The organism is Nitrospira japonica (assembly GCF_900169565.1).
Classification (GTDB): domain Bacteria; phylum Nitrospirota; class Nitrospiria; order Nitrospirales; family Nitrospiraceae; genus Nitrospira_C; species Nitrospira_C japonica_A.
In genome coordinates, this window is sequence record NZ_LT828648.1 from 57,672 (window position 1) to 115,342 (window position 57,671).

Annotated in this window: 54 protein-coding genes (2 of these 54 cut by a window edge); 13 read left to right on the top strand and 41 right to left on the bottom strand. The window is 59.0% G+C overall.

Going from position 1 to position 57,671, the window contains the following annotated elements; all coding sequences use genetic code 11:
• On the bottom strand, window positions 1-322 hold the 5' portion of the coding sequence (ffh, locus tag NSJP_RS00295; RefSeq protein ID WP_080884956.1) for a signal recognition particle protein. Its footprint begins 1,025 nt before the window's first position; the window shows 322 of its 1,347 coding nt (coding positions 1-322); the start codon lies at window positions 320-322; its stop codon lies beyond the left edge, outside the window.
• A 211-nt stretch (window positions 323-533) separates the two neighbouring features.
• Between ffh and NSJP_RS00300 the strand changes: the two genes are divergently transcribed.
• Window positions 534-794, top strand: coding sequence for a DUF4321 domain-containing protein (locus tag NSJP_RS00300; protein WP_080888462.1), 261 nt, complete (start codon window positions 534-536; stop codon window positions 792-794).
• 97 nt (window positions 795-891) lie between these two features.
• On the opposite strand, the gene uvrB is transcribed toward NSJP_RS00300, so the two are convergent.
• The 6 genes from uvrB to NSJP_RS00330 all read right to left on the bottom strand — a co-directional run bounded on the left by uvrB (window position 892) and on the right by NSJP_RS00330 (window position 8,184).
• Complete coding sequence (gene uvrB, locus NSJP_RS00305) at window positions 892-2,895, bottom strand: excinuclease ABC subunit UvrB (RefSeq protein WP_080884957.1); 2,004 nt, start codon at window positions 2,893-2,895, stop codon at window positions 892-894.
• Between the two features lie 127 nt (window positions 2,896-3,022).
• The gene (locus tag NSJP_RS00310; RefSeq protein WP_080884958.1) at window positions 3,023-4,315 is read right to left on the bottom strand and encodes a DEAD/DEAH box helicase; all 1,293 of its coding nucleotides are present in this window, start codon (window positions 4,313-4,315) and stop codon (window positions 3,023-3,025) included.
• 145 nt (window positions 4,316-4,460) lie between these two features.
• The gene (locus NSJP_RS00315; RefSeq protein WP_080884959.1) at window positions 4,461-4,763 is read right to left on the bottom strand and encodes an RNA recognition motif domain-containing protein; all 303 of its coding nucleotides are present in this window, start codon (window positions 4,761-4,763) and stop codon (window positions 4,461-4,463) included.
• A 266-nt stretch (window positions 4,764-5,029) separates the two neighbouring features.
• Window positions 5,030-5,797, bottom strand: a complete 768-nt coding sequence (locus NSJP_RS00320; protein WP_080884960.1) for a hypothetical protein — start codon at window positions 5,795-5,797, stop codon at window positions 5,030-5,032.
• Window positions 5,794-6,078: a hypothetical protein gene (locus tag NSJP_RS00325; protein ID WP_080884961.1), complete on the bottom strand. Its 285-nt coding sequence runs from the start codon at window positions 6,076-6,078 to the stop codon at window positions 5,794-5,796. Before NSJP_RS00325 ends, NSJP_RS00320 begins: the two co-directional genes overlap by 4 nt.
• Window positions 6,079-6,090: 12 nt before the next feature.
• The gene (locus NSJP_RS00330) at window positions 6,091-8,184 is read right to left on the bottom strand and encodes a thioredoxin domain-containing protein (protein WP_080884962.1); all 2,094 of its coding nucleotides are present in this window, start codon (window positions 8,182-8,184) and stop codon (window positions 6,091-6,093) included.
• A gap of 152 nt (window positions 8,185-8,336) precedes the next feature.
• Here NSJP_RS00330 and NSJP_RS00335 point away from each other — a divergent pair, with 152 nt between their 5' ends.
• Window positions 8,337-9,836, top strand: a complete 1,500-nt coding sequence (locus tag NSJP_RS00335; RefSeq protein WP_172834052.1) for a M20/M25/M40 family metallo-hydrolase — start codon at window positions 8,337-8,339, stop codon at window positions 9,834-9,836.
• 35 nt (window positions 9,837-9,871) lie between these two features.
• Here NSJP_RS00335 and NSJP_RS00340 read toward each other — a convergent pair whose 3' ends face one another.
• Entirely contained in the window at window positions 9,872-10,294 is a 423-nt protein-coding gene (locus NSJP_RS00340; RefSeq protein WP_080884964.1) for a hypothetical protein, read from the bottom strand.
• 53 nt (window positions 10,295-10,347) lie between these two features.
• Between NSJP_RS00340 and NSJP_RS00345 the strand changes: the two genes are divergently transcribed.
• From NSJP_RS00345 to NSJP_RS00355, 3 genes are read left to right on the top strand one after another with little or no spacing between them, the layout of a single operon-like run.
• On the top strand, window positions 10,348-11,907 hold the full coding sequence (locus tag NSJP_RS00345; protein ID WP_172834053.1) for a TolC family protein: 1,560 nt from the start codon (window positions 10,348-10,350) through the stop codon (window positions 11,905-11,907).
• 12 nt (window positions 11,908-11,919) lie between these two features.
• Window positions 11,920-12,630 carry a hypothetical protein gene (locus NSJP_RS00350; RefSeq protein ID WP_080884966.1) on the top strand — a complete coding sequence of 237 codons (711 nt, stop codon included), beginning with the start codon at window positions 11,920-11,922 and terminating at the stop codon, window positions 12,628-12,630.
• Between the two features lie 42 nt (window positions 12,631-12,672).
• Complete coding sequence (locus NSJP_RS00355) at window positions 12,673-13,110, top strand: DUF3147 domain-containing protein (protein WP_231989447.1); 438 nt, start codon at window positions 12,673-12,675, stop codon at window positions 13,108-13,110.
• Window positions 13,111-13,234: 124 nt separating this feature from the next.
• On the opposite strand, the gene NSJP_RS00360 is transcribed toward NSJP_RS00355, so the two are convergent.
• The gene (locus NSJP_RS00360; protein ID WP_080884967.1) at window positions 13,235-13,810 is read right to left on the bottom strand and encodes a hypothetical protein; all 576 of its coding nucleotides are present in this window, start codon (window positions 13,808-13,810) and stop codon (window positions 13,235-13,237) included.
• 221 nt (window positions 13,811-14,031) lie between these two features.
• On the opposite strand from NSJP_RS00360, the gene uvrA reads away from it, so the two are divergent.
• Entirely contained in the window at window positions 14,032-16,893 is a 2,862-nt protein-coding gene (gene uvrA / locus NSJP_RS00365) for an excinuclease ABC subunit UvrA (RefSeq protein ID WP_080884968.1), read from the top strand.
• A 35-nt stretch (window positions 16,894-16,928) separates the two neighbouring features.
• On the opposite strand, the gene NSJP_RS00370 is transcribed toward uvrA, so the two are convergent.
• The 7 genes from NSJP_RS00370 to NSJP_RS00400 all read right to left on the bottom strand — a co-directional run bounded on the left by NSJP_RS00370 (window position 16,929) and on the right by NSJP_RS00400 (window position 23,747).
• Window positions 16,929-18,317, bottom strand: a complete 1,389-nt coding sequence (locus NSJP_RS00370) for a DUF3422 family protein (protein ID WP_080884969.1) — start codon at window positions 18,315-18,317, stop codon at window positions 16,929-16,931.
• Window positions 18,318-18,383: 66 nt separating this feature from the next.
• The gene (locus tag NSJP_RS00375) at window positions 18,384-19,628 is read right to left on the bottom strand and encodes a PDZ domain-containing protein (RefSeq protein ID WP_172834054.1); all 1,245 of its coding nucleotides are present in this window, start codon (window positions 19,626-19,628) and stop codon (window positions 18,384-18,386) included.
• Between the two features lie 145 nt (window positions 19,629-19,773).
• Complete coding sequence (locus NSJP_RS00380; protein WP_080884971.1) at window positions 19,774-20,334, bottom strand: YqgE/AlgH family protein; 561 nt, start codon at window positions 20,332-20,334, stop codon at window positions 19,774-19,776.
• 150 nt (window positions 20,335-20,484) lie between these two features.
• On the bottom strand, window positions 20,485-21,273 hold the full coding sequence (locus tag NSJP_RS00385) for a nitrilase-related carbon-nitrogen hydrolase (protein ID WP_080884972.1): 789 nt from the start codon (window positions 21,271-21,273) through the stop codon (window positions 20,485-20,487).
• Window positions 21,274-21,400: 127 nt separating this feature from the next.
• Window positions 21,401-21,742 (bottom strand): small metal-binding protein SmbP, encoded by a 342-nt coding sequence (smbP, locus tag NSJP_RS00390; protein ID WP_080884973.1) that lies wholly within the window; start codon window positions 21,740-21,742, stop codon window positions 21,401-21,403.
• 91 nt (window positions 21,743-21,833) lie between these two features.
• Complete coding sequence (locus NSJP_RS00395; protein WP_080884974.1) at window positions 21,834-22,712, bottom strand: sulfurtransferase; 879 nt, start codon at window positions 22,710-22,712, stop codon at window positions 21,834-21,836.
• A gap of 90 nt (window positions 22,713-22,802) precedes the next feature.
• Window positions 22,803-23,747 (bottom strand): histone deacetylase family protein, encoded by a 945-nt coding sequence (locus tag NSJP_RS00400; RefSeq protein ID WP_080884975.1) that lies wholly within the window; start codon window positions 23,745-23,747, stop codon window positions 22,803-22,805.
• A 134-nt stretch (window positions 23,748-23,881) separates the two neighbouring features.
• Between NSJP_RS00400 and NSJP_RS00405 the strand changes: the two genes are divergently transcribed.
• Window positions 23,882-24,199, top strand: a complete 318-nt coding sequence (locus NSJP_RS00405) for a tetratricopeptide repeat protein (protein WP_080884976.1) — start codon at window positions 23,882-23,884, stop codon at window positions 24,197-24,199.
• 11 nt (window positions 24,200-24,210) lie between these two features.
• On the opposite strand, the gene NSJP_RS00410 is transcribed toward NSJP_RS00405, so the two are convergent.
• Both NSJP_RS00410 and NSJP_RS00415 read right to left on the bottom strand, forming a co-directional pair.
• Window positions 24,211-25,125 (bottom strand): hypothetical protein, encoded by a 915-nt coding sequence (locus tag NSJP_RS00410; protein WP_080884977.1) that lies wholly within the window; start codon window positions 25,123-25,125, stop codon window positions 24,211-24,213.
• A 27-nt stretch (window positions 25,126-25,152) separates the two neighbouring features.
• The gene (locus tag NSJP_RS00415) at window positions 25,153-25,476 is read right to left on the bottom strand and encodes a hypothetical protein (RefSeq protein ID WP_080884978.1); all 324 of its coding nucleotides are present in this window, start codon (window positions 25,474-25,476) and stop codon (window positions 25,153-25,155) included.
• A 142-nt stretch (window positions 25,477-25,618) separates the two neighbouring features.
• Between NSJP_RS00415 and NSJP_RS00420 the strand changes: the two genes are divergently transcribed.
• Together NSJP_RS00420 and NSJP_RS19950 are read left to right on the top strand one after the other, a co-directional pair.
• Entirely contained in the window at window positions 25,619-27,418 is a 1,800-nt protein-coding gene (locus NSJP_RS00420; RefSeq protein WP_080884979.1) for a M3 family oligoendopeptidase, read from the top strand.
• Between the two features lie 112 nt (window positions 27,419-27,530).
• A complete protein-coding gene (locus NSJP_RS19950; protein ID WP_080884980.1) occupies window positions 27,531-27,737 on the top strand; it encodes a (2Fe-2S)-binding protein in 207 nt (68 codons plus the stop codon).
• A gap of 21 nt (window positions 27,738-27,758) precedes the next feature.
• On the opposite strand, the gene NSJP_RS00430 is transcribed toward NSJP_RS19950, so the two are convergent.
• Window positions 27,759-28,271: a flavodoxin family protein gene (locus tag NSJP_RS00430; RefSeq protein WP_172834055.1), complete on the bottom strand. Its 513-nt coding sequence runs from the start codon at window positions 28,269-28,271 to the stop codon at window positions 27,759-27,761.
• A 134-nt stretch (window positions 28,272-28,405) separates the two neighbouring features.
• Entirely contained in the window at window positions 28,406-28,591 is a 186-nt protein-coding gene (locus NSJP_RS19430; RefSeq protein WP_172834056.1) for a hypothetical protein, read from the bottom strand.
• Between the two features lie 114 nt (window positions 28,592-28,705).
• Between NSJP_RS19430 and NSJP_RS19435 the strand changes: the two genes are divergently transcribed.
• On the top strand, window positions 28,706-29,158 hold the full coding sequence (locus tag NSJP_RS19435; protein WP_172834057.1) for a DUF192 domain-containing protein: 453 nt from the start codon (window positions 28,706-28,708) through the stop codon (window positions 29,156-29,158).
• A 47-nt stretch (window positions 29,159-29,205) separates the two neighbouring features.
• On the opposite strand, the gene NSJP_RS00440 is transcribed toward NSJP_RS19435, so the two are convergent.
• The 4 genes from NSJP_RS00440 to NSJP_RS00455 all read right to left on the bottom strand — a co-directional run bounded on the left by NSJP_RS00440 (window position 29,206) and on the right by NSJP_RS00455 (window position 35,681).
• Window positions 29,206-31,374, bottom strand: coding sequence for a RelA/SpoT family protein (locus NSJP_RS00440; protein ID WP_080884983.1), 2,169 nt, complete (start codon window positions 31,372-31,374; stop codon window positions 29,206-29,208).
• Between the two features lie 4 nt (window positions 31,375-31,378).
• A complete protein-coding gene (gene recJ / locus NSJP_RS00445; RefSeq protein WP_080884984.1) occupies window positions 31,379-33,082 on the bottom strand; it encodes a single-stranded-DNA-specific exonuclease RecJ in 1,704 nt (567 codons plus the stop codon).
• 183 nt (window positions 33,083-33,265) lie between these two features.
• Window positions 33,266-33,463, bottom strand: a complete 198-nt coding sequence (locus NSJP_RS00450; RefSeq protein ID WP_080884985.1) for a ubiquitin-like protein Pup — start codon at window positions 33,461-33,463, stop codon at window positions 33,266-33,268.
• 160 nt (window positions 33,464-33,623) lie between these two features.
• A complete protein-coding gene (locus NSJP_RS00455) occupies window positions 33,624-35,681 on the bottom strand; it encodes a sodium-translocating pyrophosphatase (RefSeq protein ID WP_080884986.1) in 2,058 nt (685 codons plus the stop codon).
• Window positions 35,682-35,945: 264 nt separating this feature from the next.
• Here NSJP_RS00455 and NSJP_RS00460 point away from each other — a divergent pair, with 264 nt between their 5' ends.
• Window positions 35,946-37,139, top strand: a complete 1,194-nt coding sequence (locus tag NSJP_RS00460; protein WP_080884987.1) for a hypothetical protein — start codon at window positions 35,946-35,948, stop codon at window positions 37,137-37,139.
• Window positions 37,140-37,203: 64 nt separating this feature from the next.
• Here NSJP_RS00460 and NSJP_RS00465 read toward each other — a convergent pair whose 3' ends face one another.
• Entirely contained in the window at window positions 37,204-38,067 is an 864-nt protein-coding gene (locus NSJP_RS00465) for a hypothetical protein (RefSeq protein WP_080884988.1), read from the bottom strand.
• A gap of 85 nt (window positions 38,068-38,152) precedes the next feature.
• Complete coding sequence (locus NSJP_RS00470; protein WP_080884989.1) at window positions 38,153-38,545, bottom strand: hypothetical protein; 393 nt, start codon at window positions 38,543-38,545, stop codon at window positions 38,153-38,155.
• 124 nt (window positions 38,546-38,669) lie between these two features.
• On the opposite strand from NSJP_RS00470, the gene NSJP_RS00475 reads away from it, so the two are divergent.
• Entirely contained in the window at window positions 38,670-38,924 is a 255-nt protein-coding gene (locus NSJP_RS00475; protein WP_080884990.1) for a hypothetical protein, read from the top strand.
• A gap of 171 nt (window positions 38,925-39,095) precedes the next feature.
• On the opposite strand, the gene NSJP_RS00480 is transcribed toward NSJP_RS00475, so the two are convergent.
• The 13 genes from NSJP_RS00480 to NSJP_RS00540 all read right to left on the bottom strand — a co-directional run bounded on the left by NSJP_RS00480 (window position 39,096) and on the right by NSJP_RS00540 (window position 52,601).
• Window positions 39,096-40,349, bottom strand: a complete 1,254-nt coding sequence (locus tag NSJP_RS00480; RefSeq protein WP_172834058.1) for a multiheme c-type cytochrome — start codon at window positions 40,347-40,349, stop codon at window positions 39,096-39,098.
• Between the two features lie 16 nt (window positions 40,350-40,365).
• On the bottom strand, window positions 40,366-41,661 hold the full coding sequence (locus NSJP_RS00485) for a multiheme c-type cytochrome (protein WP_080884992.1): 1,296 nt from the start codon (window positions 41,659-41,661) through the stop codon (window positions 40,366-40,368).
• 12 nt (window positions 41,662-41,673) lie between these two features.
• Window positions 41,674-42,135, bottom strand: a complete 462-nt coding sequence (locus NSJP_RS00490; RefSeq protein WP_155969717.1) for a PDZ domain-containing protein — start codon at window positions 42,133-42,135, stop codon at window positions 41,674-41,676.
• Window positions 42,136-42,194: 59 nt separating this feature from the next.
• Complete coding sequence (locus NSJP_RS00495) at window positions 42,195-43,022, bottom strand: ethylbenzene dehydrogenase-related protein (protein ID WP_080884994.1); 828 nt, start codon at window positions 43,020-43,022, stop codon at window positions 42,195-42,197.
• A 91-nt stretch (window positions 43,023-43,113) separates the two neighbouring features.
• Window positions 43,114-44,367, bottom strand: coding sequence for an NHL domain-containing protein (locus NSJP_RS00500; RefSeq protein ID WP_080884995.1), 1,254 nt, complete (start codon window positions 44,365-44,367; stop codon window positions 43,114-43,116).
• Window positions 44,368-44,391: 24 nt separating this feature from the next.
• Window positions 44,392-44,664 carry a twin-arginine translocase TatA/TatE family subunit gene (tatA, locus tag NSJP_RS19810; protein WP_080884996.1) on the bottom strand — a complete coding sequence of 91 codons (273 nt, stop codon included), beginning with the start codon at window positions 44,662-44,664 and terminating at the stop codon, window positions 44,392-44,394.
• 24 nt (window positions 44,665-44,688) lie between these two features.
• Window positions 44,689-45,498 (bottom strand): tetratricopeptide repeat protein, encoded by an 810-nt coding sequence (locus NSJP_RS00510; protein WP_080884997.1) that lies wholly within the window; start codon window positions 45,496-45,498, stop codon window positions 44,689-44,691.
• Between the two features lie 30 nt (window positions 45,499-45,528).
• Window positions 45,529-46,656, bottom strand: coding sequence for a hypothetical protein (locus tag NSJP_RS00515; RefSeq protein WP_080884998.1), 1,128 nt, complete (start codon window positions 46,654-46,656; stop codon window positions 45,529-45,531).
• 62 nt (window positions 46,657-46,718) lie between these two features.
• Window positions 46,719-48,497, bottom strand: coding sequence for a B12-binding domain-containing radical SAM protein (locus tag NSJP_RS00520; protein ID WP_080884999.1), 1,779 nt, complete (start codon window positions 48,495-48,497; stop codon window positions 46,719-46,721).
• Window positions 48,498-48,740: 243 nt separating this feature from the next.
• Window positions 48,741-49,694, bottom strand: coding sequence for an ethylbenzene dehydrogenase-related protein (locus tag NSJP_RS00525; RefSeq protein WP_080885000.1), 954 nt, complete (start codon window positions 49,692-49,694; stop codon window positions 48,741-48,743).
• A gap of 92 nt (window positions 49,695-49,786) precedes the next feature.
• Window positions 49,787-50,758, bottom strand: coding sequence for a TorD/DmsD family molecular chaperone (locus tag NSJP_RS00530; RefSeq protein WP_172834059.1), 972 nt, complete (start codon window positions 50,756-50,758; stop codon window positions 49,787-49,789).
• Window positions 50,759-50,977: 219 nt separating this feature from the next.
• Entirely contained in the window at window positions 50,978-51,574 is a 597-nt protein-coding gene (locus tag NSJP_RS00535) for a 4Fe-4S dicluster domain-containing protein (RefSeq protein ID WP_080885002.1), read from the bottom strand.
• Between the two features lie 28 nt (window positions 51,575-51,602).
• Entirely contained in the window at window positions 51,603-52,601 is a 999-nt protein-coding gene (locus tag NSJP_RS00540; RefSeq protein ID WP_080885003.1) for a hypothetical protein, read from the bottom strand.
• Window positions 52,602-52,766: 165 nt separating this feature from the next.
• Here NSJP_RS00540 and NSJP_RS00545 point away from each other — a divergent pair, with 165 nt between their 5' ends.
• Window positions 52,767-53,846, top strand: a complete 1,080-nt coding sequence (locus NSJP_RS00545; RefSeq protein WP_080885004.1) for a WD40 repeat domain-containing protein — start codon at window positions 52,767-52,769, stop codon at window positions 53,844-53,846.
• 21 nt (window positions 53,847-53,867) lie between these two features.
• On the opposite strand, the gene NSJP_RS00550 is transcribed toward NSJP_RS00545, so the two are convergent.
• Both NSJP_RS00550 and NSJP_RS00555 read right to left on the bottom strand, forming a co-directional pair.
• Window positions 53,868-55,316 (bottom strand): sigma-54-dependent transcriptional regulator, encoded by a 1,449-nt coding sequence (locus tag NSJP_RS00550; protein WP_080885005.1) that lies wholly within the window; start codon window positions 55,314-55,316, stop codon window positions 53,868-53,870.
• On the bottom strand, window positions 55,313-57,671 hold the 3' portion of the coding sequence (locus NSJP_RS00555; RefSeq protein WP_080885006.1) for a PAS domain S-box protein. 821 nt of this gene lie beyond the right edge of the window; the window shows 2,359 of its 3,180 coding nt (coding positions 822-3,180); the start codon falls outside the window, past its right edge; it ends in the stop codon at window positions 55,313-55,315. The genes NSJP_RS00550 and NSJP_RS00555 overlap by 4 nt, the downstream gene beginning before the upstream one ends.

Here is a 57,671-nt window from a genome sequence, read left to right on the forward strand (position 1 = left end):
GTCCGACCATCATGACGACGGTCGGCGGCGCCGACGATAGTGCAAGCCCGGCCTTCTCCCCGCCCATCATGGCGCGGAGTTCGTCCCAGACCACTTTCACGACCTGGTGGCCCGGCGTCAGGCTCTGCATGACTTCCTGGCCGACGGCCTTCTTGCCGACCCGTTCGACGAAGTCTTTGACGATCTTGAAATTCACGTCCGCCTCGAGCAAGGCCAGGCGGACTTCCTTCATGGCTTCCGCGATGTTCTGCTCGGTGAGTACACCGGAGCCGCGGAGCTTCTTCAGGATTTTTTCGAATTTTTCGCTGAGCGCGTCGAGCATATCGTCACAAAGAAAAAGGCAATCGAAGCCGCTGTATCCAGATCTCCGATCGCCTCGAAAAATCTAGCAAAAGAGCACCGGGCAGTCTAATGAACCGTGCCGGTGAAGTCAAGGGATCGACGCGAGCATTTTGTTGACATGCCCGGGACCTTTCGCTATGGTCCTGAACATGAATCGCTGAGTGTCCTCAACGGGTTATGAGGTCGTGATCGTGAGAAAATCTCCCTGGGTTCTCCTCATCTTTCTGCTCATCGGTGGACTTCTGGGCGGGATTCTGGGAGAGATTCTCCGCGTCATGGCGCCCCAAGGCACCATTCAAGCCGTATTCGCGACCAACTTTACCCCGGGCATCAGCCCGCCCCTGACGATCGATCTGATCCTGATCAAACTGACCCTGGGCTTCAGCTTGAAGATCAGCCTGCTGAGTCTCCTGGGCATGTTTCTCGGCGTGTACCTCTACAAAAACGTCTGAAGCCGGGACGGGCCTTTCATTAAATTTCATCCTCGCCTCACCCGACCTCCGATACGGCGAACGGGCGGACGGATTGTTGAACGTCTTGGAGCGGACACTAGCTCCCGGACTTCAGCTCCAGATCTCTCAGCTTCAGCGCCCGGATTCGATTTCTCAGGACGGCGGCCCGCTCAAACTCCAGCAGCTTGGCCGCCTCTTTCATTTCTTGCTCCAACCGTTGAATCAATCCGGAATCCGACGGCTCCGCGCCGTAGGACGACTCCGCATCAGCGGCAAGCTCCAGTTGCACCGGATCCGGCTCGACGCCGGGATAATCGAGCGCCGGGATGCTCTTTCTGATCGAGGTCGGCTCGATCCCGTGCCGTTCGTTATATTCGCGTTGAATCATACGCCGGCGCGCGGTCTCATCCATCGCGGCCTTCATGGAGTCAGTGACTGAATCACCGTAGAAAATCACCCGCCCGTGGACGTTTCTCGCGGCCCGGCCGGCGGTCTGCACGAGGGATCGATACGACCGGAGATACCCTTCCTTGTCGGCATCCAGAATGGCCACCAAAGTGACCTCGGGGAGATCGAGCCCTTCTCGCAGGAGATTGATCCCCACCAGTACGTCGAACTGCCCGCGGCGGAGATCCCGGACGATTTCGGCCCGTTCGAGGGTCTTGATGTCCGAATGCAGATAGCGAACTTTGACCCCTAATTCGTGATAGTACTCGGTCAGATCCTCGGCCATGCGCTTCGTAAGGGTCGTGACCAAAACGCGCCCCTCCCGGGCCGTCTCCTTCCGGACCTCTTCCAGCAGATGATCCACCTGCCCCTTGGCCGGATGGAGTTCGATGTTCGGATCGAGCAGACCGGTGGGCCTGATGATCTGTTCGACGACATCTCCCTTCACGTGTTCGAGTTCGTAGGGTCCGGGCGTCGCCGACACATAGATCACCTGACTGAGGATTTGCTCGAATTCGTGAAACTTCAGCGGCCGGTTGTCCACCGCCGACGGCAGCCGGAACCCGTAGTCCACCAACGTCCGCTTTCGCGAATAGTCCCCCTCGTACATCCCGCCGACCTGAGGCACCGTCGCGTGGGACTCGTCGATGATGAGCAGAAAGTCCTTCGGAAAATAGTCGATCAACGTCGGAGGCGGTTCGCCGGCGGCCCGGCCGCTCAGATGGCGGGAGTAGTTTTCGATCCCGTGGCAGTAGCCCATCGCGCGAATCATTTCGAGATCGAATTTGGTGCGCTGCGCGATGCGCTGCGCTTCGACCAGCTGGTTCTGCCGCTTGAACAGGGCCACCCGCTCGTCGAGTTCTTCTTCGATGCCCGTGATCGCCCGCTCATAGCGGTCGGGTGCGATCAAATAGTGGGTGTTCGGATAGACGGCGATCTTGGGCAGCTTGCCGAGCGACTTGCCGGTCAGCGGATCGATCTGATGGAGGGCATCCACGACGTCGCCGAACAGTTCGACCCGGACGGAGCGGGCCTCCTGCGACGCAGGAAAAATCTCGATCACGTCCCCGCGGGCGCGGAACGTTCCACGGTGGAAATCGACGTCGTTCCGGGCGTACTGAATCTCCACGAGCTTCGCGAGGATCTTTTCACGGCGGATCTCCATTCCTTCTTCGAGGTACAGGAGCATGTCGTGATAGACCTCGGGCGAACCCAGTCCGTAGATGCAGGAGACCGACGACACGATCAGCACGTCGTTGCGTTGCAACAGCGACGTCGTGGCCGCATGCCGCATTTGATCGATGGCGTCGTTGATCGAGGAATCCTTGGCGATGTACGTATCGGTCTGCGGAATGTACGCTTCCGGCTGGTAGTAGTCGTAATAACTGATGAAGTATTCGACGGCGTTGTGCGGGAAGAACTGCTTGAATTCCTGATACAGCTGACCCGCCAGGGTCTTGTTGTGGACCAGCACGAGCGTGGGCTTCTGAACCCGCTCGACCACGTTGGCCATCGTGAAGGTCTTGCCCGACCCGGTGACCCCGAGCAGGGCCTGATGCCGGCGTCCGGCGAGGACGCCGGACGCCAGTTTGTCGATAGCCTGCCCCTGATCTCCGCACGGCTTGAACGACGCTTCGAGTTGGAACTGCGGCATGGCAACCTCTCAGTCCGTTACTCTAACAGGACGTTGAAAACGTCCGCCAGCGGCGTTCTCGCCTCGTTCAGAAACCCACCGCCTCGCGGTCGTCTGGATGCCCTAGCCGCCGGACGCGACGGGACCGTCAGCGTCCGTATCCGCTCGAGCGGACCGGCGAAGCGGCCCGCCGATGCAGTCCGTCGCTGTTCCCGTTCGTCCGGTGAAACTGTTCGTTTCGACGGCGGTGGCGAGGGGGCGCTTGCGGCTCGCCGTTCGGAAGCGCGGCGGCGGGAGGCAATGAGACGAACGTCGGCAGCGGCAACTTTTTGGTTTGAATGCGCAGCTGTCGCACCATTCGCAGATATTCCCGCTCTTCCGACTCGGAAAGAATCAGGTACGTGGCTCCCTCTTTTTCCGCACGCCCGGTCCGGCCCGTCCGATGCACGTACGAATTCGGATTGCTCGGCAGCTCATAATGGATCACCTGCGCGACATCGGGAATGTCCAAGCCGCGTGCCGCCACGTCGGTGGCGACCAACGATCGGAGCCTGCCGGAGCGAAACGCACCCAGCGTCCGTTCCCGTTGCGCCTGGCTGTGGTTCCCGGTGATCGATCCCACGGAGGCCGGGTCGCCGCCCAGTTTTGCGGCCAGACGCCGCACCTTGTACTTCTGATCGCAAAAGACCATGGACCGCTCTCCCGCCTTGACGGACTGCAGCAACGTGTGCACGAGTTGCGTGCGCGACTGCTCGGCAGGCACCACGTAATAGGCATGCGTGATCGTCGTGGGACTGCTGACGCCGGGATCCACCGAAATTCGCGCGGGATCGCGTTGCATGCTCCTGGCAAGCTCTTGGATCTCGGGGGAAAACGTCGCGGAAAACAGCAGCGTCTGTCTTTCACGCGGCAGCAGGCCGAGAATGCGCTGGATGTCCCGCAGAAAACCGCGATCCAACATCTGGTCGGCTTCGTCCATGACCAGCCACGTGACCGCACCCAGGTGAAGATGGCCGGAGCCGGCGAGATCCAGCAAGCGGCCGGGGGTTCCGACCACGACCAACGGCGGCCGTTTGAGCGCGCGGTAATGGCGCTCGATCGGCGTCCCGCCGTAGACGGCCAGCGACGTGACGGACGGCGGAGCGTACTTGCGCAATTCCATCTCGATCTGCAGCGCCAATTCACGGGTCGGGGCCAGGATCAGATACTGCGGGCACCGCCCCTGTGCCGGTCCTGCGGCGGGCCGAAGAGCCCGTTCGATCATGGGCAGCAAGAAGGCCAGTGTCTTGCCGCTTCCGGTCTTGGCCTGAGCCATCACATCGCGTCCCTCGAGGGCGGGAGGCACCGCGGCCTGCTGAATCGGCGTGGGGGCGGTAATCCCGGCCTGCTGCAGGCGCTGGGCAAGAAAAGGGGGTAGATTCATCTGAACAAACTTAGACATAGCACTCCTTATTGGATTGAACTTCCCGGGACTGCAAGTCGACCGGTTACACGGTCGAGAGACGCATCGTGAGGATGGGCAATTCTAGGAAGAGAACGGGGCCGTCGATGCGACGGCCCCGACATGAACCGACTGTGGCGCGGGCTTAGTGCCGGCCGCCACCGAACCCGCCGCGGCCTCCGCCGCCACCAGAGCGTGGTTCCTGGGGACGGGCTTCGTTGACTGTCAACGTGCGGCCGCCCAGTTGGGTACCGTTCAACGCGGTGATCGCGGTTTGCGCTTCCGAATCATTGGACATTTCCACGAAGCCGAAGCCGCGCGATTGTCCGGTGAACTTATCCGTGATGATTCGGGCTGACGCCACCGCCCCATGGGCAGCAAACAAGTCACTCAGTTGCTGCTCGGTCGTGGAATACGGCAAACCCCCAACATAAATCTTCGAACCCATTGGGTTCCTCCTTTGAGAAATAGGTGTTGTCTTGGACTTGAGCAGAGGAGGCGAGGAAGGAATGGGCCGAAGACGCAAACACGATGGCGACTTAGGTCTGGCTTCCGATCAGATCCCCGGGCAGAACCAAAACAACATCAGGTATCAGGCCTTGTCACTCTCCGCTGTGGCGCCACCAGGCCTTTCGCAGCGCTACGGTTGTGGACTGTACCGCACAATGGTATCCGATTGCAAGAGTTGAATGACTCGCCGTCCCGTCCGGCCGGTCAGTATGCCGCTGGATTGGACAGCGGCCGCTGGGAAAACAAGGGAACTGCGTGCAAGCTATCGAAATACAAGGACGAATCCCCCAGCACCACCAATCCTACTTCGCCAAACCCGAGCGAATGGTCCTGAATGGACAGAACCTGGGCTCCGTCGAAAAACGTTTCCAGAAAATCTTTGCTGATGATCGTGTTCCGCTGAATCCTGAGCGAATGCCACTCGGTGGCTTTGGGTACAATGGCGGTCTGCCCCAGCACCGTCACGTTTCCATCCACCATCCGGACGACCTCCAAACGCTTTGCCGAGAGATCGATAATCGCGGCATAGAATTGCGAGGCATCCTTCAGTCCGATGATGATCCCTCCCCGGCCCGTTCCTCCTTCCGCGGGAAACCGCAGACGGACCGAGACATCCGGATATTCATACTGCAGCTTGCTCGCGACGAGCATCCGATAGCAGGTTTCCTGTTTGCAGGAAGACACCGCTTTGAGCATGTTCGGAGGCGACGGAGACTCGGGATCCGCTTCGATGGTCCAGGTTCCCGTGGACTCACCCCCGAAGGTCAGCTGCGAAAAGTCCGCCGGTGATTCGGACGGCTGCTGCTGATCGAACGTCCACCGGTTAAACAGGCCGCCGGTGATTTGCCCCTTGAGGTTGGCTTCTTTTTCCGATTGAGTCTCTATCTGGATCGCGTCGGCCGGCGCGTACAGCACGGCCGCCTGACCCATGGTTGACACAAGGATCGCCACGCATATCTTGGACAGATTCATGATTCGGACGTGTTCCCTTCGTTGGTCATAGTCATGATGGACCGGGGCTGCCCCAAGTCGACAATGTCCCGCTGACGCTGATCCCGCTCCCGGAGAATCTCTTTTCGCCGCTGCCAGCGGTTCCACGTCCACCAGTGCAGCTTGTCGCGAAACGTCACCACCGGGGGCCGGACGCTGCCGCCGGGAGCATGCTGAAAATCATAGCCCTGGTGGGTATTGCGGCGCTCAAAAAATCGCCGGTACAGATGATCGTAGATACCTTTTGCTCCATCGCCCGCCACGACAATCACTCCTTATGACGACAACAACCGTTCCAGTTCTTTCGGCTCGGCCACCGGAGCCGAGCACGTCCGCCCATGACAGACGTACGCAGCCGGATTCCCTTGCAGGCCCGTCTTTCCCGCAGCCAGCGGCAATTCGGGTTCGCTCGCCTGTCTCGATGGATCGACCGCCAATACCACCCGATTCGACAGATAGCGCTGGTGCACCGTCGTCAAGAGCGCCTCCGTCAACCGATGACTCCGAGGTCCGATGACCACGACTTCCTTGGGCTGGGACAAGAGCCAGTCCGCGGCGCACAGCATAGCCGAGGCACCGTAGGGGTTGTGCGTCATCGTACGATGGAACAGCGTGACAATCCGCCGCGCCCGCTCATAATACCCTTCCTCTCCGGTGAAAGAGAAGAGCCTCAGCAGAAAGGAGGCGAACACGGCATTGCCTGAAGGAAGCGCGCTGTCGGTTCCCGACATCATCCGCTGGAGCAGAGCTTCGTGGTTGTGGCTCGTAAAAAAGCATCCTCCTGCCGTATCGTCCCAGAAATGTTTGAACGCGGCCTCCGCCATTTCGCGCGCCCGCTCCAGATACCAGCGATGTGAGGTCGCTTCGAACGCATCGAGCAGGGCCGTCGCCAACCAGGCCGCATCGTCCAGATAGCCGTTTAATCGCGCCTGCCCGGCTGTGACCGCCCGATACACCCTCCCATCCGCATAGGCATAATCCAGCAGAAAGGTCAGCGCCCGCTCGGCGGTGGTCAGATAGGCCGCCGTTCCGAATGCCTGGTAGGCGTCCAGGAAAGCGCAGACCATCATGGCGTTCCAGCCGGTCAGAATGTTCTCGTCGCGCGCCGGGCGCGACCGCCGATTTCGAACCGCCAAGACCTTGGCCCGCGCCGGCCTTAAGAACACATCGGCCTGTTCCGACTCATCGGCCGAAAATTCGAGCCCGCCCAACCGGTGCAGCACGTTCTTCCCGTCGAAGTTCCCGGCTTCCGTCACCCCGTAGGCCCGGCAAAATTCCCCTCCGAGGTCGGCCCCGAGAATGGCCGTGAGTTCGGCCTGGCTCCACACGAAGAAGGCGCCTTCGCGACCTTCACTGTCCGCATCCTGCGCCGCAAAGAACGCGCCGTCCTGATGGGTCAACTCCCGGCGAACATATTCGAGCGTATCCTCGACCACGCGCCGGAACCGATCTTCTTTGGTCAGACGCCAGCCGTCCAGATAGAGACGCACCAATTGGGCGTTGTCATACAGCATCTTTTCAAAATGCGGCACCATCCACTGGCCGTCCACCGAGTAACGGTGAAAGCCACCGCCCAGATGGTCGTAGATGCCGCCGGCCGCCATTCGCCTGAGCTGAAACAACACCTTCCGCCTGAGCGATTCGTCCCCCGGACAGGCGGACGGCCGCAGCATGAAATTCAACGGTGGGACCGTCGGAAACTTCGGCCGGTCGCCGAAGCCTCCATGAACGTCGTCGAAGAGACCGCCCAATTCCCGGCCTGCGTTCTCCAACAGCTGTTCAACCAATGGCTCGCCGGAACGTTTGGGCGTTCCGACCCGCAGCAACCCCGCTTTGACGCGCTCGACATTTTTGGTCACCTCGCCATGATGATGCCGATAGGCTTCGATGACGCCCCGCAACACGTCCGGAAATCCCGGAAGATTGTAGCGGGGCCCCGGCGGGAAATACGTGCCCCCGTAAAACGGTTCCCGGTCCGGCGTCAGAAACATGGTCAACGGCCATCCGCCGCCACGGCCCGTGAACACTTGAACCGACTTCTGGTAGATGTCGTCCAAGTCCGGCCGCTCTTCGCGATCCACCTTGATGTTGATGAAATCCCGGTTCATGAGCGCGGCGATGTCGTCGCGTTCGAACGACTCATGCGCCATCACGTGACACCAATGGCACGCCGAATATCCGATGGAAAGCAGGATCGGCTTGTCTTCGGCTTTGGCCCGCGCGAGCGCCTCTTCTCCCCATGGAAACCAGTCCACGGGATTGGCGGCATGTTGCTTGAGATAGGGACTGGACTCGGCGTTCAGACGGTTGAGCGGACGACCGACGGACGGCGGCGCCTCTGGAGCTTCTTCTCCCGATGTTTCCTTCATGGGCCTGCGGCTTAGACGACTGCGATGGATACGTGTCCCTATGCTATAGTCCCTCAAACATAGCAGATAGATTCGGCGACACCTGCATGAAAATTTCCTTCCGTTCCGTTTCTCTTGACCAGGCAAGACGACGCCGAACCGGTGGATGGCTCTTGCCGGTTTTCCTCGCGCTGATCTCGACCGGCGCCTCGGCGGAATCGCCTCCTGCCGGTGGATCGGGTGACAGCCGCGCGCGTGCTGCGGCGCTGCAGTCCGTTTCCAGCGCGCGCATGCTGGCCGACATTCATACGCTCAGCGGGGAATCGTTCCAAGGACGCCAGACCGGCTCAGTCGGCGATAGACGGGCCGCAGAATGGGTGGCTGCACGTTTCGCGGCTCTGCACCTCACCGTTGTTCCTGTATTTTCTTCCGAGGCGGCTGATTCTTCATCCTTGCCGCCCGATCCGGCTCCATCCGTGCCGGTGTCCATCATCGGCGACGATCCGCACCTGGAAGCCTCGACGGCTCGCGGCATGACGGCCGGCCGCGCACCGGCCGACTATCTGCCGATTCTCGACTCCCCGCCGGTTGATACGACCGCACCGGTCGTCTTCGTCGGTTACGGCATTTCCGATACGGCCCGCGGCTATGACGACTATGCCGGCCTCGACGTGCGAAACCGCATCGTCCTCTTCATGCGGGGAAAACCCGATCACTACCCGGTGCCCGTCTCTCATGCGGAGAAGGAACGAATCGCCCGTGAAAACGGCGCCGTCGGATTTCTGACGGTCACCGGCCCGATCTTGAATCCGTATGAGGCCCGCCGAGGGATGACGACCGCCCCCAGCGCCTTTTATGGTCGACAGGGCGGCGGTATTCCGCTGCCGGGAGCCTGGATCAGTCCGGCATTCGCGGACCGGCTCCTCTCGTCGGCAGTGGGAGGAGATCAGCCCTTGCGTGCATTGCAGGAACGTGTGAATCAATCCCGCCGCCCGCACTCGCGGCCTGCCGGCTCCGTCGTCCGCATGGCCTGGGACAGTCTGCGTACGTCGGGGCCGCTCTACAACGTCATCGCCAGTATTCCGGGACGAGAGCCTGATCTCAAAGAACAACCCGTCATCCTCGGCGCCCATCGCGATCATTTCGGACGACAGGCCGGTTTGCTCTTTCCCGGAGCGGACGACAATGCGTCGGGCACCGCCGTCGTGCTGGAGGTGGCCCGGATCCTCGCGGAAGCCGGCGTGCAGCCCGCACGAACGATCACCTTCGTATCCTTTGACGGAGAAGAGCAGGGCCTGCTCGGCTCCCGGTCATACGTGGACAGGCACGTGACCGGACCGGTGAAACCCACCGGCATGATCAACGTGGATCATGCCGGCGTTGGCAACGGACGGCTGACGGTCGGGGTGACCGGATTCGACAAGCAGGTGGCACAGGAGGCGGGGCAGTCGGCGGGGCTCGCCGAGCAGCTGGATCTGTTTGGATTTTTCCCCGGCGGCGACCACGTGCCCTTCAAAGAGGCCGGAGTACCGACCATCACGGTCGTCAGCGGCGGCTCACACGCTCACTATCACAAACCCACCGATACACCGGACACGGTGAATCCCCGCATCTTGGAATCGGCGGCCCGCTACGTGCTCGCGCTGGTCTGGCAATTGGCCGACTCGCGCTAGAGACGCGGGGAAACGTATTGCCGGTAGATTTTCGCTCAGGGGATTTCGTCGAGCAGCGTCGATTCGATGGGGGGCAGAGGTGCCGTTCCTCGAGGGGGACTGGGAAGCACGATGGGAGAGCCGACTTGGTTGGCTCCTTGAATCAAACCGATGGAAAGCTGCGGTCCCAACGTCATGACTGCCCCGCTCCATGCCTGACCCGTGGTGGGGTTTCGGAAACTGAACGATTGGAAATTGTTCCCGGGATTGTACATGTACCCTTGCGTCCCTTGATTATCGATATACAGACTGCCCGGACCCACGAGGCTGAAAAGAGGCGCGACCCCGCCGTCGAATCCCCGCACACCCGACACGGTTTGGGCCCAAGCTGGTCCCCCTCCGGCCACGCACAGCAGCAGGAAGCACGTGGCCGCGGCGCAGAGCGATCGATGCGAAGGAAGTTCATGACAGTCTTGCATAAACCCATTATAGTATGGGACACATTCCCTGTCGATCATTCAAAGGGGGCACCATGACACGAAGATCGAGGCCGTCCGGGGTATGCCCGGTGCTGCTGGGTATCAGCATCAGCCTCACCGGAATGACCGGACCCGCCTGGGGCGCGGACGATCCGAAAGCTCAGTCGGAAGAGCGGCGGGAGGCCATTTCGCTGGCCGACGCGGCGCTTCGCGCCTTGAAGAGCAATCTGGATATCAGCATCAGCCGCCAGACGAAAGAGAGCCGGCTTGCGGATATCGTCGTGGAGCAGGCCAAGTTCGATCCGACCCTCAGCGTAAACGGGCAATACAACCGGTCGGCCAGCCCCCTGAACCGTCCGGTGTTCGGCGGTACGCAGGGCAACCTCACCGATATCCAAACCTTCGATCAGCGGACCAGTCAGGTAACGGTCGACGCGGTGACGAACCTCGTCACCGGCGGTAACATCGACGTCAACTATGCTCCGGCGCGAACCAACGTGAACCCCGAAGTCGCCCAAGGATTCTTGTACAACCCGGCCTATACGAGCAGCCTGGCGTTGACCGTGACGCAGCCGTTGCTCCGGAATGCCGGCATCGACATCAATAAAACGTTCATCAAGGTCGCCCAAAACAACGCCGACGTGGAGCAGCACGTCTTTCGAGATCGCGTGTTGACCGTGATCGCCACGGTGGAGCAGACCTATTGGGAACTGGTCTTCGCAAATGAGAATTTAAAGGTGGCGCAAGCAGCCCTCAAGGCCGCACAGGAACTGCTGGCCAGCAACCGGGCCAAGTCCAAGGCCGGCGTCATGTCCATCGTGGACGTCCTGCAGGCCGAGGCCGCCGTGGCCTCCCGCGTGGAACAGGTGCTGGTCGCGGAAAAAGCCATTCGCGATCAGGAAGACCAACTCCGTCGCCTGCTCAATCCCGGTGAAGAAGACCTGCGTCTGGACGTGCGCCTCACCCCGATCGATCCCCCGGTCACGGTGCTGGAACCCCTCAGCCTCCAGGAGGCGATCGACATTGCGATCGAGCAACGTCCGGAAATCGTACAGGCGAAGAAAAATCTCGACTCCGGCGAACTCAATAAACAGTTCGCGAAGAATCAGCTGCTTCCGACCCTGTCGTTTCAAGGCACGATGGGCCTGCTCGGCCTGGGCGGCGACTACAAGGGCACCAGCGAGAGGAACTTCAACGGCGATTTTTACAACTATGGCGCCGGCCTCGTGCTGAGCTATCCGCTCGGGAATCGCTCGGCCATCAGCACCTACAACAAGCGGCAACTCGAAGCCAAAAACGCCGAAGCGACCCTGTCCAGCGTGCGGCAACAAATCATCGTGGGCGTTCGGGAGGCGGTGCGCCGGGTGCAGACGGATTTCAAGCGAATCGAAACCACCCGCTCCGCCCGCATCATGGCGGAGAAGCAGCTTCAGGCCGAGCAGGAGCGTCTCAAAGTCGGTCTCAGCACGACGCGCTTCGTACTCGATTTCCAGCGCGATCTCGCGACGGCGCAGGGCAACGAACTGCGCGCGACCGTGGATTACAACAAGTCGTTGTCCAACCTGTCGCGGCACAAGGCGACGACGCTCGACCGCTACCATCTCGAACTGTAGCGCCTGTCCGCGATGGCTCCGCAGCCTGACCGGTCTCTTCAGGATCGCGGCGCAGAACGGGGAGCCGTCCTTGCGCTGCTTCCCATGGCCGCCACAGCCGCATTTTACGGCCTTCCCACGCGACTCCAGGATCAGCCGGCGGTCCAATTCATCCCCCAGCTGCTGGGCTACCTGGCGTGTATGCTCTGGGCAGCCCGTAATCCCGGACTCATCGCCCGTTTCGGGCTCGAACCGGCCAAGATCGGCGCGGGCCTCGTGCGCGGAGTGCCCGTCGGTTGCGTGCTGGGATTCTTCAACTCCTTCGTGATTCTTTGGTGCGTTCCACGGTTGGGGTACGACCTCACGTTTCTCACGCACACGCCGCATGCCCGGCTCCCGGTGTACCTCATGCTGCCGTGGTTCATTTGCCTCATCGCGCTGTTCGTGGAGTTCAACTTCCGCGGCTTTCTGCTGGGACGCCTGCAGGCGCTGGGCACTGCGGCGCTCGGAGCCGGCCGTCCCCGTCTCCGTTCGAATCTCGCCATCGGACTCAGCGCGCTCGCATTTTCCTTCGATCCGTTCATGACGCAGACGTTTCGTGAGCTCCACTGGATCGCCGTCTGGGATGGAGCGATCTGGGGCGCGCTTCACGTCGCCATGCGCAACCTGTACGTCCCCATCACCGCGCATGCAGTGGAGGTTCTCGTCATGTATAGTGTCATACGATTGGCGCTGCTGGAGTGAACCGGCACCGACGTATTCGGCGATCCCGGCGTCGAGACGGACGTGCGCCGGTCCAGCCGGACGTGGCTCCCCGACCCGAATCAGAACGGCAGACCGGCATCGACGAGACTGCAGCGGGCCGGCGACATCATCTCGCACATCGTGAACGAACTGATCAAATACGGGCTCTACTTCCTGCTCGGCGGGACGATCGTCAGCCTCTCGACCTACCTGGGCTCGCAAGGGCGATCTTTCCTGGCCGCCTTTGCCAGCACGTTTCCGGCGATCACCGGCGCCACGTTTCTTCTGATCTATCTGAATGGCGGAACGGACTCCCTCGTCGGCTACGCGAAGAACCTCTTGTGGTTCGTTCCACCGTGGATCGTCTATGTGATCAGCATGATCGTCGTGGTGCCCCGTCTTGGATTCTGGCCCGGCGCGGCCATGTCGCTGACGCTGTATATGATGTGCATTGCCATCCTGAAGATGACGCTGCGATAACCGCCAGGAGGGCGGTCAGTGTTTCGCGTGAAGGGCAGCGTGAGCGACCTGAGTTTCGAGGTGCGGCTCGGCGGGAAAAACGATGGCCTAGCGGGTCCGACCGGGCGGATCGAATGGGGACGGGTTACGACACGCCGAAGTGCAGGCGGCTCATCTCCCTCATCGCCGCCACCAACTGTTCGACCGCCTCGGTGACGGCGGCGCTGGCCTTGTGTGACGGGCCTTTGCCTCCGGCCCAGATATCCGGAGGATTCTCCAATTCGAGCACGTTCTGACAGAATCTGCTCAATGAGTGCTTCCAATAGACGCCGTCCTGCGCTTGTTGAACGAAATGTTCCCGGTCCTCCGTGAAGGGCGCGTCGAATTGCCTGGCCCGCATCTGCCACATCTGCTCCATGGCCTGCTGCCGCTCCTGACTAAATTCCAAGCGGGTGGCCTTTTCGTTCAAGGCGGCGAACAATCCCCCGATTACGCGTTCGACCTCGGACTCGGGAAACATACCGACGCAAGATTGCACGACGAGATATTTGTGGAACAGAAAGACCTCGGCGCTGACGCGGGCGTCGTTCGCCGAGGGATCGTAAGCCCTTGCCAATTCCTTGAGCGCGTCCCCGGACCGCCCTTCCAGACTGCTGCCCAGCAGGATTGCCAACTGTCGACCGAGGCTCAGATAGTCAGACGGCGTGGAGGACTGTGCCATACGAATCGAAACTCCTCTCCTCGGGCCGGACGGCCGACCCGTCATGTGGTAGATATCCGTGGCGCGCACCGGCCTCATATTCTCATTCGGCGGAGGAATCCCCAAGACAAAGCAGGATTCCTTCCGCCCCCCTATGGCGACGCCCCTTCGTTGAAGACGCCGCCGGCTCTTGCTAGGATGACCGGTCTCGCTTCTGCACAGAAGGAGGGCGTGTCCCGCCTATGGAGCCTCAATCCGCGGTTCGCAGCCTGATCGTCGAAGGGGCGCGGCAGAACAATCTCAAAAATATTTCCCTCACGCTGCCTCACGACCAAGTCACCGCCGTCACGGGTTTGTCCGGATCAGGGAAATCATCGTTGGCGTTCGATACGCTGTATGCCGAAGGCCAATGGCGCTATGTCGAATCCCTTTCGACTTATGCCAGGATGTTTCTCGAAAAAGTCTCCCGTCCCGACGTCGACCGCATTCTCAACGTCCGTCCGGCCATCGCCATCGAGCAGAAAAATCAGGTGCGGACCGCACGCTCGACCGTCGGAACCTCCACCGAGATCGCCGATCTGCTGCGCCTGCTGTTCGCGAAGATCGGCAGGCCGGTCTGTCCGGATTGCGGAGTGGAAGCCCGGGCGTTTCACCCGGACAGCGTCATCGACGATCTGCTCGGCCGTTTTTCCGGCGCGCGAGCTTTGATTCTCTTCCCCATCAAGCCGCCCGTCGCCAAACAGGAGGAGGCCTTCCGGCAGTCCCTGCTGACCAGGGGCTATGCCCGCCTCAAAGCCGGAGACGACATCGTCGATTTACACGACGCGCCGCGGCTGCTCCCCCAAACGCAGGACGGCCTGTACGTCGTCCTCGACCGTCTGGTCTTGGGACGGGACAATCGGTCCCGTCTTGCGGAAGCGGTGGAAACCGCATTTCGAGAAGGTGAAGGTTATTGCGCCGTAGACGTGATCGGGACCGGCATGCAGACCTACAGCAGCGGATTCCTCTGCCAACGCTGTGGACGGACCTTCGAGCTCCCGAGGCCCGTTTTGTTTTCGTTCAACCACCCGCTCGGCGCCTGCCCCGAATGCAAAGGCTTCGGCAACGTCTTGCGATACGATCCCGACCTGGTGATTCCCGATCACGGCAAGTCTCTCGCCCAGGGGGCCATCGAGCCCTGGAGCAAGGCCGGCACAGACTGGTGGCAGAAACAGATGTTGCTGGCCATGAAGCGACAAGGAATTGCCATCTCGGCTCCCTTCAAGGACCTGCCTCAACCGGTTCGCGACCTCCTCTGGAAGGGGGACAAGTCCTTCGACGGTATCAACGATTTCTTCACCTACCTGGAAGGGAAACGCTACAAGCTGCACGTGCGCGTACTCCTGAGCCGCTATCGCACGCCCGTCACCTGCCCGAGCTGTCACGGCAGCCGCCTGAAACCGGCTGCTCGCTGCGTAAAAATAGGCGGCAGGGACATCCACGACATCGCCGAGATGACCGTCGAACGCGCGACTGCCTGGCTGAACGACCTGGCCCTGAGTCCGTTCGAGATCGAGATCGCCGCGGACCTGCTCAGACACCTCCGCGCCAAGTTGGGATTCCTCACTCGAGTGGGTCTCGGCTACCTGACCCTGGCCAGGCAGACCAAAACCCTCTCGGGCGGCGAGGCGCAACGAGTCTCGTTGGCCAATCAGCTTGGCGCCAGGTTGGTCGGCACGCTGTACGTCCTCGACGAACCGACCATCGGACTGCATGCGAGGGACACTGCCCTGCTCGCGGAGATCCTCAGGGACCTCGCGTCCGCCGGAAACACCGTTGTGGTCGTCGAACATGACCGCCGGATGATCGAGTCCGCCGACTACGTCGTGGAACTGGGGCCACAGTCCGGGGAGAAAGGCGGTGAAGTCGTCTGTGCCGCTCCGGTAAAGGATTTTCTGACGGACCGCAGAGCAATCACGGCCCGGTATCTTCGCGGGGAAGACCAGATTCCGGTGCCGAAGACGCGCCGTCGCGGCAACGGCAAGCTACTGGTCGTTGCCGGCGCGAGCGAGCACAACCTAAAAGATCTCCTCGTCAGACTGCCGCTCCACATGCTGATCTGCGTGACCGGAGTATCCGGATCCGGCAAGAGCACACTGGTCGAAGACGTCCTCTATCGCGCGCTGGCCCGTGCGTTTCGCGTGGAATCGCTGTCGATGGGGCGATTCGCCGCCATTAAAGGGATCGAGCATCTGAGCGGCGTCCGGATGATCGACCAGCAGCCGATCGGACGGACACCGAGATCGAATCCCATTACCTATCTGAAAGCCTTTGAGGAGATCAGGCGGCTGTTTGCCTCCGAACGGGAAGCCCTCCGCCGGAGCTTCACGCCCGGACATTTCTCGTTCAATGCGGCGGGAGGGCGTTGCGAACGCTGCGAGGGCAGCGGAGTGGAAAAGCTGGAGATGTACTTTTTCGAGGACATGTACGTCCCCTGCGAGGTGTGCGAGGGGAAACGATTCAAACCCGAGGTCCTGACCGTTCGCCATCGCGGGAAAAACATCTCCGAGGTGCTCGCGATGACGGCGGACGAGGCCATGTCCTTTTTCGCCGGGGTGCCCAAACTCCAGGAGCGCCTGCATCTCCTCTCTTCCATCGGCCTGGGGTACCTGCGGCTGGGACAATCCGCTACGACGCTCTCCGGAGGCGAGGCCCAACGGCTCAAGATCGCGGCTGAATTGGCCATGAACGGCGGATCGTCTCACCGGAGGACAGCCCCCCTTCCCGGAGGAACGCGCAACGACGGGCATCACCGTGAGCGGAGCCAGTCGCCCGGCATGCTGTACATCATGGACGAGCCGACGACCGGACTCCACTTCGACGACGTGAAGAAACTGTTGGCGGTGCTCCACAGACTCGTCGATGCCGGCAATACGGTGCTCGTGGTCGAGCATAACTTGGACGTGATCAAGTCCGCCGACTGGATCGTGGATCTCGGACCGGAGGGGGGCGACGCAGGCGGCCGGATCGTGGCGGAAGGAAGGCCTGAACAGGTGGCAACAACAGCGGCGTCGCACACGGGAAGATTTCTGGCGGAGTCCCTGGCCGCGACGGCTGCGACCTGAGAAGGGTCTGGCTCACCACATTTCGATCGCTCTCGTCAGCCGGCCTGCGGATCATCCTTATGCTCTTCTTGCGGAGCATGCCCACCGGCCAATTTGCGATGCAGATATGTCCTGCTGACCGTCGTGATGACAAACGCCAGTCCAATGGCGATGGGAACGAATACCGCTGAGGCGATATTGGCGTTCTTGATCAGGCCGGCTTCGTAGAGTCCCTTGAGAATGTACCCGGCCAATCCCGCCAGGTAATAGGCGATGACGATCACCGACAGGCCCTCGACTGTATGCTGGAGGATCACCTGGCTCTTGGTGGTCTTGTCCACGCTTTGCAGAAGCGCGAGATTCTGGGCTTCGAGAATCAGATCGACGCGCGCGCGTATGATCGAGATGATGCCTTCAAACCCGCCCCGCAGGGTATCGATGCGCCGGAGCAGCTGTTGGTAGCCTTCCGCGACGCCCGTGATCCCTCCGAGCACGTAGTCGGACACGGGCCGATAGGAATCGATCGGACGCTCGGCCAGGGAGTTCAATGTCGCGTGAACGATCTTGTCGTACGGCAACGAGGCGGACAGTTCAAAGTGGAGCCGGCCGGCGATGCGGTTGGTCTTGAGAAGATCTTGCGTGAGGCTGTTCAGCCAGCGCTGCAATGTCTGCGAATCCGCATGGCCGATGTGGCCACTGATCACTTCGCGTTGCTTCAGGTGGACCTGTTCGAATTTATACACCTGATCCACGGCGGCGGAGAACAACGGCTTCTGCATCAGCAAGAGATGGTAGTAGGTTTCAATCCGGACGACGGCATCGACGATGTCTTTCAGACGCGATGCGACGCCCTGCGGCTGTCCCACGCTGACCCAATACCGCTCGCGCCCCTGCTCGTCCGGAGTAAAACTCGTCACCACCGTGGTCTGCTCGTCGAGGACCCGGCTCCCGTAGACCACCGGGCCCGGCAGTAATGATTTCATGCGCTCGCGAGAAGGTACCGCATCCAACGTGAGCAGGATGTCGAGCCGGCACACTTCCGTGCCGAGCGGGGTCACCGGAAATTGATAGCCGGGAAAGGTCAAGGATCCGAATGCCGCCTCGGCCCATGTCGGGAGAGGCAAATGCCAGAGCTGATAATTGTAATACTCGGTATGGGCCTGCCAGACGATGATCAATCGCTCGCCGGTCGCCGTTTCCTTGACGCCGTAGCCGAACGTCTCATGGAGAAAGATGTGGTCATCCGGCACGGAGAACGCGGACAGGATCGACTCGAATTCCTCCCGGCTGGCTTTGCGTTGCACCGGAGGATCCGACATCCTGAACGCCATGTAGTGGACGTGCGCGGGAGCTCTGAGCCATTCGGCCAACGGCGTCTGCGGCCGTTCATGGAGTTTCTTCAGCAACGCTTCGGTTCCGGACTGCGAAAACTTTCGTTCGGTCATAGCGCTCCTTGGATCATCCTCACGACACAGTCCCAACCGTACGCCGGCCCCGGCAAAACGGACCGGCTATAATCCCGGCCGCTTGTCCGCCGTCACCATCAGGTGCAACGGCTCGTCGGTGCGGCGCACCTCCAGCTCCAGAATCTCGCCGGCATCCACATGGCAAAGGCGTTTGGCGTCGCGCTCGTTCCTCGCCGTCGCCAGCGACGCGCCGTTGCAGGCCACGATCCGGTCGCCGACCTTGAGGCCCGCCTTTTCGCCCGGCAGCCCGGTGCGAAGCTCGCGTACCAGATAGAAGCGTGTCCCTCGTTCCTCGAGCAGTTCCCAGTTCACGCCGATCCGACCGGATCCGAGCAGTCCCGTCTGCGCGCCGAATCGTGTGAGAATGCGGTGGACGATCAGCCGCGCAGACCCCTCGGGATCGTCGGTCGTGGGATCCGTCAAATGGCCCTCGCCGTTGAACAGCAACAGGCCGGTTTCGACGTCGATCATGCGCAGCGCCAGCGAGACGCTGTGCATGCGGTCCTGGGGACGTCGTTCCCACTGCTGCACCTCGCCGACGATGATGGCCTGTGCGCCGACCAGTCTGCCCACTTTCAGCACGTTGGCATCGTCCGCATGAGTGAGCTGAATGACCTGCTCTTTCAGCACTTCGTCCAGCTTGGCCCGCTCCACCATGTGGATGTCCAGGTCGAGCATCAAGGTCGTGACGATTCCGGTCACACGAGAGCCCGATCCGCGCGCACCCGCCGCGTCTTCGAACAACATGACCGCCATCGTGCGATAGCGATCGATGTTCTCACGATCGATGGGACCGTTGCCGGTCACGACGGGTTCGAAGCGGCCGTTGACCGCCTGAACAGCCTGCACCCCGGTCGCGACACAGGCTTTCCTCCGCTGCAGGATGGCCGCGGGCGGCCCCCAGGCGCACAATTCCTCGTTCACCATGACCACGTGATGCGGATATTCCCGTTGCTGGTCCGCCGCGATATTCGTGAACGGATAGAAGAGACAACCGCCGATCCAGACCGAGATGGGACAGAGCGCGAGTTCGTACAACCATTGCTTGCGCGCCGTCAGCGAATACTCCCACACGAGCAGGCGCCCGTCGTCACGCAGAACCCGGTCGGGGCGGCCGATTTCCTCGATAATCTGCGCCTTCGTCATGGGAACCGCAAGGCGATCGAGCTTGGATTCCGATTTGACGATCGTATAAGCCACGCCGCATCCGGACGCGCCCGCGCCGATGCCGACCGCCAGTATCATGTTGAGAAAAATCCGGCTTCGCTGTGCGGCTACAGACCGTCGCATCGGCGGCAGCGTACCATCGAGGTACGGCTCGCCGCAATGTGAGGACCGGACCGTCATGGGAAGCGATCCAAGGGTGCGGGGAACTCAGCGCCGGGAGACACGCTCACGCGAGCGTCGGATGGGCTGATAGCGGACCGCTGAATTCCTAGTTCAGGCAGGGATCGATGGGCATATCGGCATAGTGCCGATACTCTTCGCCCAATGCGCTCACGATATCAGGCCAAATACGCAAGGGGTCTTTCTCGAAGACGATGTTCGGATCCGCCGGGATGGTAATCCAGGAGCCGGTTTTCATTTCCGACTCAAGCTGTCCTGGTCCCCATCCGGAATATCCGACATAGGCTCGAAACGCCTCTCGCCCTTGATTGGTGGTCAGAATCCGATCGACCAGTTCGACATCGCCGCCCAGACACACGCCGTCAAACACATGATGTGAATTGTCCGGCATCTGGTTCAGCCGATACAACAGCATGACCTGATTCGGCTGGACGGGCCCTCCTGAGAACAGCACGTGCCGCTGTCCCTCCAGAACCGGAACGTGAGGCAAGGCCTCCGATACGGACATGGCGGTCGGACGATTCACGACGACTCCCAACGCGCCGTCCGCACCGTGCTCGCACAGCAGCACCACGGTTTGACGGAAATTCGGGTCGCGAAGCGTCGGAGCTGCGATGAGGAAGATGCCCTTGCCTAGGGGGAGTTGCATACGGCTTATCCTATCGCGCCATCACGGCACACGCAAGCCGATCGTCCCTCCGCCGGCGACGGCGAAGACGATTGTCCGACGCGTCGTCTGCAATCACGATGCGTGCGGATTGATCATCGCGGATTCTTCCGAGCGATTATGGCGAGGCGACTATTGATAGAGAGAATCCCGTCGATCGCGAAGGAGATCATTATACGGAGTCACCGCCTTATCGCGGGCCTCGGATGGGTCTATCTCGATGATACAGACATCTTCCCGGTCGCGCGGCGACCGGCAGAGGATTTCCCCTCGCGGATTGACGATCTCGCTGTTGCCGATATACACGAGCGGAGCCTTGCCCCCGCGGGATTCCATTCCGGTACGATTGCACGTCACGGAGAAGACGCGATTCTCAAGACAACGGACGGGCATGGAGTCTGGACAGTTCGGCAACACCAGATTCGACGGATGGCAGATGATATCGGCACCCCTCAGCGCCAACGCGCGAGCCGACTCCGGATAATACCAATCGAAACAGATCATCACCCCGATCCTGGCCGGGCCGATATCCCACACGCGGAAGCCCGTATCGCCGGGCGTGAAGAACAACGTCTCTTCGGAAAACAAATGGGTCTTCCGGTACGCTCCGATGAAGCCGGTGGGACCGACCGCCACGGCGGAGTTATACAGGAGGGAACCGGCCCGTTCCGCAAGGCCCGCAACGATGACCATGTGCTTCTTGCGCGCGATTTCGATCAGACGCGCCGTGGTGGGTCCGTCCGGAATGGATTCGGCTAGGTTTCGCACTTCCGACTGCGAAACGAACTGATAGCCGGACACGCAGAGTTCCGGCAAGACAATCAGATCGGCCTCGATCGCGTCGAGCTGGGCCGAGATCCGTTCCAGGTTCGCCGAGGTCTCGCCGAATTCCGGATTGCTTTGGTAGTAGCCGATGCGCACGACAAGTCCCTTTTCACTCGAACACGGAAGAGCGGGTGATTCCCTGAGACAGAAACGGGCAGGGACCACTGGTCCCTGCCCGCTAGACTACAACCCACAAACCGTACGGAACAATGTTCAGCGCGGCTTACTTCACCTCGGACAGGTGAGTCACGGCGCCTTCGGCATGTTTCGTGGCCACATCGGCATGCCCGGCTTTCCCATGTTCCACCGCTTCCTGAAGATGCTTGACCCCTTCGTCCAGATGCGGATTCTTCGTGTCCTTTTGCGCTGCCTGGGCATGCTTGAGCGCGCCTTCCGCGTGCTTCGTCAATGCATCCGCATGACCCTGCTTACCGTGCTCTACCGCTTCCTTTGCATGTTCCACGGCTTCGCTCACATGCTTGTTGTCCGCCTGAGCAACCAGCGGCATGCCGAGCAATGCCACAGCTGCCAGCAGAAGCGCTCCGCGTTGGATAGTCACTTTCATGGGACCTCCTCTTATGGTTATCCGTTCGATGAGAGAGAGAGATGGATAAGGACTGCTAATGTGTTCACCTTACACAGCCGTTTTTTAGCTGTCAAGACGGCCGGGCCGGCGCATCGACCCCCAGGACTTTTTGCAGGCCTTGAAAATCTTTCTCCACCGGACAGGCGAAATCGCGGCTCCATTCCCACCAGGATCCGGCATAGTTGCGCACCTTTTGAAAGCCCGCCAATTTGAGCACCACATACAACCAAGCCGACCGGACGCCACCGGTGCAGTAACACACAATCTCCTGGTCCGGATGCAGGCCCTTGTCCTCCAGGCCGGATTGGATCGCTTGGAGATCCTTGACGGTGGCATTTTGGTTCAGAAATCCGTTCCATGCGATGTTGATGGCGGAAGGGATATGGCCGGCTCGTGGGATACCGGAGACTTCCTTCCCCAGAAACTCCTCGAGACTCCTCGCATCGACGATCACGACTTGCGGATGGGACTGCTTCACCACTGCTCGAAGCTCGTCCTTCAGGATCGCGGCGTCCTTATTGATCCGGATGACGAAGGTGCCGGGTTTGACGTTGACCCGGCCATGTTCGAAGGGGCGACGTTCATCGATCCATTTGACCCACCCTCCGTCGAGGATGCGCAGATTCTTGTGCCCGAAATACTCGAGCATCCAGAACATGCGTCCTTCATCTCCCCAGTTGTCGAACGGATTCGAATAGATGACGACTTCGCTGTCGTCGTTGATACCCAAAGCACGGATTCGCTGCTGCATGCGGGACGGATCCGGATCCAGAAGTCCTTTGGCCACGGCGTTCGGATCGCTATACTCGTGCCAGGTCGAATTGACGGCGCCAGGGATGTGGCCGCCGAATTCGTACGCCGCTTTCCCGCGGACATCGATGATGACGAGCCCTGGCCGGCCCAATTTACCCTGCAGAGTTTCGGTGTCGATCAGTAACGGATGTGTCATAACTCCTCTCAATGCCCTCCCTGTCCTCTGTGAAATTCAGCAGGCCTTTTGCTCACGTGCGCTCCTGCCGGCGCACGGCAAGTCCCGCCATCACGCATCCAAGAGCGCCCGAACGTGGGCCTCCACCGAATTGGCCAATGCCGGCAAATGATAACCACCCTCCAGCGAAGAAAGAATGCGCCCCCTGGCATGCCGCCTGGCAATACCGGCGACGATGCCCGTCAAGTCCGCATAGCCGGCTTCGGTCAATCCCATGCCGGCCAGGGGATCATCCCGATGCGCATCGAACCCGGCGGAGATGATCACGAACTCCGGCTTGAATGCATCCGCCGCCGGGACCAGGGACTTCAGGAAGGCATCGCGATAGGCTTCGTCCCCTTCGCCCTGCTCCATAGGAACGTTGACGGTAAAGCCTTCTCCCGCTCCGCGTCCCCGCTCGGTCGCACGTCCGGTCCCCGGATAATGCGGATACTGGTGCGTGCTGAAAAACAATACGGTCGGGTCATCCTCGAAACTATGTTGCGTTCCATTTCCATGATGCACGTCCCAGTCGACGATCAATACTTTCGCGAGACCGTGTTTCTTTTGAACATACCGCGCTGCGATCGCCACGTTATTGAAGAAGCAAAAACCCATCGCGCGGTCACGTTCCGCATGGTGGCCGGGAGGCCGCACGGCGCAAAATACGTGGTCGACCTGAGCGGCCAGGATGGCATCTACCCCAGCCAAAACCCCGCCCGCGGCCAGGTAGGCGGCTGCCAACGATCCCGGCGACATCGACGTGTCCGGATCCAGCGACACCCGTCCGGTGGAAGGAGCGCGGTCTTCCAAGGCTGTCACGTACCGGCTGCCGTGGATCTGCGTGACCCATTCGTGCTCCGCTTTCCTCGGCTCGATCTTGAGAAGCCGAGCGGCCGTGCCTCCATACTCCAATTGCTGCATGATCGCACGGAGCCGATTCGGCGACTCGGGATGCCCCGCACCCATGTCGTGGTCGAGATAAGCGGTATGATAGACAAGTCCGGTCTTGCCCATAGCGTAACTCCGCAAGACACGCCTCACACGCCTTCGTGCGAGACAGCGCAGCTGTTGAGATTAGCACGCGCCGTTGCGCATAGACAATCTGCGCCGCCCCATGCTACGGTTCGACCAGGACGTTGGAGCAGCTCATGCCTAACCCAAGAATCGAACCACTCAAGAAAGTCCTCGCCATGGATCCCAACGATGACGTGGCGTGGTTCGGATTAGGGAAAGCCTACATGGACGACGGCAATTTCGAAGAAGCCGTGACGGCGCTCCGTCAGTGCATTACCGTCAAGCCGACGTACTCGGCCGCGTACTACGCCCTTGCCCAATCGCTGCATAAGCTGGGTCGCCACGCCGAATGCCGGGAGATCGCGGCAACAGGCATTGACATCTCCGCCAAGAACGGCGATGCGATGGTGACGAAGAATCTTGAGAGCCTGAAGAGTTCCCTGCCGGCCTGATCCTCACCGTCTCACAACAACCGATCGAACGAATCCCGTTGGCGCTCCGTCAAGGGAGTGGCGGCGGATGGATTGCGAATCAACAGGCGTACACGCGGATGGCCGGCCTGACGGCCGTTCCGCTCGTGCACGTCGACATTGGCCAGCCTGGTTGCGGCACTAACGGGGAGAGGTTCGACGTCCCAAAGCGTGATCAAGACGGCGCTGAGGTGCCGGAGCCCGGTCAAGAGCATGGTCGTCGAGCCGGCCATCGCCCTGAGATCGAGGCTGACATTCCTTCGCCGAATCCACCCGGCTCCCTGCAATTCCGCCCGAGGGATGGAAAGACTGAGCACGACGGGATCGACGTAATCGGCAAGTTGCTTGGCTTTCTGCCGAACGCGTGCAAGCACGCGATGAATCAAAATCGCACCCCGATCTGGCAGGTTATCTCCCTCATGGGCTAGGCCGGCGATTGGATTCCGTCTCGGCGTGCGCGATCCCACCATCGCGGTGACTTCGACGAAAAATCGATCCGACCCGACACGGCACTCCAGATCCGCAGTCTTGGCTTGGGATTCAGGCAGAAATATCACGGCGGCACCGACACGAATCAGCTGCGAAGCCAGTTCCATCTCCGCAAGAGCCGATTCCCGGACACCATAGTCATACTGCATCAGCCGATGAATGAGCCGGCCGAGACGCAGATGGCTCGATTGATCACGGCATTGTCGCTGCAGCATCGCATATCGTTCCCGAAACTCGCGAGGAAGCACCGGCTCATCTGTCCAGCTGACGGCCTCCGCTGCGCCGTTCAAGCGGACGAGCTGATTGACAAGTTTGATCGTCTGTTTGGGACGAAAGCGCGCCATGGAGCAGCCGGACGGATTTGCGGACAGGCCGCATCGACCGTATAAGCCCTCGATGCCGCAAGGATGGAGCGGCATCACCGCATCGGAACGCCGAATCAGAACTCAGTTCATTCTCCCGTGCTCGTCGTGGGCCGATCGATTCTCGTCGTTGTTGCGTGCGGCGACTTCTTCGCATGCTTCGTCCATCCATCGGCCGGCGCATGCAAGGATCTCTCGGACCAACGGCTCAGGCTGTCCCGTCTGCTTGATGGTCCACTGCGCGACATATTCCAGCAGCGAGTCCCGTTCGAAGCGCCGGGTCGTCTGAAGCGCCAACTCCGTCAACTCCCTGAAGCCGGTCCTGAGGACGGATTCGACGGTATCACGGCCGTACGACGTACTGGCGATGACATACTGCACGGCACGATTGAGTTCTTGATCGGTCATGTCGGGTCCTGAATCGAAAGATTCTCACATCCGACCCGAAAACTGTCAATCCACGCAGATCCCGGTCGGCATCGTTTTTTATCCCGGCCCGCGGAGTGGGAGTGATATGATTCGGCTTTCTTTTACGGCAAGGAGTGAACACATGGCGACGACGGTCCCGGCTCGGCGGCGATCACGACACTTCGCGGTGTCCGACCGATGGAATCTTACCGATCTCCTGGAAAACCCCGTGGAACGATTCGAGCGACACCTCGCCGATCTCGATACGCTCGTCACGCAAATCGAGTCGGCGCGGCCGACTCTGTCCGCTGCAATACCGGACAAAGCTTTCCAATCGATTCTGAAGACGCTGGAAGCCGTGACCCGGGGTTCCTCGAGCCTCGGCGCCTATGCCTATCTCTGGTTCTCGGGAAACACGAAGGACCTGAATGCGCGGTCCTTCAAAACGCGCGTCGAGGAACGTCTCGCCGCCCTCAACAATCGCCTCCTGTTCTTCGAACTCTGGTGGCAGAGCTTGGACGAATCCTCCGCAAACCGGCTCATGGCCGATTCGCATGACCTGCGCTACTACCTGGAAACGATTCGCCGGCACAAACCCCATACGCTTTCCGAGCCGGAAGAAAAGGTCATCAACATCAAAAACGTCACGGGACGCAGTGCGATCAACACGCTGTATGAAGTCGTCACGAACGGCTTGTCCTTCACCATCCGCGATGGGGGGGGAAAGAAGGTTGTCAGCCGGGAAGAATTGATGTCGTACGTGCGAAGCCCGAAAAGCGCAGTCCGACAGGAAGCGTATACCGAATTCTACCGTGTGTTTTCGGCCCAGCGCGACTTGCTGGGCGAAATATACAAGACTTTGGTCAATGACTGGAAATCCGAGAATCTTTCCCTCCGGGGATTCTCCTCCCCGATTGCAACGCGGAATCTCGGGAACGATGTGCCGGACGAAGCGGTCGAGGCCCTGCTTTCGACATGCGCCAAGAACGTGGACGTCTTTCAGACCTACTTCAAGTTGAAGGCCAAGATCTGCAAGATCAAGCCCATGAGCCGCTACCATCTCTATGCGCCGCACCGGACCGAATCGAAGAAATACACGTATGGCGATGCAGTCTCCCTGGTACGAGAAGCCTATCGGGGCTTTTCACCCCGCCTGGCAGACCTGGTCGACCAAGTCTTCAGCGAGCGCCATATCGACGCCGCGACCAGACCAGGGAAAATGGGCGGGGCTTACTGTTACAGTGTCGTACCGGGACGAACCCCGTACGTCCTATTGAACTACACCGGTGACGCGCGAGACATCGCGACCATGGCCCATGAACTGGGACATGCCGCACACGGAATGCTGGCCGGGCACCATTCCGTGTTTACATTTCACGCCACATTGCCTCTCGCGGAGACGGCGTCGGTCTTTGGCGAACGTATTCTTTCCGACGCACTCATGCGGCAGGAAGCCAGAAAGGACGTCCGCCAAGGACTGCTCCTCAGCCAGTTGGACGATATGTACGCAACGGTCTTGCGGCAGGCGTACTTCGTCCGCTTCGAGCGAATGGCTCATCGGATGATCGCCGACGGTGCGACGGCCGATCAACTCGCGCAGGCCTATCTCGCCGAACTTCGCCGGCAGTTCGGCAAAGCCGTCACCGTTCCCGACGAGTTTCGGTGGGAGTGGCTCACGATTCCCCACATTTTCGCCAGTCCGTTCTATTGTTATTCATACAGCTTCGGCAATCTGCTCGTTCTGGCGCTCTACCGCATGTACCAGGAGCAAGGGCAGGATTTCGTCCCGAAGTATCTGGACCTGCTCGGCACCGGCGGGTCTCAATCTCCCGATGAGATGTTGAGAAAACTGGGCGTGGATATGACTGCCCAGAGTTTTTGGCAGTCAGGCTTCGATACGATCAAGGAGATGGTCATTCAATTGGAGACCACCCTCGCCTAGCTTTGACGCTGAATTTCACGAAATTCATGCGGCGAATGGGACTTGACAGAATGGCCCTGCGGTGGCATACTGAGAATGCTTCTCATAATCGGCAATTGACTGTGAGGCGCTCATGTACATTTGTCTCTGCAAAGGAATCACGGAATCGGACGTACGATCGGCGGGTCGATCCGGTCTTGTGATGGCCTGCCAACTCAAGTCGAAGTTTGGATTGAAAGAAGCCGGCTGTTGCGGCCGTTGCTCGAAGAATATTCAGGAGTTCGTCGAACTCGCCACCAGCGAACACCGTCTTCCTTCGCCAAGCGAAGTCCGCACGTGACCCTCACTTTCGAAACCTTCCTTACCTCGCTTGTCCGTGTTTGAGCATCGCTGAGATTTCGGCGACCCGCATACCGAGCAGACGGGCATCTGCAAGCTCCCCTTTATCGATTCCAGGACTGTCCCCTTCCGTCGTGGCTGACGCGCCGAACGCACCGCCCCCGCTGACGACGATCATCTGATTGCCCAACATCGCGGCAAGAATCGTCAGCATGGTCACTTCCTTCCCGCCGGATACCTGTCCGCCGGTCGCAAAGGCCGCACCGACCTTGTTCTTCATCTTGAACTCCGGAAAGACGCCAAACTTGAACTGCCAGTCGTCGAAAAACGACTTTACTTCTCCCGACATGTTCGACCAATACACCGGCGATCCGACGACAACGGCATCCGACGAGAACAGATCCTCGGCCGTCACCTCCCCTACGCGTTTGAGTAGCACCTGCGTCCCGGGAAGTTCTTTCGCGCCGGAGGCCACGGCCTCCGCCATCCGCTCCGTGTGACCGGACAACGAGTGATACGTCACCAGGACTTTCACAGAGGGAGTGGATGCCTCTTCTGCTCGGAGGCTTACGCTCGGGAAACTACACACACCAAAGAAGAGGGCGAGTAGAACCGGCAGGAATTTCATGAGGAACGCTCTGAATTCAGGATTGGCGGGACAGCAGGCAATCAATGACGGATGGTTTCTTCATCCATGTGCTCTTCGACCGAGACTTCCGTCAGCGTCCCGCGATAGTCGCACTTGTGACAGCGGATCCTCCATTCTTCGATCCATTTTTCCTGGACATACGACTGGCGGCACTTGGGGCAGACAAAGACCCCTTTCTTGTACAGGACGCGGCGCTTTTCTTTCATTGTAAGTCGCTCCTTTACCGGCGAGGATGGCACAGCCCGCAGCTGAATTCAAGCGGCGACATGGGCTGTCTCGGTGTATTGACTGCCTTCCGTCAGCCCGATAGGATGCCCGCGATGCGGACGCATTGGCTGCTCGTAGCGCTTTTCGGTTGGCTCGTTCTCCACCCCGCCGTCACGAAAGCGGATGATCGCTTGGTCCAGATCCGCCTCCCAAACGGCACGATCATCCATGCGGAAGTCGCCGACACCCAACGAAAGCGGGCCGAAGGGCTGATGTTCCGCGAACATCTCCCTCGGGACCGTGGAATGCTTTTCACGTTCGAACAAGCCCAAGCCTGGACCTTCTGGATGAAGAATACCAAGATACCGCTCGATATCATCTGGATGAACGAGAAAAAACAGGTCATTCATATCGCGCACAACGTCCCCACCTGCACGAGGACGGATGACGGCTGTCCCCAATATCAACCGAATGATCCGGCGCTGTATGTCTTGGAACTCGGAAGCGGAGAGGCGGAACGTCTCAAGATCGAGAGGGGAGCCAAACTCCAGTTTCAAACCCCGTGAACGGTCGGTCGATCCGGGATGCTCACATACCGTTCTCTTTTCCCTTGTTATGACCGCTCTTGCCAGGCACGCACTCGCCTGGCCGTGATCACTCCGTCGACCCGCTCGATCGCTTTCAACACCTGATCCAAGTGCTGCGTACCGGACACCTCGATGATAAAGTCGAGAAGGGCCTTGCGGTCCTCGCGCGTCGCGATCTCCGCCCGGCTGATATTGGCGCGGCATTCCGCAATGGCCGACGAAACGTTGGCCAGCACCCCGGTTTTGTCCACCGCCATCACCGACACTTTGACGGCATGCGTGCTGGGCGTGGCCGAATCCCATTCCACTTCGACCAGTCGCTCCCGGTCGTAGTCCAAGGCTTCGAGGTTCGGACAATCGATGGCATGGATGGTCAATCCGCGACCACGCGTGATGTATCCGAGTATGCGATCGCCTGGCACCGGATTGCAGCACCGGGACAGCTGCATCAACAGATCCCGAGCCCCCCTGACTTTGACCCCCTTGTCGTCGCTTCTTCCGGACACCGCCTTTTGTACGGTCGGTCGCTCTTCGGTCGGCGTCGAGGCAGCCGTCAGCTTGCCGATCACCTGCGCCGTCGGCACATGGCCGAACCCTACCGCGGCCGCCAAATCATCGGTCGTATCAAATCCCGCCTGCTGCGCCACATCCAGCAACTCGGCTGATTTCAACATCTGGGCAGGGGCCATCCCGTGCCGTCGAAACTCCGATTCCAATAGACGCCGCCCGATCTCGATGCTGCGCTTCTGCTCCTCGACCTTGATCCAGTGTTTGATTTTGGTTTTGGCACGCGACGTACGGACGAATTTCAGCCAATCTTTATGCGGAGTCTGGGTCGGCGAGGTCAGAATCTCGACCGTGTCTCCGCTCTCCAACTGATGCTTCAACGGAACAATCTTTCCATTGACCTTGGCGCCGACGCAGTGGTCGCCGACTTCCGTGTGGATTGCAAAGGCAAAGTCCACCGGCGTCGAACCTTTCGGCAATTCCTTTAGGATTCCCTTGGGCGTGAAGACGTAGACGACGTCATGGAAAAGGTCGAGCCTGACGGAATCCATGAACTGACGGTTGTCGGTCAGATCACGCTGCCATTCCACAAATTGATGCAGCCAGCCGAACGCTTTGCTGTCCCGGTCCGTGATACGCCCCTGCTCTTTGTATTTCCAATGCGCCGCAATACCGTATTCAGCTACGCCGTGCATGTCCTCCGTTCTGATTTGAAATTCGACATGTTCGCCCTTCGGGCCGACCACGGTCGTGTGCAGCGACTGGTACAGATTGGACTTCGGAATGGCGATGTAGTCCTTGAACCGCCCCGGAACGGGTCGCCAGAGCGAATGAATGACGCCCACCAAGGCATAGCAGCTCATCTTGGAGTCGGTGACGATGCGCAAGGCCGTCAGATCATAGACTTCTTCGAACGAAATGGCCTGCTTGTTCATCTTCTGATAAATCCCGTACAGGTGCTTGGGGCGTCCATATACCTGACCCGACAACCCGTTCTCCTGCATCGCCTGATTGACCAATTCGATGACTTCCTGAATGTACTGCTGCCGATCCTCGTCCCGCTTGGCGACGCGCACCCGCAACATCTCATAAACGTCCGGCTTCAGATGCTTCAGGCAGAGATCTTCGAGTTCGTTCTTGATCCAGCCGATTCCCAAGCGATTGGCGAGGGGCGCATAGATCTCCAAGGTTTCCTGCGCGATGGCCTGCCGCTTCGCGGGGCTGAGATGTTCCAGCGTGCGCATGTTGTGCAGGCGATCGGCGAGTTTGATGAGCACGACGCGGATGTCGTCCGCCATCGAGAGCACCATTTTCCTGAAGTTCTCCGCCTGCTTTTCCTCATAGCTCTTGAACGTGATCTTGCCGATCTTGGTGACGCCGTCGACGAGATGCACGACGTCCTTGCCGAACTCCTTTTCGAGTTCCTCGGGCGTCGCGACCGTATCTTCCAGGGTATCGTGAAGGAGACCAGCCACAATGGCCGTCACGTCCGTCTTCAGCGACGTGAGGACGCCTGCCACGGCGATGGGATGCTGAAGATAGGGCTCACCGGAGCGTCGGAGCTGGCCCTGGTGTGCCCGGGCCGAAAATTCGTAGGCCTTGCGAACGACTCCCAAGTCCGCGTCGGCATGGTAGCTCTTGACTCGATCCAGCAGCTGGTCTAGATCCGTCACTGTTTCATACACCATCGCACTACTCCCGAACGCTTGGGCGCAGGTCGCGAATTCGGAGCTGGATCCGATCGTAGCCGTTCCACCGGTTCATTTCAGGCAGAAAGGCCAAGTCGACCGGGGAACGGGACGGGATTCCCCGATCTTCCAATGATCGCATCCCGAACCCGATGCTATCAAACGGCAGGGAGCGGCCTTGACGCACCGTCATTTTCAGGTGCCGTTCTCCCACGGTGCGAGCCTCCATGATCTCGAGCCCCTTCACCGCGAAGGTCGGCTCGGGATTGCCGGCGCCGAACGGATGGAACGCATGGATTTCTTGAATCAATCGGGTCGTGACGTCGGTCAGCCGCAATTCCGCGTCCACGTGCAGCGTTGGCTCGCCGGGACGGCTGTTCGTCCATGCCCCTGCAATCGCCGCAAACCGGTCTCCGAATTCGGCTAATTGAGTTTCGCGCACCGTGACGCCTGCCGCGCTGGGATGTCCGCCGAATGCGTCGAGAAGATCTCGGCATACGGATAACGACTCATAGAGATCGAAATTCCCGACCGTCCGCGCGGATCCCTTCCCCACTCCATGGTCGTCGATGGCGATCACCACGGCGGGGCGGTGGTAGCGGTCGACCAACCTCGCTGCGACGATGCCCACCACCCCCACATGCCAACGTCGTGAGGCGAGCACCAGTGCACCCGGCAACTCCGGTTCCAACAGTTTGACCATGGCGATGGCTTCAGAGAGTACCTCGGCCTCAATCGCTTGCCGTTCCCGGTTGAGTTGCTCAAGCCGATCGGCGAGCCGGCTCGCTTCCGACGGCGAGTCGGTCGTTAAGAGCTGCACCCCGAGCAATGCATGATCCAATCGGCCGGCTGCATTAAGTCTTGGAGCCAACCTGAACGCTACGGTTTCCGCGGTACACTCCTTCGTCACGCCGGCAACCTGCTTCAGCGCACGGATACCGCAGCGAGCGCCGCGCGAGAGCTGGACCAATCCCGCCCTCACAAATCCCTTGTTTTCGTCCTGGAGCGGTACGACGTCCGCAATCGTACCCAGGGCGACCAAATCCAATAACGATTCCAGCGGCATCCCGCCGTCCCCATAGCGAGACTGATAGGCTTCGACCACTTTATAGGCCAGGGCGGCCGAGCAGAGTCCGCGAAACGGATACCGGGCGTCCGTCCGGTGGGGATTCATGACCGCCACGGCCGGCGGCATCCGCTCGTCCGTCTGATGATGATCAGTCACGATGACGTCCAACCCGAGTTCCATGGCCAATGCCAACTCACGGTGAGCGGTGGTGCCACAATCGGACGTGACCAGCAGCGAGGTCCCTTCGGCCCGCAACTGCCGTACCGCGCCCGCATTGAGCCCGTATCCCTCGCGCAGGCGATGCGGCACATAGGCGCGCACCCGAGCCCCCAGTCCGGCGAAGAACGAAAGATACACGCTGGTGGCGGTCATGCCGTCCACATCGTAATCCCCGTAAAAACAGATCGATTCGTTGTCGATCACCGCCCGCCGCAGGCGTTCGACCGCCTGCTCCATATCAGGAATGAGATACGGATCGTGAGAAAGCTGATGGGACATCCAGGATATGGCTTCGTCAGGCGTCGTCACTCCCCTCGCGACGAGCAAGGAAGCCGTTGCAGCCGAAATCGACAAGGCCTGTACCAGGAATTCGCGGTGCGTGGGATCGATGTCGCGGAAGACCCAAAGCTTGGACTTCATACCACCCTCGAGTAGGAGTCCGAGCCAAAAGAAGCGTAACCGGCCGGATTTTAAGCGGATAGTATAAGGTCATCCGCGCTTTGTCAAACCGGAGAACGGGGGTTCGAACCTGGAATATATCAGCCGGAGGGGGAAGCTTGAGGTGGAGACGAGAGGAGGAGAAACCGGTCGGGTGAACGACCGTTACTCCCCCCCCTTTTGCACGTAGTTCTTCACGAATTCTTCAGCATTCTTCTCAAGGACATCGTCGATCTCGTCGACCAACTTATCGATATCTTCCTTCAGTTTCTTTCCGGCCTCGACGACTTTCGGATTGGCCTTGACCTCTTCCTTCGCCTGCGGGTCTTTGCGCTGCTCTTGTTTGCGCTCCTGCTTTTCCATGCGAGCACCTCCCGTACAACTGGGGCCGTCTCGTGGATCCGTGTGTGGTTCGTGTATTTACCTTACTCCACGCGATTTGAGCCCGTCAAGCAGAGCGCAAGAACGTGAAGAGACCTCTGCACGGCATTCGTCCGTCTGGCTCCCGAGAATCCCTTGGAGGTTACCGGACGATCAGCGAAACGATCAGCAACGCAACGATGTTGATGACCTTGATCATCGGATTGACCGCCGGACCTGCCGTGTCCTTGTACGGATCTCCAACTGTATCGCCTGTTACCGCGGCCTTGTGTGTTTCGGTTCCTTTCTTTCCCTGCTCTTCGATGTATTTCTTTGCGTTGTCCCAAGCCCCTCCGCCGCTGGTCATGGAAATCGCAACGAATAGTCCCGTCACGATACTGCCCACCAGCATGCCTCCCAGTGCCTGAGGACCGAGCACGAGACCGACGATGACGGGGGAGACCACCGGAATCAATCCGGGGATCATCATTTTCTGGATGGCCGCTTGCGTGACGATGTCGACGCAGGTGCCGTACTCAGGCTTACCCGTCCCTTCCATAATCCCTTTGATGGTCCGAAACTGCCTGCGCACCTCTTCAACAATCAACCCGCCGGCCTCTCCGACCGCCTTCATGCATAATGCCCCGAACAGAAACGGCAACATACCGCCCAAGAACAGTCCGACCAGCACTTTGGGATCCGACAAATCGAAGGCCGCCAACGACGGATTGTGTGCGGCCACTTCCCTCGCGTATTCCGCAAAAAGCACCACGGCTGCGAGACCCGCCGACCCGATGGCATATCCCTTCGTGACCGCCTTGGTGGTGTTGCCAACCGCGTCCAGGGGATCCGTGATGTCCCGAACTTCTTTCCCAAGATGGGACATTTCCGCGATACCGCCTGCATTGTCGGTAATGGGTCCGAAGGCATCGATCGCGACTACGATTCCGGCCATCGACAACATCGACACCGCCGCAACGGCCACGCCATACAGACCGCCGGAAGCCGCGCCGCCGCAGATCCAATAGCTGGCGAGAATCGCCGCGGCGATCATGACGACCGGAGCCGCCGTCGACTGCATTCCGACGGCCAACCCGGCGATAATGTTGGTGGCATGTCCCGTTTCGCTGGCTTTCGCGATGTACTTGACCGGTGCATAACTCTTGGACGTGTAGTAGTCGGTGATGAAGACCAGCGCGAGGGTCACAATTAGACCCATTAGGGCCGCGATGTAATAATTGACGGCGCCGACCCCTCCGACTCCATCCATGATGCTCGAGGTAATCGGGAAAAACGCCACGGCGGCAATGCCGCCCGCCACGAAAAGGCCTTTGTAAAGAGCCGGCATGATCTCTCCGCTCGGCCCCACTCGCACGAAGAAAATGCCGATGATCGTCGCAAAGATCGTGATGCCTCCGAGAGCCAGCGGATAGAGAATCGGAGCGCTCTGTCCCTTGAACAGCGTGAAGGCGAGGACCATTGCAGCCACCGTCGTGACCGCGTACGTTTCAAACAGATCCGCCGCCATTCCCGCGCAATCGCCGACATTGTCGCCTACGTTGTCCGCAATGACCGCGGGATTTCGCGGGTCATCCTCCGGAATCCCCGCTTCCACTTTGCCGACGAGGTCAGCGCCCACATCCGCCGCCTTGGTATAGATACCTCCGCCCACCCGGGCAAACACCGAGATCAGACTACCTCCGAAACCAAGACTGAGGAGCGCGTGAATCGCCTTTTCCTGTCCGGAGATGGATTGAGCGATAGTATAGAAAGCCGTGATCGCCAGCAGCCCCAATCCGATCAGCAGGAGGCCGGTGACGGCGCCTCCACGAAACGCCACCGTCAGAGCCGCGTTCATCCCGTCATGTGCAGCTTGCGCGGTACGTACGTTCGCCCGAACGGCGATGATCATGCCCACATAGCCGGCCAACGCAGAGGCGCCAGCCCCGACCAAAAACCCCATGGCCGTCAACATACCGAATTTGTCGGAAACCGCCCCGGCCCCGGCCAGCACGACGAACAGCACGGCAGCCACGATGGCTACCGTACGGTACTGCCGATTCATATAGGCGCTCGCGCCCTCCTGAATGGCTTTGGCAATCTCCTGCATCTTCGCGTTGCCGGCATTCAGTTTGAAAACCCACATGGCAAGGTACAAGCCATAGGCGATGCCGGCCACCGCCGCAATCAACGCAAACGTGACAATTGCTGAATCGTTCACGGGATGCCTCCTGATCGTTAAACGCCGCTCACGTCACACGATAACCCGTGGCTTCAACCCAACGAAGGTACGGAAATCAGAAGGGGAAACCGCGGAGTGGTGCAGGTACGTCCTAAGCGAAGCTACGAGCCTGAAAAGCGGCCTCATTCTATAGACATGCGGCGGAAGGATCAAGAGGCAAAGGAAGGATTCGACGGCTAGGCAATGCATCTGTAGTGTGATAGATAGCTCAAAAATCGCGCGCCGCCGCGTTGGATAAAGACGATGAGGATACGGTTTTGCAAACTCGGTGTGCTTCCGGCGATCGGCTTCCTGATCCTCGGCCTGTCCGGTTGCCTATCCCCTATTGCGCTCAATCGGGCCGTGGTCGCCTATGACGAGGCGGTCACCGACACGGTGTCCAAGCAATTACTGATCAATATTGCAAGGGCGCATCATCACCAACCCATCCATTTCTCTGGTGTCTCCAATATCGCCGCCACCTTTGATTTTCGATTCAGCGCCGGGGCGACCCCGGCCCTTACCGGCGAAGCCAGCCGCGCTATCATGCCCGTCTTCGGGGGGTCGGTGGCGGAAAACCCGACCATCAGCATCGCCCCGATCGAAGGCGAGGAATTTACGAAGCGGCTGCTGACACCCTTTCAAGAGACCAAGTTTCTGCTCCTCCTTCGTCAAGGGGTGGACATCGACCTGCTCCTCAGACTGATGGCGAAGGAACTGCGCGTGAAGGAAGGCGGCGAGGACGTCGCCTACCGCAATAACCCCACCGATCGGTCCGGATACGACATGTTCAGAAAGGCCGTCCTGCATTTGTCGTCCATACAGGATGCCAACCGTCTCTACGCGGAATCACTGGTGTTCGAACGGGTCTGGACGATCCCGGCAGAGTCCGTGACGGCTGAGGGATTCAAGGCCTTGGAGCAGGATTATTTCGTCACTTATAGTGCGACGGAAAAAACCTATACGCTCCGCAAGCCGGTGTCGGGGCGAGTCCTGATCACGAACTACGATCCCGACACGCTCTCCGACGAAGAGCGCACGGCCTTTCACGAGACAGCCGAACAACACCTCCCGAACGACGTGTCATTCGACATTCGACCGGGACCCTTCGGCGGCGAGTGGCCGTTACACGGAGAATTCCGCCTGCGGAGCTTCAACGCCATGTTGAATTTTCTGGGAGCCTCCGTGGACGAGGAATTGGAGTACCCTGTCGACAAGGACCCGCGGACCTCGGAGGTGGCGGAAAATCCAGTCCGAACCTTGGATCTGCTCGTCCAGGAAACGTCTCCCCAAGGCGCTGACCTTACCGTCTATTCACACGGGCGGCACTACGCCGTCAACGCAACGGGCCCTCAGGGCAGGTGGAACCGGGAAGCCTTCAAACTGTTGTTTCAACTCTTCCAAATGACAGTGACTGAAATACCCCGCCGGGACTTGCCTATCACCATCGCCAAATAGCGCCACTCGGCGACGTCGGTGCACGCCCGTAACCGGCCGGCCGCGTCAGGGGTTCCCGCAGCATCTACCGAGCCTGTTTCTGTACGTCGAACGCATAGCGCAGTTGTACGGCCCAATATTCTTGAATGAGGCCGCCTCGGTCCAACGGAAGGTCCTGTTCCCGATAGACACTCACTTCATAATCCCGCCACCGCACGGCGATTCCCAATATCCAATCCAGCTCTGAAGGCCGGACGACGTTCGACGCCGTCCGGTCCGTGAACATATTGAAATCGCCGTAAAACACCACTTTCTGTTTGTAGAGGTCCAGGTCGACGTGCCCGACGTACCGAAAGAGTGCCCGTCCGGTGTTGTCCGGCCTTGCGAAATAGGTTTGGTTGTAATAGAGCCATCCCATCCCCGCATAGGCGGTCAACGTGTTTTTCGGAAAAGTCTTCTGCCACCAAGACCAATCTTCATGGCTGCGGACCCGATAGTTCACCAGTCCGTCCGCATAGGCCTGAATGAGCCCGCTCTTGTCGAGCGGCGCATCCCGCTCGTACTGCGTGCGCCAACTCCAATGGTTGACCGTGCCGGTCATGCCATAGGTCTGATCCCATTCGGTCAAGATGATCCAGCCCTTCTCCCGGTCGGAAAAGAAGTTCTGGTCGGTATAGGCCGTCAAATATTTTTTGTACAGATCAGTCTCCAAATGCGCCATGTAGCGCATGCCGACGAGACCCGTGTTGTCCGGACGGGCTGCGAAGGTCGGATTCGAGACAAACGCCGCCGCGAGGAAATATCCGGCGATGAGAGATTCATCGAAGTCTTGCTTGGACTTGTCACCGTCGCTTTTCTCGAACTCCGGCAGGGGTCTTCCGTACTTCTCCAGCGCATGGGCATCGCGACCGCCGTCCCACAGGCCGGCGACGAGCACGACACCCGTCAACAGGCCGGCCGGAATCCAATGGGCGCCAAACGTCCTCTTACGCGGCAGGACGGCGGACGCACGCAGGCGGGAGATGCATCGGCCGCTACGGGTTGACGCAGCGATCGAAGATTTCCTCGCAATGGTCTTCGTCCTGATAGGAACTGGGATCGCTTTCGTAGCGCACGTCGGCGACGCGATCCTGGTCGAGAACGATCGTCGCGCGACATCCATGGTGCACCTTGGCGAAGCTGCTCTTCGAGCCGGGAAATGATTCCTCCAGCTGTGAGGCTTCTCGATAGTAGATCACCGCAGGCCGCTCTCCCCCTGCCCGCTCGCTCACCGGCTTTCCCGCGCAGGCGAGCAACTCCTGCCTGGTCTTGCCGATCAAGGCCTTCTGCGCCGGATACTCTTCAGGCCCGTTTGGCGCGACCGCCGTACATCCCACGCCGAGGCCGAGGACGACGCACGCGTATAGCGCCAGTATCCGCTTGGTCATTGAGCGCTTCATACCGGACGCGCAGAATACGCCAGCGCACGGGGAAAGGAAAGCTATGGCTCGCGCCGAACGACGTTTGCCGGACTGAAAGGACTTTGCTATAGTTCCGCGCGGAGGGAAACCGATGGGATTCGAGCCCAATTACATCGTGGTCGACGGTCAGACATTCAGCAAGGCCAAGTTGGCATTGGACAATCACGTCTATAAGAACTGCCAGATCGATGATTGCGACCTCTACTACAGCGGGGGGCAGTACGAACTGATCGATACCCACATCACGAATTCACGGTTGGTCCTGAATCATCCCGCCAAAGGCATCTACCACTCGCTTCAAATCTTCAAAATGAAGTCGCCAGGATCACGCATCATCTTCGAATAGATTCAACCCTTCGAACCTTTCCGTCGTTCAGCCTTTCGGCAAAGCCCTCTGCACCATGGCGACCTGCGCCATACGAATATTCATCCTCTCTTGAGCAAGCTCGGCCGGCAATGCACGGGAATGCCGGCAATCGATCCGAACAGGCTGATGGGGAATTAAACGAGGGATCCGCTACCTGGCGATCGGGACGTTTTCGGTCCTCGTAACGATCTCGATCGGTTGGAAGACGGGGTCCGAAGTGCCCTTGGAAGACTCAGCCTCAATACGCTGAAGGAAGGGAGCCGGTCCGGTGATCGGCGCATAACTCAACGTCGCCTCGACATCGAACGTCCTGGTTTCCTTCGGGGTGGGAAACGTGAAGGTTTCGACCCGTAATTCTTCCGGCTTTAACACCGTGTCTTCGACGACCTTCACCGCCTCGAAATCAAATTGGGTCTTTTCACCTTTGGCATTGTGATAAACCCGGCCGTAAATCCGCTTGTCGGAAAAGACGGTCTTGAGGTTCTTACCCTTGATGACCAGATCCAGCACAACGCTCGCCCATGCGGGGTGAGTGGTCGGAAGATTGTGAGGCACCAGGCTCTGAACCTTCACAATGACGGTCGTCTTGTCGCCTTCGATCTTCGTCTCTACGTCGAGCTTTGCCGCTTCCTGCCGAAGCTTTCCGATACGGCCGGGGAACGTATGGTTTGCGACGGTCCGTTTTTTCTCGCCATTGGCCGATTCGCCCGTCTGCTCGGGCATATGACAGGACTGGCATTCCTTCCCGGACTTGACGGCTTTGCTCTGGTCCCAATTTCCAAGTAAATCATTCGCTTTCCCGAGGTTGGCAGCGGAGGGAACCGCCTGATGACAGTTCAGGCAAAGGTCCGACTTCTTGAACAGCCCCAGTTCCATCGATTGGTGCGCCAAGTTCTGCGAAAAGTCCTTGTACGGACCATAGAGAGTCTTGCTGCCAGGAGCTTCGTACTTCGGCTCCGGCGGATGCTTGGCACGATCCACCTGTTTGATCAGGTGGCACTGCGCGCACGCGACCCCGTCCAGTTGCGGATCGCCCGATTTGACTTGGTCGATAAAGAGCTGGGTGTGATCCTGAAATTCCCGGATGTGCGGAGCGTGGCACCGGAAACACAGCGCCTTGTCTTTTCCCTCCGGCGAAGCGAGAAACGCGTCCAGCGTGGCCCGAAAGGCCGGCGAATGGATGGACCTGGAAAGGGGGGACGTCTCCCACTCCTCGAACACGCGTTCGTGGCACCGTTTGCATTTATTGGAATTGGGAAATGCTTTCTCGATCGAAGCTTGAGACTTCGCGTCCTGGGCGAGCGTACGGTCTTCCACCGTTCCAAGCCAGGTCCAGGCCAATGCGACAAACACGACCGCCAAGGTCGTCTTCTTCACCGCTACGGCGCGAAAGATCCTATGCATCGATTGCCCGGCCATCCTAGAGATTCTTGGCCCGATAGGTCAGCATGCGTGGCTGCGTGTATTCTTCGATGACTTTCATCGCAGCCTCTCGGTCCTTGTCATCGGGAAGCGTGGCCAGGTATTGCTTTTTCAATTCGGGAGCGGGGTCCGGGATCAATCCGTAGCTCAAGACCGCCTCGATCAGCGTGGGGCTTCCTCCCGCGGGCACTGCAAGCGAAAACGGCACTTTTCTGGTGTTTCCGCCTTTGATGAACGGATCAGGGATGGGGCCACGGAGGATTTTGTCGTAGCCTAATCCGAACCGCTTCGTTTCCGAGGCCAATACGGCGCCGCGGATGTCTTTCACGGTAATTTCGAGAAAGAACTGCTTGAGGATCGGATCACCGTCCGGAAAACTGTGTGGAAGGCTTCCCACCTTGACCAAGACCGTTCCTTCCACATTGGCCGAAGACTTGGCGGTTTCGATATCGATCCGCGGCATCCATTCTGCCTGCAGATTCCGGTTCTTCAATAGGGTACCGGGAATGACGACCCCGCGGAACCAGTGACGGCCGATCGAACGCGTCATCGCCCCGCGCTTCGAGGTGGAACTGCCCGTCGAAGGCTCCATATGGCAGTCCTGGCAAATCGTGCCCTGCAGGATCTCTCCGGGAAGGTTCTTCTGTGTCACGTCCTTGACCTTGTCGAAATGACATGACGCGCAGAAATTCGCCCCTCGGTACAGATCGGATTGCATGGCCGGATGAACCAAATTTTCCTCGGGGTCCGCATAGGGACCGTACATGGTCTTGTCCGGCTCAATCACGAACGTCGGCGGCGGCGCGGCAGTCGTCTGGACGGACTTGATGAGGTGACAGGAGGCGCAGCCGATCCCCTCGATCTTCGGCTTGCCGGCCAGGACTTGCGTCACCATTTTTTCCGCATGCTGGGGAAACACGGTGGTTGACGGCACATGGCACGACAAACAGCGCGTGCGCTCCTCGGCCGTCGGATTCGTTTGAATCCACAAACCCAACACGGTTCGGAAGACCGGCGATTCCAGCGACGTCCCGTGCAGGAGAGCCGCATCCACACGGCCGAACGTCTTCAGATCCGGAGTCTGTTCCCGCGCGCCCTTCCACTCTTCATAGTGGCGATCGTGGCACTGCTTGCAATCCTCCGAGCGGATGAAGATTTTCTCGATCTCGGAAATCCAATCGCCGGATGCCTGCCCGTCAGCCTTTTCGGCGATCGCGCGATCGTGAAAGAGACCGATCACGCCGATCGCCAGGAATAGGAATGCTGCGGTGATGATCCGTCGTCTGCCTTGCACGGTCCGACCTTTCTAATCTCTCTTACAGCCCACGAAGTGGAAATTCACCCCCCAGCCGACCGGATCGCCGGGATCAGCCGGTTCATACGTCCCGACCGTAAAATTGCACTCTTTCATGGCCTTCTTGATCGCTCGTCCGAATTCCGGCATGTTCTTGATCTCGGTCTTGTCGATCTCCTTGATCACCGACCGAACTTTGATTCCTGCGTAGTCGGCCCGCGAGTTTCCGATGACTTCAAAGACCGCGACGCCTTGGGGCCGCTGGAGCTTCAACTCCTTCTGTATCTCTTCGTCGACTTCACCGACGACGACGCCGAATTCTTCACCAAGCTTGGCGGCCTCATCCTCCGTCATGGGACTTTGATCGACTGCTTCGACCTGCGACACCACCAGAAATCCCATCAATCCTCCCCATAAACCGGCACACAGAAAAAAGGCCCTCCAGGGATGAAGGGCCTTTGTACGGGCTTTCATATGGTTGCGGTCTCTCCCCTCAACAGTCGTTCACGGACGAATCCATCCGGTTCGTCCACTTAAAGATTGGCAGGATCGATCGACAGCTGAAACCAGGGGGCCACCGCCTTTTGGCCGTTCCGCTCCTTGTTCTCACCGTTCCATACGGCAAAAGACACGGTCTGCACTCGCCCAGGAATCAATTTCGCTTCGTTCTCCTGCTCTTCGCTTACCAGCGGCCTTCGCATGACGACGTGCCAGACCCCGTCTTTCCACAGGGCCTTGCCCTGCACGCGCCCTTGTTTCTCTTTGGTGGTCAACGTGCTGAATCCCCCTCCGATGAGATCCTCCACCGACGACACGCGCCTTGGGATCACCTCGAACGTCCGGACTCCTTCCCGCTGCTTATCCGTATTCCTGGCCGCACGACGATCAATATCGCTCTGCCAATCGGCTTTCCAGTGCCAGATGTTGATGTAGTGATCGAGTTGCCCCATGCAGAAAAAGGCCGGGGCGTCTCCCAATGGAAGGCCGATCGCCACTCCATCTCGAAAAGTACCGGGGGTGAGCCGATCGTTCTTGGTATTGTCCTGCCACTCAAGGAGGAAGGCCAAGTCGGTGCCGTTATGGACGGCTCGAACCGTCAACGCCCGCGCCGTCGGCTCGGGCCAAACCGGCCTGGTGATGATCTGGCCGCTGAGCGGCAGCGTCATCGGTGAAATTTTTGCCCACGCGGCATCCTCGGGAGTCGACGGGAGATCACCCTGCGCATAATGCGCCCGGATCACCATCCCCTCCGAACTGACCAAAGGAATCCCCAGTCCTCCGAGGACGCCCGCGACGACGAGGATAAAAGAGAAGAGCGCCAGAAGAGAACGGGAAGCCGTCTTCGTCGTCATACGTCCCATGAAAGGCCCTCGGATGACCGACGCAACCGGACTCGACGATGCCACAATACCACACTTTTCCGGCGAGACCAATCCGGATGCGGCCGTGTTCCTACCGAAGTCGCACGCGACGAATCTTGTTTTCCCCACGCTCACAGATGTAGAGGTGCCCGCGCGAATCCAGTGAGAGCCCGACAGGAGAATTCACGACCGCGTCCACGCCCAAGAGTCCATCGCCGTGTTTCAGTCCTCCGGCCGCCTCCTTCGCCACGAATCGCGCAGCACCGCAGCCGCCCATGTTCTTGTCTTCATATCCGCTGTCGCCGTTGCCGGCGACGGTGGTGATGATCCCGGTGACCGCATCCACCCGACGAACACGATGGTTCATCGTATCGGAAACGTATAGGTTGTCCTCGTCATCCAATACGACGGCCTCAGGAGCATGCAGCATCGCACGGACGGCCGGCTTTCCATCGCCGTCATATCCGTACCGACAGACACCGGCCACGGTCGAAATCACACCGGTCTCTCGATCGACCTTTCGCACACGATTGCTTCCCTTGTCGACGATGATGACATGTCCCTTACGGTCCACACCGATGCCGACCACATCATAGAGACGCGCGTCCAAAGCCGGGCGACCGTCGTCGAGATACATGGACATATCCAACCCATCGGAGCACACGGGCATCAGCCATCCGTGATCGTCGCTGAAATCGATTCCGATGGCGTCTCCCGACAGCACGACGAGGTTTCTGGCGACCAACGGCTGCTCCCGAGCGTCGTCCTCGGCCGTCCAGGTTCCCGCGATCGTGGTGACCATGCCGGAGGAGGGGTCGTACCGGCGAATCCTGTGGGCCTGAGTATCCGCGATATACAGGACATCGTCCTTGTCAAACGCGATCGCGGCGGGCCAGGTCAGATTCACATCCAACGCCGGGCCGTCCCCGTTGAAGCCATGCTGTCCCGTTCCGACGACGGTGGTAATGATTCCCGTGTCATGGGCGACTTTTCTGATGCGATTACTGCCGGAGTCACAGATATAGAGATCATTACGGGAGTCGAATGCGACGTCAAGCGGCAGATACAACCCGGCTTCCCCGCAGAGGCCTTCATCACCGCTATAGCAGGTTTCACCTATTCCGGCGAAGTTGTGGAGGGTGCCTTCCTGGAGATCGACGCGTCGAACTCGGTCGGACCCGGACTCGGCAAAATACAGCCACCGCTCGTCTCGGTCCACGGCGGCGTGATGCGGTAAAGGAATACCGGCTTTCACGGCGCGTTTTCCGTCTCCGGTGCTGCGTGCCTTTCCGTTCCCGGCAAACGTTTCGATATAGCCCAGTGCCAGCTGAACTTCTGTTTCCATTTTTAGCGCGATGCCCCTCGTATCCTATGCGTGGGACACCGGCTGCGGAGCCGGTTGATCCGCCACCGGCGCCTGCGGAGATGCTGACGGGATGGCCTGCTGCGGGGTCGCCGCCTGTTGCTGAGTCGCCTGCTGTGCCTCCGCTTCAATCGCCTCCGCCTCATGGACGGACTTCTTGAATCCCTTGATGGCCTTCCCGATTCCTTCTCCCAATTGCGGGAGCTTACCGGCGCCGAAAATGATCAATACGATGAACAGGATGAGGATCAACTCTGTAAAACCAAGACTCCCAAACATGGCATGTTCCTCCGTATGGGTGTGTCAGGACGGGCTGCTTTCCTTGCTCCGTTTGGCAAACCGCTCTTTCAAACGCTGGCGCGCCTGTTCAGCCTGTTCGAACATTTTACACTTATCATACACGCTGATGAGATTGTAGTACGCCAACGGCTCGTCGGGATTCTGTTCGACCGCATCTTCCATGACCTTGATGGCGAGATCGGACTTCTTGTGATTCAACGCCAGCTCCATCAGCTTGAAACTGGCTTCAAGGTGCTTCGGATCCAGTTCAAGCGTGCGCAGGTAGCACTGGATGGCCATGTCGATTGTATTGTAGTCGGAGACCTGCGGGTTATCGAGATCCACATAAACCCCGGCGATATTGTACCAGGCGATGGGGTCATCCGGCGTGATCTCCACGAGCCGCTCGTAGTATCCCTTGGCTTCCATGTACTTCTTCTTGTCCGCATAGACTCGGCCAAGATTGAAGAGCGCCAACACGTCGTATTGGAACACGTCAAGGGCGTGCTTGAATTCCGTCTCCGCCTCGTCCGACATGTTCTTGGTCGCATAGATCGTCCCCAGATTCGAGTAGTACATGGCCAGCGACCGATTCATTTCTGCGCGCAGCCCTTCGGCCATTTCGATGGATTTCTTGACCTCCACGAGCGCGTCGTCGAGACGCCCCTTGCTGAAATACAACTCGCCCAGACGGCAACGGGCCTGGAAATCGTCAGGTTCCGCCGCCAACAGCTTCTCAATTTCGGCAATTTCTTCGTCAGGATTCAACGGCTGATCGTTCGGATCGACCGCCGCGCGGCTCTGCTCTACCGGCACACTCGTATCATCGCTCATAGGAAGTTCCCACCTGTCCTCAACAGTGCGTTAAACATGATCCCCCGCGAGTCGATCAGATCCGCTCAGCATGGGCGCTCCGACCGCGGACGGGGCTTCCAACGGTTCCCGTCGATACCGATCCATCGTCAACAACATGACGCCCAACACGACCATCAGCGTCAGATTCGAATAGAGCAAGGCATATCCCGCGATAAACATGAGTCCCAGACCATAGCCGGCTAGCCTTCCCATGGTCAACAGCCTGATTACGGTGTAGGACCAGCAAAGAAGCCCGGCCATATACAGCGCAAAGGGCAGGTAAAAGGTGTATCCCATTCCAAACTGGAAAATCCACCCAATGCCGTCGGCACCCTTGCGGATGTTGCTGGCCATGACGGGGTCGTACCGACTCAGGAGATAATCCAAGAAGAGCAGGACCGTGAAGATAGTTCCAGCTGTTCCCCAAAACCAGATGGCCCGACGACGTTGATGCTGGTTCCGCGAGCGAAAGGACAGTCCGCGGCCGTAGGCTCCGTACACCAAAATGCTGGCCAGCACCATCAGCGCTTCTCCCCCGCGGTGGAATTCGTAGACGAAGGGAGGAGCGATCACGGTGCCAAGAAAACTAAAGAAGGTGGACACCATCTGATAATAGAGCCATCCGGATATTCCGAGCAGATACACGACGCCCAACACCCGATGAGACCAGTCGTGATGAGTCATGAGGTACTCGGTCATCAACAGCACGATCGCCGTCAAGGCGGTCAGGTTGTAGATGGCCGAACCAATCATGGTCGGCGGAACGAACAAAAATCCCACCGTCAACAACAGCAGCAGCGCCACACAAGGAACCGTCACGATGTTCAAGCCGCCCCAGCCGCGACTGGCAAGCCGATTCGTCAGTCCAAGAACGAGCCCCAAGAACAAGAGAATCGCCACGGCATTGAGAAGCCATTGCCCGATCTCCGTCAGCGCCGTGAACGTGGGGATGATCCATTGATGATCGGCCGCCAGCTTGCTGAGGTGCATCCCCAGGCGGGACACGAGCCGGTACAATATCAATTCCAGGAAGGACACCAGGAGTACAAGCTTGATCGTATATTGAAACAGGAGCGGTTGATCGGTCAGCTTTCCGGTCACGCGCTCCATGGTTTTCGTCGACACTGTCACGATCATACTCCGCGTCCAGCGTTGAACATAATCCGACTCGGGAAGAAATCGGTTAACGACGCCCGCTCTTACGAGCGTGCAACCGCCGCCCGTTCGGTTTCCGATTTCGCCCGCGCGATATACAGAAGACCATCCGCCATCGAGTAGTTGAACGGCAACTCGCACACGACTTCGCTGACCTTTTCGTACACATGTTGGTACAGCCGCTCCGCTTGATCCGGGGTCATGCCTTCCTGCACCTCATAGAAAAATCCCAGGCTCAGATCTTCCGCCGACGGCCGCATGATCCGTCGAATGCCGTATCCGCCTGGATCACTCATGATAGGAGCTTCCTTTTCGAGGTCGAAGAGGCAGGGCTGGCAGGAAAATCCGTACGAATCGTGGAGCTTCTTGTTATCGACGATGAAATTCATCGTCTCAAGCGCTTCCTCCTCTTTCTCGGTTGGGAATCCCACGATGATGTAGCAGTGGACGGCAATGCCGAGATCCACACAATCGTTCGCGATGCGGCGGACCCATTCCTGCTGGATGCCCTTCTTCATGAAATCCATGATCCGCTGGTTGAACGATTCCAACCCGAACACGATCTTCAGGCAACCGGCATCGTGCATGGAGGACAAGAGTTCCTTCGTGAGATGTTTTTCGAATCTCATCTCGCAGGTCCACTTGATATCGAGCCGCCGGTCGATCATTTGTTGGCACAATCGCTTGGTCGGCGACAAGGCGAAGCATTCATCGGTAAAAAAGAACCGCCGGACCCCGTATCGCTGCTTGAGCCATTCCAATTCTTCAATCGTCCGGCCCGGGTCCTTTTGGCGGAAGTTCTGGTGATCAAGCGTGAGCGCACAAAACGCGCAATCTTTGTAATAGCAGCCCCGTGAAAATTGCACGGGCAACACCGGCTCGGGGGACAAGTATCGGTCGAGCGGAAATCCGTCGTAATTGGGGGCCGGAAGCTGATTGACGTTTTCGGAATAAAACGGCTGATTGACGATGATCCGGTCGTTCTGGCGATAAATCAGATTGGGAACCTTGCTGAAATCCTTTTTCCCGGCCATCTGATTGACCAATTCCAGCAGGGCGGTTTCGCCTTCGAAGACGACGATGTCGTCGGTGATTTCGAACAGGCTGGGACACCGGCGCAGATTATCGACCAGCCGCGTGAAAATGCTTCCCCCGATGGTGATGTGAATATCCGGGGCCGCTTCCTTGATCAAACGGCACAGCGTCAACCCGGGAATGATCTGCGAAGTGGCCGTGATCGATACCCCGACGAGTTCCGCATGATCCCGCACAATCGACGGAATGAAGCGCTCCCGGAACAGCGCAATGTACGGATTCTGCTGCTCGTCACGGATGACCTTCATCAAATCTTTTGAGGAATAAATGGAATAGGTGCTGAATTGGTTGTCCACGACCGTGAGCCTGGTCGGGAAATACAAGCTCGAGAGCACTTCCAACCACTTATCGATCAGAAACAGGCTTTCTCGGTATCCCTCCATGTCATAGAAACCTTCGCCACGCAAGGTCGCTTTCGCCGGCTCGATGCGATCGACGAGATATGGGAACCGATCCAGCGATTCCACGATCCTCGCGAGATGTTCCGCGCTGCCTGGTCCCGTCTCTCCCCGGTGTTCCCGCTCAAGCGCATTCTTCTTATCGATCAGGCCCTGATAGAGTTCGATGCCATAGGCCTGCGTCACGATATCGTCGAGCAGCTCGATCCCGAGATCACGCTGCGAGACGTTCGGAACACCAGCTTGAGTGAGAAACCCCGTGAGTGACGGGAGGCTCAGATATGGTTGGGACGGATGCCACGTCGGAGGGAAAAGCAAGGAGACTTTCATAGGAAATCTCTACCCGACATATTTGAAAAATAAGACGAATTAGACGGAGATGATCGTATTTTATACACTCCGCCGCAGCCGAAAAGCAACCCTGACCACATCGAAAAACCTCTCGATCGAAGAGTGTTTCGGTTGACCGTGGAAAAGGGAAGGCCCCGGTCCGGATCACCGAGTGATCCGGACCGGGGCCTTCCGTGCTCTCACCGCAGGTCAGCCGAAGGCTGATGCGGTTCTTCTACTTGTTTATGGAAGCTTGAGCGTGAACCATGTGGAGAGCGCCTTCATGCCGTTACGCTCGATGTTGTTGCCGTCCCACACGGCGAATGCGATAGGAACGGACATACCTGCCTTGAACTGCGTGTCATTGGCATCACCTGTTTCCAGGGTACGCTTAACGACTACACGCCAGGTCGGACCGGTATAGCCACCGCCCTTGACGGATCCAGACGGTTCCCACACGCCGTTTCCAATGACATCCTGATGCGCTTGCGTCGTCAACGTGCTGAATCCGTTGGCATTCAGGTCTTCCACCGAACTCACACGCAACGTTGGATCGGACATGATGTTGCCCGACCAGATACCGGGATTGAAGGGACCAAGGCTGCGACCAATCCGGTCCGGATAGGTCACGCCGCCGGCCGGCTCTTCAAAGTAGTAGTCCCAGAAGATGCCGGGATATTGATCGTCCACGTCCCAAATACCGGCGCTGTCTTTTCCGAGATCCTTTTGCCACTCCGCGTTCCACCGCCAGATGTTGGTGGTTCCACCGGACTGACCCATGCACTGGAACGGCGGCGCACCCGAGGTATTAACCGGGAACATGATCGCCACCTGATCGCGGAAGTCCTGCGGACCGATCGTCGTATCGTTCTTGGTCTGATCGCTCCACTCCACCCGCAACCCGAGCTCCTTGCCGTTCGTCATGGACTTTACGAACACCGACTTGACGGAAATATTCGGATGCATCGGCGTCGTGATCAACTGCCCGCTCAAGGGCACGATCACGCCAGGCACGCTCTCCCACAGCGGGTTCGCACCATCCATCGGAATGGGGCCCTTCACCGCCTTGGCCGGAATCGTCACCGGCTGGCTGACAGCCAAGGGTACCTGCCCAATCGTCAGCATCACGCCCACGATCAGGGCAGAGAGAAGAATGCCAAACACCACAGACTTGTTGTGTGTCTGCACTACTCTCATGGACTATGCCCTCCTCTCAATTAAGTGATTAAAAAACTGTGACCCAAATGACTCCCGAGAAACGAAAAATGACACCGACATGAATGCGAATATTACGCAGTCCCGACGGGTCCCCCCTCCTCCTTGTTTTTGTTCTTCTCCCCTTGCTCCATAAAATCCTGTGCGCCCGTCTCATTCAACAACAGGCTGAGCTCATTTCCCTGGTCCTGCGCACCGCATTCGTACGTCTGCCCTTCCGGAGCATTGAACGTGGCAGGGCGGTAATCCGTTTCGGAATACGGCTGAGGAGTGACGCCGAGAAAAGCAGCCTCGAAGTCCATCCAATCTGCGGTCAGATCAGCTACCAGTTTGAACAGCCCTGAATCAGCTTTCTTGACCAGCATACGGCAGAACAACGGAACCCACCGACCGATGTGGTTCTTGACGAATTTTTTCTGCGCCTCCACGACGATCTGCGTCTTGTCGGTTCCATCGTGACAACGCGAATAGGATTCCTTGTATGCCAGAAAATGCATGAACTCAAACTCAACACTCAAATGATCGAGCCGCTCGTGAATGTCCTTCGACAATTCCACGCCGAACGCTTTGTAAAAACCCGCGATGTCCCCCATGACATGGGATTGGGCGAACACGTGGTCGTTACCGAAAAGCGTTTCGTAGGGCGGGCAATCCAAGGTGATCACGTTGCTGAAGACCCGGCGATGCTCCGACTGGAGATCGGTCAGATGCCAATTGACGCATTCCGAAGCGACGAGCTTTTCCAGCTGATCGAACTGCTTTTTTAATGCGTTCAATTTCTGCTTGGCCCGATCCCCGTCGATGCCGTCAAGCGCCTTCTCCAAGGCTTCGACCGCTGCGCGACCATCCTCGACAAATTCACCGCATTGCACGTAGTCGAGGAACTCGTCGTCTTCAGGGTACAACAAGCTCCACGATACGAGAAGGTAAATCTTGCTGCGATTGAGGGCACGTTCGACGGCGGGAGAGTCTTTGATCGGCGTCGGGGTCGAGATGACGGCCGTTCCGGAAGCGGAGGGATTTTGTACCGGCTGTTTACTCGTCATATGAGAATCAGCTCCTCGGTGTGACCTTGCGCCGTGGCCTGGATTTTCCGGCATGTGCGGTCAAACCTCTGGCACAAGCTCGGGTATGATAGGTAATGGACCAGGTGATGTCAAGCACGTTCTCCTCTTTATCGAAACGAAACTTAACCGGCTGAAATTTCGAAATTTTTGCATGGGCTTCTTGAGTCGAGATCCCACAATCATCCTTCTACGGCATGCTTAGCAGGCCGGGGACAGCAGCCGGTATGGCGTCACGCGGATCGCAATATGGTCATTGACAGTCTTACAGACCTGCTCGCACACGCCGCACCCGACGCATCGCTCTCCGGAAACCAGCAGCCGCTGTTCGTCAAAATCCATCGATAACGCCTCGGTGGGACATTTCGACGCGCAGGCATGACAACCTTGCCCCGCCGTACATAGACGATGGGAGACGACCGCTGTCCCCATGCGCACGTAGTCGCGACTCGGCACCGAAACGAGGGCTTCTGTCCCACAGGCTGCGACACAAGGAAGATCTTCGCAGAGCATGCATGGCGCCTGATCGGGAAAGATGATCGGCGTCCCGTCTCCCTGATGAAAAACGATGGCGCCGTGCGGGCAGGCTTTCGCACAATCACTGCACTGGGTACATCGATCCAGGAACAACGGTTCGGCGACCGCTCCCGGCGGGCGCAACCAATCGGTTCTTGGAGCAGGGGCGACTTTTTCGGGAAGCGCCTCTGCATGCTGGGAATACTCGCGTGCAGCCTTGGCGACGGACAGCACCGAGTCCTTGAGAAAATCCCGACGACCATATTTGGGATCAATAGCCATGAAAAAGCAGGTAGCGGTGCTTCTTTCTTTACATCACGCCGTCCGCGCGGAGTTTGTAGACCTCGACGCACCGATCGCAGGCGCCGAATTCGACGTCCCATCCGGGATGATTTTCCCGGATAAAGTCCAACACATAGGTTTCGAGCTTATGTCCCAGGTCCTCCACCCATGAATAGGTGGGAAACCGACACAGGGGGCACGGGAATCCCGGCATCAACATGACCTTGTTTTCCGTTTCCGGTACCTCCCCGCCCTCGACGTCCACGGCACGATCCATCACGCGCAGGGTATCCGTTGCCATCTCGATCAATTCGGAATGCGTGAAGAATCCCGTTTGCCACAAGCCTTCGAATACGGACTTTAATTGAGGCGCGGGAATCTTTCGATACCAAGACCGGAACTCCTTGAACCGATCCTCTTTCCGGAGCATCGGCTCCTTGCCGGTCGCCATCAGCCGACTGTCGACGCTCAGGCTCCAGAGTACGCGATACCGCTGGAGGATCAACGTTTCTTCTCCGGGATTTTGACCGACCTTTGTATCGGGATCATAGCTGAACTGCGGGCTCAGCATGTCGGAGATATGCATCAACTCATGCCGGCAGTAGCGGGTGAGTGCGGGATCGTAGAACCGGCGGGGAATCAGCTTGATCCCGACTCCCTTCAACCCTTTTTCCTCGAACCGCTTGGCCAATTCGTGCTCGACCGAACCCCACTTGCGAAGAATGTCGACGCCTTCCTGGTCTTCTTTGAGCACCCCTTTGACCAGGACGATACCGACCTGATCCTTGAGAACCGGATATTCGTTGAACGCGTCCCTGATGATGTCGGAAAATCCCCATGTCCCAAATAAATACTGATATAGCTTCTTGAACTCGCTCTCGCGGTCGTCCAGCGTAAACTTCTCGTAGATCGGATCCGCCAACTCATGAAATTCCTTATAATAGGTGGGATCTCCTTCCCGTTCCGTCTTTTCCACGAAGGAGTCGATAACTTCCTGCAACAAGGCGGGCTGAAAGCGAAGTTCCATAGCGTTCCCCAATCTCGAAATGAGCCATGACCGCAGCTTGACTTGACGACCGGGCTTCTCTTACGATCGTCCCGTTGAGAGAGAAATTATACTGACCTAAAACGACCATTTGCAATCGAACCGGCTGCCGCCGGTTCACCAACCATCTCATCACCGGACATTTTCATGACTGAACAAAGCCCTGCTTCTACGGTTACGGCGCCGACTTCGCAAACTCCCCACGTCGATTTCCTGGAATATTGGACCGCGGGGGCACGAGAGGTGAAGACCTTCCGCGGGCACTCCCACGGAATCTGGTCCGTCGCGTTCGCCCCTGACGCCCTCACGTTGGCCAGCGCCGGCGTGGACCGTCTCGTCCGTATCTGGGACATCGAAACCGGTCGACTCCTTCGTTCTCTCCGCGGCCATACCAATGACATCAGGGCGGTGGCGTTCACCCCGGACGGGCAAACTCTGGCGACCGGAAGCGAAGACCGGACGATCAGGCTGTGGAATCCGAAGACCGGCGAACCGCTCAAACTCCTCTTCACCCGCTATGACCACAACGTCTGCAGTCTCTCCCTTTCGCCGGACGGACTGATGCTGGCGCGCGGCAGTCACAACAAAGACATCAAGATCTGGGAAGTCACGACCGGGACCGAATTGATGACCCTGTTGGGAAAAGATCAGTACGATCACCACTGGTCGGTCTGCGTGGCATTTTCTCCAGACGGCATGCATCTGGCCAGCGGAACGGACATCGGCAAGGTCAAGATTTGGGAGGTCTTGCCGAGCGGGGAAGAAAAGGTCCTCCACAACGGCCACTGGAAAGAAGATGCCGATGATTCGACCGAAACACGGGGCTATTTCATCGAGGACGACGGCGGATTTCAAAAGCCCATGGACTATTGGATCGGAGCCATGACGTTTACTCCGGACGCCAAGCATCTGATCACCGGCAGCCGAGACCAGACGATCAAAATGTTCGAAATGCCTCAGGGCCTCGAGCACCGGACGCTCCGGGGACATACAGGCTGGGTACGAACGCTGGTGGTGACACCGGACGGCAAGGTACTCATCAGCGGAAGCGACGACAACACGATCCGATTCTGGGATCTGGCAACCGGGCGTTGCTTCCGAACCATCAAGACGCACACCGGCGGCGTTCGCTGTGTCGCACTCTCTCCGGATGGTCTGTCGCTCGCCAGCGCGTCGTGGGATCGAACCGTGAAGCTGTGGAGCGGAGGGCCGGAGCCTACCGAATAGAGACGGGCGTTTCCCTTCGTTTTATTCCCCTTCTTCCCCGGCATCCTCCGTGACTGACGGGATCCCGTAGCGTTTGCATTTATCCCCCAGCGCCTTACGGGACAGACCCAACACCTTCGCCGCGGCAGTTCGGTTCCCTTCGACACGCTCCAGCACGGACAGGATATGGCTCTTCTCGAACTCCTCCCGCGCGGCGGACAAGGACGTCAGCGAGACGCCTTTGGACTTGCTTTCTGCCGCGAGTCCTTCGTGACAGAACCCGCAGGATTCTTGAGGCCCCCCTCCCGTGAACGGGCAAGAGGGAAACTCACAAAGATCGGCCGGATGAACCATCTCATGATCGCGTCCGGTAGTCACGCCCCGCTCAATGATCTTTTCCAATTCCCGTACGTTTCCGGGGAATGAATACCGTGACAGGAGATCGCGGGCTGAGGGAGAAAACCCCTTCAATCTCTTGTTCATCCGGCTCGAATAGTCGTGGAGGAGATGATCGGCGATGATCATGATGTCATCCGTACGCTGTCTCAGCGGAGGGAGCGTGACCTGCACCGTATTGAGCCGCCGGTACAGATCTTCGTGGAAGCGCCCTTTCTCAACTGCCTGAGCCAGATCGACACGCGTCGCCCCGACCAGACGGACATCCACCTCGATCGACTCGCGGCCACCCAGACGCCAAAATTTTCGTTCCTGCAGCAGGCGAAGTACTTTGTCCTGAATACCGGCCGGAAGTTCACTGATCTCGTCAAGAAACAACGTTCCCCGGTGCGCCAATTCGAAGCGTCCTCTTCGTTGCCGTGAGGCTCCAGCGAATGCGCCCTTCTCGTGGCCGAAGAGCTCGGCGTCGAGCAAGGCTTCCGACAAGGCGCCGCAACTCACTTTGATCAGCGGATGATGATTACGAGGGCTGTTCTGGTGAATGGCATTGGCAACCAGTTCCTTTCCGGTTCCGCTCTCTCCGAGGATGAGAACAGGCACATCGGATCCCGCCGCCGTTCTGACCTTGTCCAACACCTCCCGCATCCGGCTGTTGGCCCCGAGAATTCCTCCGAACCTGAAGTTATCATCGTGAATCTCTTTGGATTCCTCCGTCTCACGGCGAAGCCTGACCACCCGCCCCACCCGCTCCACGATGAGCAGCAGTTCATCCATCTGAAACGGTTTGGTGATGTAGTCGAATGCACCAAGCCTCATGGCGCCCACGGCGGTTTCCATCGATCCGTGGGCGGTGATCACGACCACTTCGGTTTCGGGTGCCGCTTCTTTTGTCGCCTTGAGGACCGCCAAGCCGTCGGCACCGGGAAGCCGCAGGTCCGTAATAACGAGATCAAACGGGTTCTGGCGGAGGAGTTGGATTCCTTCCGTCCCGGTGGACGCTGCGCGCACTTCATACCCCACGGCCTCCATGGCGTCCACCATGGAAAGGCGCATAAGCGGTTCGTCATCCACCAGCAGAATCGTCAGCCCTTTCATGACGTCCTCTCCACGAGCGAACGGTCCCTCGACAAGGGGAGGCACAGGGTGAACGTCGTGCCTCTGCCCACTTCACTGTTCACGAGTATTTTTCCGCCGTGACGCTCGATGATGCCCAAACTGACGGATAACCCCAGCCCCGTGCCTTCTCCCTCGCCTTTCGTCGTAAAGAAGGGGTCGAAGATGCGGGGGAGCACGGCCGGAGCGATTCCTGACCCGGTATCGGACACCTCCACCAGACAGACCCCTTCCGCAACGGAGGTGCGAATTCTCAACACACCCCCGCCTTTCATCGCCTGTACGGCATTGAGGATCAGGTTCATGAGCACTTGCTCGATCATGTGCCGATCGATCATTAGACTCGGCAGCGCGGAACCGAGCACCGTTTCCAGGACAATGCGATTGGAAGCGAACAGATGATTCGTAAGCACCAGCACCCGATCGACCACCTGCTTGATGTCCGTCAAGCTGAACTCCGGATCGTGCTGCTGGGAAAAATCGAGCAACTGACGGACGATCTTCTGAACCCGTCGCACACCGTCTTCCATTGACGTCCAGTATTCCTCCTGTCGGGCCGGCGACAACACGCCTTTACGCAGGTTGTAGAGACAGTTCAGAATCCCGGCGAGCGGATTATTGATTTCATGCGCCACCCCGGCCGCCAATTTTCCCACCGAAGCCAGCTTCTCGGAATTGCGGATTTGCTGTTCGAGGCGCTTTGTTTCCGTCATATCGCGCGCGATGCCGAGCACGCCGAGAATTTCTCCTTCGGCTCCGTGGAGCGGTGACACGCTGACGGTTACCGTGCGGGTCTCTCCCGAGCGGGTTACGACTTCGACTTCGTAGACCTGCTTTGCGCCGATGTCCAGTGTGTTCTTCAGCCGACGGCCGCGATGCCGCCGGGAGAGAAGCGATAGGTAGGGACGACCCAACAGATCGTCCTTCCGGTAGCCCCACACGGTGACCTTGTTGTTGACGTAGGTGAACCGCTGGTCCGTATCGAGCGTGTAGATCACGTCGTTGGCATTCTCAAGGAGATTCTCCAAGTACTGTTTGGTCTGCTCGATTTCCCTTGTCCGCTCTTTGACCTTGGTTTCGAGTTCCTCCCGGTAGGTTTGCAGCTGCCGCTCGAGCTTCTTTCTGTCGGTGATGTCCCGCAATTGGACCATGACCAACAAATGATCGGGACTTCCGACCTGAATAAGATCCATCTCCACGGGGGTTTCCACGCCGGCGGCGTTATACACCGTGATTTCTTGGCTGGGGGCCTTTTCCCGACCCGTGTTGATATCGCCCAACCATCGTCGCAGTGCTCCCCGATAGGCTTCGAGCGTGACCTCGAAAATACTGCGCCCCACGATGTACGGCTCCGCATAGCCCAGCGCCTGCTCCTCGCGTTTATTGACGGACACGATCGTGCCGCTCGGATCCACCATGAACACCGAATCGGCAACAAGATCGAAGAGAGCCTTGTACCGGGCCTGCGAGGCCACGAGTTGCCTGGTACGTTCGGTGACAGCCAGTTCGAGCTTCGACGTATATTGCTGGAGTTCCTGCTCGAGACGATGCCGTTCCGTGACGTCGCGCACGAAGGCTCGTGAATGCACGAGTCCGCCACGCTCCTGATCGAACAGAGCCGTCGCATGAATCTCGACATCGATCGGACGGCCGTCCTTGGCCAGCAAGATCGTTTCCATCGCCGTCTGTCCCTGAGATACCAGTCGCTCGAGGTATTGTAGCACCCGAGTGGCCTGCCCTTGAGGCACCAGATCCCAGAGCTTCATCGCCAACATTTCATCCAATTGATAGCCCAGTTTGTCCAAACCCGTTTTGTTGACGTGAACAAATTGTCCGTTCCGATCCAACTGGTAGATCATCTCCGGCGAGTGTTCGATCAGGTCGCGATACTTTTCCTCCAACCGGCGCACTTCCACCACCCGCTGCTCGATTTGGCCGAATGACCGCTGAAGATTTGAGGCCATCTCGTTGAACGCGCCGGCCAACTCTTCGATCTCGTCCCCCGTCTCCAGCGCCAGCCTTCGTTCCAGCCGGCCGCTGCCTAATTCCCTCGCTCCTTCATGCAGAAGCTTGATCGGCCTGACGATCCGGCGAGCCGCCAGCAAACCCGTGCCCCACAGCACCCCCAGTACGATCAATCCGTACAGTAAAACCTTAGCGACAAGATCAGCCAGCGGGGCAAAGGTTTCCCGGGGATCCTGCCGAATGACGGTCACCCACTGTTTCCCGCCGATGCTGCCGGGCGCGAGCCGATCATTGAAACGAACGGGAGCAAATCCGATCAACGCATCGCGGCTTCCGTGGGAATCGTCTAACGCCACCGCCCATCCGGCCTTC

Bases quoted from the DNA above. Each gene is read 5' to 3' on its own strand.
- uvrB (WP_080884957.1), bottom strand. From the start codon at position 2,895: ATGCCGCAGTTCCAACTCGAAGCGTCGTTCAAGCCGTGCGGAGATCAG.
- NSJP_RS00310 (WP_080884958.1), bottom strand. From the start codon at position 4,315: ATGTCTAAGTTTGTTCAGATGAATCTACCCCCTTTTCTTGCCCAGCGC.
- NSJP_RS00315 (WP_080884959.1), bottom strand. From the start codon at position 4,763: ATGGGTTCGAAGATTTATGTTGGGGGTTTGCCGTATTCCACGACCGAG.
- NSJP_RS00320 (WP_080884960.1), bottom strand. From the start codon at position 5,797: ATGAATCTGTCCAAGATATGCGTGGCGATCCTTGTGTCAACCATGGGT.
- NSJP_RS00330 (WP_080884962.1), bottom strand. From the start codon at position 8,184: ATGAAGGAAACATCGGGAGAAGAAGCTCCAGAGGCGCCGCCGTCCGTC.
- NSJP_RS00340 (WP_080884964.1), bottom strand. From the start codon at position 10,294: ATGCAAGACTGTCATGAACTTCCTTCGCATCGATCGCTCTGCGCCGCG.
- NSJP_RS00345 (WP_172834053.1), top strand. From the start codon at position 10,348: ATGACACGAAGATCGAGGCCGTCCGGGGTATGCCCGGTGCTGCTGGGT.
- NSJP_RS00350 (WP_080884966.1), top strand. From the start codon at position 11,920: ATGGCTCCGCAGCCTGACCGGTCTCTTCAGGATCGCGGCGCAGAACGG.
- NSJP_RS00360 (WP_080884967.1), bottom strand. From the start codon at position 13,810: ATGGCACAGTCCTCCACGCCGTCTGACTATCTGAGCCTCGGTCGACAG.
- uvrA (WP_080884968.1), top strand. From the start codon at position 14,032: ATGGAGCCTCAATCCGCGGTTCGCAGCCTGATCGTCGAAGGGGCGCGG.
- NSJP_RS00370 (WP_080884969.1), bottom strand. From the start codon at position 18,317: ATGACCGAACGAAAGTTTTCGCAGTCCGGAACCGAAGCGTTGCTGAAG.
- NSJP_RS00375 (WP_172834054.1), bottom strand. From the start codon at position 19,628: ATGCGACGGTCTGTAGCCGCACAGCGAAGCCGGATTTTTCTCAACATG.
- NSJP_RS00380 (WP_080884971.1), bottom strand. From the start codon at position 20,334: ATGCAACTCCCCCTAGGCAAGGGCATCTTCCTCATCGCAGCTCCGACG.
- smbP (WP_080884973.1), bottom strand. From the start codon at position 21,742: ATGAAAGTGACTATCCAACGCGGAGCGCTTCTGCTGGCAGCTGTGGCA.
- NSJP_RS00395 (WP_080884974.1), bottom strand. From the start codon at position 22,712: ATGACACATCCGTTACTGATCGACACCGAAACTCTGCAGGGTAAATTG.
- NSJP_RS00400 (WP_080884975.1), bottom strand. From the start codon at position 23,747: ATGGGCAAGACCGGACTTGTCTATCATACCGCTTATCTCGACCACGAC.
- NSJP_RS00405 (WP_080884976.1), top strand. From the start codon at position 23,882: ATGCCTAACCCAAGAATCGAACCACTCAAGAAAGTCCTCGCCATGGAT.
- NSJP_RS00410 (WP_080884977.1), bottom strand. From the start codon at position 25,125: ATGCCGCTCCATCCTTGCGGCATCGAGGGCTTATACGGTCGATGCGGC.
- NSJP_RS00415 (WP_080884978.1), bottom strand. From the start codon at position 25,476: ATGACCGATCAAGAACTCAATCGTGCCGTGCAGTATGTCATCGCCAGT.
- NSJP_RS00420 (WP_080884979.1), top strand. From the start codon at position 25,619: ATGGCGACGACGGTCCCGGCTCGGCGGCGATCACGACACTTCGCGGTG.
- NSJP_RS19950 (WP_080884980.1), top strand. From the start codon at position 27,531: ATGTACATTTGTCTCTGCAAAGGAATCACGGAATCGGACGTACGATCG.
- NSJP_RS19430 (WP_172834056.1), bottom strand. From the start codon at position 28,591: ATGAAAGAAAAGCGCCGCGTCCTGTACAAGAAAGGGGTCTTTGTCTGC.
- NSJP_RS19435 (WP_172834057.1), top strand. From the start codon at position 28,706: ATGCGGACGCATTGGCTGCTCGTAGCGCTTTTCGGTTGGCTCGTTCTC.
- NSJP_RS00440 (WP_080884983.1), bottom strand. From the start codon at position 31,374: ATGGTGTATGAAACAGTGACGGATCTAGACCAGCTGCTGGATCGAGTC.
- recJ (WP_080884984.1), bottom strand. From the start codon at position 33,082: ATGAAGTCCAAGCTTTGGGTCTTCCGCGACATCGATCCCACGCACCGC.
- NSJP_RS00450 (WP_080884985.1), bottom strand. From the start codon at position 33,463: ATGGAAAAGCAGGAGCGCAAACAAGAGCAGCGCAAAGACCCGCAGGCG.
- NSJP_RS00460 (WP_080884987.1), top strand. From the start codon at position 35,946: ATGAGGATACGGTTTTGCAAACTCGGTGTGCTTCCGGCGATCGGCTTC.
- NSJP_RS00470 (WP_080884989.1), bottom strand. From the start codon at position 38,545: ATGACCAAGCGGATACTGGCGCTATACGCGTGCGTCGTCCTCGGCCTC.
- NSJP_RS00475 (WP_080884990.1), top strand. From the start codon at position 38,670: ATGGGATTCGAGCCCAATTACATCGTGGTCGACGGTCAGACATTCAGC.
- NSJP_RS00480 (WP_172834058.1), bottom strand. From the start codon at position 40,349: ATGCATAGGATCTTTCGCGCCGTAGCGGTGAAGAAGACGACCTTGGCG.
- NSJP_RS00490 (WP_155969717.1), bottom strand. From the start codon at position 42,135: ATGAAAGCCCGTACAAAGGCCCTTCATCCCTGGAGGGCCTTTTTTCTG.
- NSJP_RS00495 (WP_080884994.1), bottom strand. From the start codon at position 43,022: ATGGGACGTATGACGACGAAGACGGCTTCCCGTTCTCTTCTGGCGCTC.
- NSJP_RS00500 (WP_080884995.1), bottom strand. From the start codon at position 44,367: ATGGAAACAGAAGTTCAGCTGGCACTGGGCTATATCGAAACGTTTGCC.
- tatA (WP_080884996.1), bottom strand. From the start codon at position 44,664: ATGTTTGGGAGTCTTGGTTTTACAGAGTTGATCCTCATCCTGTTCATC.
- NSJP_RS00510 (WP_080884997.1), bottom strand. From the start codon at position 45,498: ATGAGCGATGATACGAGTGTGCCGGTAGAGCAGAGCCGCGCGGCGGTC.
- NSJP_RS00515 (WP_080884998.1), bottom strand. From the start codon at position 46,656: ATGATCGTGACAGTGTCGACGAAAACCATGGAGCGCGTGACCGGAAAG.
- NSJP_RS00520 (WP_080884999.1), bottom strand. From the start codon at position 48,497: ATGAAAGTCTCCTTGCTTTTCCCTCCGACGTGGCATCCGTCCCAACCA.
- NSJP_RS00525 (WP_080885000.1), bottom strand. From the start codon at position 49,694: ATGAGAGTAGTGCAGACACACAACAAGTCTGTGGTGTTTGGCATTCTT.
- NSJP_RS00530 (WP_172834059.1), bottom strand. From the start codon at position 50,758: ATGACGAGTAAACAGCCGGTACAAAATCCCTCCGCTTCCGGAACGGCC.
- NSJP_RS00535 (WP_080885002.1), bottom strand. From the start codon at position 51,574: ATGGCTATTGATCCCAAATATGGTCGTCGGGATTTTCTCAAGGACTCG.
- NSJP_RS00540 (WP_080885003.1), bottom strand. From the start codon at position 52,601: ATGGAACTTCGCTTTCAGCCCGCCTTGTTGCAGGAAGTTATCGACTCC.
- NSJP_RS00545 (WP_080885004.1), top strand. From the start codon at position 52,767: ATGACTGAACAAAGCCCTGCTTCTACGGTTACGGCGCCGACTTCGCAA.
- NSJP_RS00550 (WP_080885005.1), bottom strand. From the start codon at position 55,316: ATGAAAGGGCTGACGATTCTGCTGGTGGATGACGAACCGCTTATGCGC.